Annotated in this window: 31 protein-coding genes and 1 pseudogene (2 of these 32 cut by a window edge); 12 read left to right on the top strand and 20 right to left on the bottom strand. The window is 54.4% G+C overall.

From position 1 onward, the window contains the following. The 7 genes from OEV49_09015 to OEV49_08985 all read right to left on the bottom strand — a co-directional run. Window positions 1–1,011, bottom strand: the 5' portion of a protein-coding gene (locus OEV49_09015) for an ATP-binding protein (protein MDH3891211.1). It extends 867 nt beyond the left edge of the window; only the first 1,011 of its 1,878 coding nucleotides appear in the window; the start codon lies at window positions 1,009–1,011; its stop codon lies beyond the left edge, outside the window. 382 nt (window positions 1,012–1,393) lie between these two features. Beyond that, window positions 1,394–1,840, bottom strand: coding sequence for a methyl-accepting chemotaxis protein (locus OEV49_09010; protein MDH3891210.1), 447 nt, complete (start codon window positions 1,838–1,840; stop codon window positions 1,394–1,396). Between the two features lie 589 nt (window positions 1,841–2,429). Further along, window positions 2,430–8,219, bottom strand: a complete 5,790-nt coding sequence (locus tag OEV49_09005) for a T9SS type A sorting domain-containing protein (GenBank protein ID MDH3891209.1) — start codon at window positions 8,217–8,219, stop codon at window positions 2,430–2,432. Between the two features lie 881 nt (window positions 8,220–9,100). Continuing rightward, a complete protein-coding gene (locus OEV49_09000; GenBank protein MDH3891208.1) occupies window positions 9,101–10,852 on the bottom strand; it encodes an ABC transporter ATP-binding protein/permease in 1,752 nt (583 codons plus the stop codon). After that, window positions 10,827–12,314, bottom strand: a complete 1,488-nt coding sequence (locus tag OEV49_08995) for a B12-binding domain-containing radical SAM protein (GenBank protein MDH3891207.1) — start codon at window positions 12,312–12,314, stop codon at window positions 10,827–10,829. The genes OEV49_09000 and OEV49_08995 overlap by 26 nt, the downstream gene beginning before the upstream one ends. Continuing rightward, on the bottom strand, window positions 12,274–13,353 hold the full coding sequence (locus tag OEV49_08990; GenBank protein ID MDH3891206.1) for a radical SAM protein: 1,080 nt from the start codon (window positions 13,351–13,353) through the stop codon (window positions 12,274–12,276). Before OEV49_08990 ends, OEV49_08995 begins: the two co-directional genes overlap by 41 nt. Then, window positions 13,350–14,705, bottom strand: a complete 1,356-nt coding sequence (locus OEV49_08985) for a radical SAM protein (GenBank protein ID MDH3891205.1) — start codon at window positions 14,703–14,705, stop codon at window positions 13,350–13,352. Before OEV49_08985 ends, OEV49_08990 begins: the two co-directional genes overlap by 4 nt. Before the next feature lie 1,090 nt (window positions 14,706–15,795). Here OEV49_08985 and OEV49_08980 point away from each other — a divergent pair. From OEV49_08980 to OEV49_08960, 5 genes are all read left to right on the top strand, one after another. Then, entirely contained in the window at window positions 15,796–16,263 is a 468-nt protein-coding gene (locus OEV49_08980; protein MDH3891204.1) for an Lrp/AsnC family transcriptional regulator, read from the top strand. A 184-nt stretch (window positions 16,264–16,447) separates the two neighbouring features. Further along, on the top strand, window positions 16,448–17,413 hold the full coding sequence (locus OEV49_08975) for an EamA family transporter (GenBank protein ID MDH3891203.1): 966 nt from the start codon (window positions 16,448–16,450) through the stop codon (window positions 17,411–17,413). A gap of 1 nt (window position 17,414) precedes the next feature. Further along, the gene (locus OEV49_08970) at window positions 17,415–18,353 is read left to right on the top strand and encodes a FeS-binding protein (protein ID MDH3891202.1); all 939 of its coding nucleotides are present in this window, start codon (window positions 17,415–17,417) and stop codon (window positions 18,351–18,353) included. A 47-nt stretch (window positions 18,354–18,400) separates the two neighbouring features. Then, complete coding sequence (locus OEV49_08965; GenBank protein MDH3891201.1) at window positions 18,401–18,985, top strand: flavodoxin family protein; 585 nt, start codon at window positions 18,401–18,403, stop codon at window positions 18,983–18,985. An 83-nt stretch (window positions 18,986–19,068) separates the two neighbouring features. Further along, window positions 19,069–19,767, top strand: a complete 699-nt coding sequence (locus OEV49_08960) for a haloacid dehalogenase type II (GenBank protein MDH3891200.1) — start codon at window positions 19,069–19,071, stop codon at window positions 19,765–19,767. A 149-nt stretch (window positions 19,768–19,916) separates the two neighbouring features. Here the strand turns inward: OEV49_08960 and OEV49_08955 are convergent, their stop codons facing one another. From OEV49_08955 to OEV49_08940, 4 genes are all read right to left on the bottom strand, one after another. After that, window positions 19,917–21,560 carry a hypothetical protein gene (locus OEV49_08955; protein MDH3891199.1) on the bottom strand — a complete coding sequence of 548 codons (1,644 nt, stop codon included), beginning with the start codon at window positions 21,558–21,560 and terminating at the stop codon, window positions 19,917–19,919. Window positions 21,561–21,805: 245 nt separating this feature from the next. Then, window positions 21,806–23,941: a methyl-accepting chemotaxis protein gene (locus OEV49_08950; protein ID MDH3891198.1), complete on the bottom strand. Its 2,136-nt coding sequence runs from the start codon at window positions 23,939–23,941 to the stop codon at window positions 21,806–21,808. Between the two features lie 57 nt (window positions 23,942–23,998). After that, the gene (locus OEV49_08945) at window positions 23,999–25,369 is read right to left on the bottom strand and encodes a hypothetical protein (GenBank protein MDH3891197.1); all 1,371 of its coding nucleotides are present in this window, start codon (window positions 25,367–25,369) and stop codon (window positions 23,999–24,001) included. Window positions 25,370–25,519: 150 nt separating this feature from the next. After that, window positions 25,520–26,119 (bottom strand): LuxR C-terminal-related transcriptional regulator, encoded by a 600-nt coding sequence (locus OEV49_08940; GenBank protein ID MDH3891196.1) that lies wholly within the window; start codon window positions 26,117–26,119, stop codon window positions 25,520–25,522. 170 nt (window positions 26,120–26,289) lie between these two features. On the opposite strand from OEV49_08940, the gene OEV49_08935 reads away from it, so the two are divergent. Beyond that, window positions 26,290–27,789 (top strand): serine/threonine protein kinase, encoded by a 1,500-nt coding sequence (locus OEV49_08935; protein ID MDH3891195.1) that lies wholly within the window; start codon window positions 26,290–26,292, stop codon window positions 27,787–27,789. A 51-nt stretch (window positions 27,790–27,840) separates the two neighbouring features. On the opposite strand, the gene OEV49_08930 is transcribed toward OEV49_08935, so the two are convergent. Further along, window positions 27,841–29,028 carry a hypothetical protein gene (locus tag OEV49_08930; GenBank protein ID MDH3891194.1) on the bottom strand — a complete coding sequence of 396 codons (1,188 nt, stop codon included), beginning with the start codon at window positions 29,026–29,028 and terminating at the stop codon, window positions 27,841–27,843. A gap of 229 nt (window positions 29,029–29,257) precedes the next feature. On the opposite strand from OEV49_08930, the pseudogene OEV49_08925 reads away from it, so the two are divergent. After that, a pseudogene (locus OEV49_08925) lies at window positions 29,258–30,595 on the top strand (DUF3179 domain-containing protein). Between the two features lie 25 nt (window positions 30,596–30,620). On the opposite strand, the gene OEV49_08920 reads toward OEV49_08925, so the two are convergent. The 4 genes from OEV49_08920 to OEV49_08905 form a co-directional block, all read right to left on the bottom strand. Next, window positions 30,621–31,439: a DUF4184 family protein gene (locus OEV49_08920; protein MDH3891193.1), complete on the bottom strand. Its 819-nt coding sequence runs from the start codon at window positions 31,437–31,439 to the stop codon at window positions 30,621–30,623. Between the two features lie 369 nt (window positions 31,440–31,808). Beyond that, window positions 31,809–32,717, bottom strand: a complete 909-nt coding sequence (locus OEV49_08915) for a DNA-processing protein DprA (GenBank protein MDH3891192.1) — start codon at window positions 32,715–32,717, stop codon at window positions 31,809–31,811. Next, window positions 32,714–33,592, bottom strand: a complete 879-nt coding sequence (locus OEV49_08910) for a hypothetical protein (protein ID MDH3891191.1) — start codon at window positions 33,590–33,592, stop codon at window positions 32,714–32,716. Before OEV49_08910 ends, OEV49_08915 begins: the two co-directional genes overlap by 4 nt. 189 nt (window positions 33,593–33,781) lie before the next feature. Next, entirely contained in the window at window positions 33,782–36,247 is a 2,466-nt protein-coding gene (locus OEV49_08905; GenBank protein MDH3891190.1) for an ATP-binding protein, read from the bottom strand. A gap of 241 nt (window positions 36,248–36,488) precedes the next feature. On the opposite strand from OEV49_08905, the gene OEV49_08900 reads away from it, so the two are divergent. Next, entirely contained in the window at window positions 36,489–38,822 is a 2,334-nt protein-coding gene (locus OEV49_08900; GenBank protein MDH3891189.1) for a putative Ig domain-containing protein, read from the top strand. 505 nt (window positions 38,823–39,327) lie between these two features. On the opposite strand, the gene OEV49_08895 is transcribed toward OEV49_08900, so the two are convergent. Both OEV49_08895 and OEV49_08890 read right to left on the bottom strand, forming a co-directional pair. Next, entirely contained in the window at window positions 39,328–40,044 is a 717-nt protein-coding gene (locus tag OEV49_08895; GenBank protein MDH3891188.1) for a rhomboid family intramembrane serine protease, read from the bottom strand. 2 nt (window positions 40,045–40,046) lie between these two features. Next, complete coding sequence (locus OEV49_08890) at window positions 40,047–42,353, bottom strand: M23 family metallopeptidase (protein MDH3891187.1); 2,307 nt, start codon at window positions 42,351–42,353, stop codon at window positions 40,047–40,049. Window positions 42,354–42,543: 190 nt separating this feature from the next. Between OEV49_08890 and OEV49_08885 the strand changes: the two genes are divergently transcribed. Then, the gene (locus tag OEV49_08885) at window positions 42,544–44,394 is read left to right on the top strand and encodes a peptidylprolyl isomerase (GenBank protein MDH3891186.1); all 1,851 of its coding nucleotides are present in this window, start codon (window positions 42,544–42,546) and stop codon (window positions 44,392–44,394) included. A gap of 940 nt (window positions 44,395–45,334) precedes the next feature. Here OEV49_08885 and gyrB read toward each other — a convergent pair. Continuing rightward, the gene (gene gyrB / locus OEV49_08880) at window positions 45,335–47,332 is read right to left on the bottom strand and encodes a DNA topoisomerase (ATP-hydrolyzing) subunit B (protein ID MDH3891185.1); all 1,998 of its coding nucleotides are present in this window, start codon (window positions 47,330–47,332) and stop codon (window positions 45,335–45,337) included. Next, window positions 47,332–47,673, bottom strand: coding sequence for a DUF721 domain-containing protein (locus OEV49_08875; GenBank protein MDH3891184.1), 342 nt, complete (start codon window positions 47,671–47,673; stop codon window positions 47,332–47,334). The genes gyrB and OEV49_08875 overlap by 1 nt, the downstream gene beginning before the upstream one ends. 414 nt (window positions 47,674–48,087) lie before the next feature. Here OEV49_08875 and OEV49_08870 point away from each other — a divergent pair, with 414 nt between their 5' ends. From OEV49_08870 to OEV49_08860, 3 genes are all read left to right on the top strand, one after another. After that, window positions 48,088–53,256, top strand: a complete 5,169-nt coding sequence (locus OEV49_08870; protein ID MDH3891183.1) for a C25 family cysteine peptidase — start codon at window positions 48,088–48,090, stop codon at window positions 53,254–53,256. A 212-nt stretch (window positions 53,257–53,468) separates the two neighbouring features. Then, window positions 53,469–56,420, top strand: coding sequence for an agmatine deiminase family protein (locus tag OEV49_08865; protein ID MDH3891182.1), 2,952 nt, complete (start codon window positions 53,469–53,471; stop codon window positions 56,418–56,420). A 263-nt stretch (window positions 56,421–56,683) separates the two neighbouring features. Next, window positions 56,684–57,671, top strand: partial view of a hypothetical protein gene (locus tag OEV49_08860; GenBank protein MDH3891181.1) — the beginning only. 1,655 nt of this gene lie beyond the right edge of the window; 988 of the gene's 2,643 nt are visible here — the first part of the coding sequence; its start codon is at window positions 56,684–56,686; its stop codon lies beyond the right edge, outside the window.

The following is a 57,671-nucleotide window of genomic DNA, read 5'->3' as shown; positions in this document are numbered from 1 at the left end:
CTGCGATAGTGCGATCAAACTGCGGATAGGTGCGATACGGTCCAGCGGCTGCTCTTTGAGATCCATGCGGTCACCGGCCTGGACAGCCGATTGATCCAAATGCAGAATATCCCGAAAGGCCTTGTTAACAAAGGCCACCTGTTCAAGATCATCGACAATCAAAATGCCGTCAATCAAATTCTCCAGCAGATGAGTCAGGTAGTTGCGATGGTTGTCGATTCGCTGCATAGACAGCTTCAGCGACGTCTTCATGTCGTTGAAACTGCCGGCCAGTGAGGCCAGTTCATCCTGGCCATTGAGCTCGATATCGAGGTCCAGCTCGTTACCGACTACCCGTCGGGCCAAAGATTCAAGGTAGACAACACGGTTTATCACTTGCCGTTTGATATACCATCGGAACAAGAACATCATAACCAGAACCGAAGCGACGGCAACCCCCCCGGCCAGTTTGAGATTTGATACAATCTCGGTCTTGATCGATAGAAGGGATCGGTCCAACACCAGGACACCATTCAATCGATCGGTATCACCATGACAGGAAAAGCATACCGGCTTATTCATGATCGGCGTCACCACCCGCAAAACTTCTTCTGAGTCCAGCGAGATCGTCCTTGATGACGGCGGGGCGGTACCACTCACATGGCAGCCGCTGCAGCCCAAATCCTGCGTGCTCATGTGCAGCCCGATCAAATCTGCCTGCGATGATGCTTTTACCACCGATTCCATGTTAAGCAGGAACACGCGGACGATGTTTTCGTTTTTTGAGACCTCCTCAATACTGTACTGGATCGACTCAAGATCACTGTTGAGCATGGCTATCTCCAGACTGGAGGTCAGCGTCCGGCCAAGTTCCTCGGAAGCCTGCGCTTCCAAACTGGTCAGTTTTCGTTGGTAACTATAGAAGTAATAGGCGCTATACAGACCGAAAATAACGATGATAGTCAGGATTACAAAGAGCGCTATTTTGAAATGCAGTCGACGCGCAATGTTGATTATGTCTCGAATTCTCATTTTTCCGCGATACCCTCACTCCAAATACAAGATAGTCAAAAAAGAGGAGATAATCAATCTTTGTTCGGGTCGTTGGATGGACACTTGTTCCGGTGGGTTCCAAAAGAGTGCTGACGAAAACTGGTGGGCAACTCCCAACTTTGCTTGCGCCAATCACTTGGGGTCATCGAGTTACCCTATTCAGGTGTGAGACACAGCCGGATGCCGGGGTCGTGATCCGGCACCGATAAATCGGTTTCTTGCGCTTCGCGCTTTGGTGCCACGTCGTGAAGCCGCAGAAACACTCCGCGGCCGCTTCACTCTTGCTACCGGCTACCACAAAAAAAAGTGGGAAGCCCGAAAGCTTCCCACCTCAGTGTAGTATGACAAATGAATCTCCGGGTTAGCTGACCTGGAACTGGGACACGATCTGCTTTAGGCCCTCGGCGTTCTTGTTCAGTTCCTCGGCCGCGGCGGCCGCCTGTTCGGCGCCGGTCGCTGTCTCCTTGGTCACTGAGGACACGTTCTCGACGTTCTTTGATATCTGCTCGGCCGCTGTCGACTGTTCATCGGCGGCCGTAGCGATCTGTTGAATCATATCCATCACCCGCTGCGACATGTTGACAATCTCAGTCAGGCTGTTACCTGCCTTGTCGGCCAGCTCACGACCCTTGTCCACTTCCTGGACACCGGTCTCCATCGATTGAACCGCTTCCTCGGTTTCAGACTGGATACCCTTGATCATGTCGGTGATTTCGGCGGTGGCTTTGCCGGACCGTTCGGCCCGTCTTCCACAGTTTGGGCGCCTGACACCACGCACATGGTTTGTTTGATTGTCCCCATGTTTCAAAGCACGTCTTTCCCGGTAAAACACCCTGTTCCCTGGCCGCCTTGTTGCAGGCTACAACTTCACGAGTACCCTTCCTGAGCAGCAGGGCCACTGGTTCAAGACTGTCCAGAAATGTCTGACAGGTTTCCAGTCGGACGCAATCAGCTTTGACATCTGTCGTCCGGCTCAGTTTCAATTGTCTGGAAGCACCTTGTTGCGGCGGCTCCATTACGGTCGACGCATTAGTTTCTTCCCCACCCAGGTTGTCGCTTGACATATCAAAGACTCCGCGAGGTTCCAGTGGCTCTGAGAGTGGTTATAACTCCCAAAGCCTGTCCGATCCCATTGACATATAAATCGTCGACAGCACACGCCAGATACCTTACCAGCCAACGGCCCCATCGCCGACTCCTGCCTGCCGCACCAAAACTCACGCACTCCAACCATACGCATACCTTTCTCGGATCAGAACACAAAGCTGAGCACGTCGGACAACTATCAAATCCATGAAGGAGTTTTCACCCTGACATTGTTCAGTTCAGTAGGCACAAAAAAAAGGACAGCGCCATACAGGCACTGTCCCATTTGTTAGCTATTATGTTCCGCGCGGTTACTTCAACAGCACCATCTTGCGGGTCTCAGAGAAGGTACCTGCCTTGAGGCGGTACAAATAGATGCCTGAGGCGTGACCGTTGGCGTTCCACTGAACCTCCACCACACCCGGTCTGCTGTGACCCTTGAAGGTTTTCACCTCGCGACCCAGCGCGTTGTAGATGGTCAGTTCATAATCGGCCGCCTCGGCCAATGCGAAGGCAATAGTTGCAACCGGGTTGAACGGATTCGGGTAACTCGGGTAAAGGGCAAACTGATCCGGAACCAGTTTCGCCGTTACGGGGATACCCTCGTAGGTTGCAGCTTCGAATTTGACCAATTCACCTTCAAGCCCGGCTACGAAGGCACCTTCAAAAGTCTGGTCCTTCTGTAGGCTGAAGACCAGGATTCTGGTCAAATCTGCCTCGGCGTCGTAGCCGTACTTCATCTCCATGTTGGATGCCAGCAGGTGAGGCTGTTGCTCACCCTCCACTACCAACCAGGCGGCACCGAGCGAAGCGTTAACGCTCAACACACCGCCGGCAAGGTCTGTTCCGACGACAATTGGTGCCTGCTTGAAGTATGGAAGAGCATCACCGACAATGATGCGGATCAAGTACACAAGATCGGCCACCGACAACGTAATTCCGTCGGCGTTGACATCAGAAGCGGCAATCTGGCCGTCGACATTGACATTGAACACCGGGAGTCCCTGAATGAAGTAATTGCTCAACAGAACAGCGTCGGCTATCTCGTTGGCGTTGCCGTTAAGGTTGATGTCACCACGGGCATCGATGGAGTCGGCGCATACGATATCGACACCACCATTGGTGAAAGTCAGGCATGTGTGCGGAGTCGGCTTACCCGGCTCGGGATCGAGACACCCCTCCTGCGGACCGAAGTAGGTGGGGAAGCCAAAGGTGGAGTCGGTAATCTCAGTGCCTTCGAACTCGTACACATGCTCGGCCATATACAGGATATTACCATTCACCGACGACACCGTGTTGTCACCGCAGTCACACCAGAAGAACCTGACCGGGATATACTGACACTCAAAAGTGCGGTCGTTGGTGACCAGGAAGTCCAGCGTAAACAAAGTCGCCGGTAGGGAGGCGGGCAGGAAGCAGTCGGGATGATTGGGACCGTTGTTGGTCTCGGCCAAACCGAATACCCTGACCTGACCGGAAGGACAGCCACCGGCACAAGCGCCGCAAGGACCATAGCGGTACACGAAATACTCCCATCCACAACCGTCCGGAGCCGGATCATAGAACGGCGGTCCGGGGATTACGGTTTGCAGATTCAGCGCTGAGGCATCATAGGCGATCAAGATGTCATAGCCGCCCATTGGAATCTCGCTTGAGTCTACTGTGACCGCCACATATTCATGCGAACCCTGGATGGCATTGTGGGTCTTTTCGATCGTAATCGACGGACACAGATCGCAATCCTCAGCCGGAAGGGCCTCGACATCAACTATGGTGGTGCAGGTTGCACTGGCGCCACAGGAGTCAATGGCCGTGAATATGAGCAGGTTGGCGCCGGAGTCGGGCTCAAGACAGTACTGACCGCCTGGAGTGTATGGCTGGCCATTAAGAAGAGTGGATGATAGGTTGCCATCAGGGTCGGTGGCGCTGAACGCCCCAACACACACCGTGTCACCTACAATACACCGAATAATGGAAGTATCTCCCGGACAGGTCACCACCGGTGGAGCGTTGAGAACAACGTTGAACCTTCGTGTGCAACTGGAAGTTGCGCCGCATGAATCGGTGCAGGTAACGGTAATCGTATTGTAGCCCTCAACCGGATCGAAACAGACCGTGCTGCCGGTGAGCGTGCCACCTGTTACCTCACACGACTCCAGGTTACCATCCGGATCGGTGCAGCACTCGAAACCGGGAATACAGATCTGGCTCAGATCGCACACAAACAGCGTTTGCTCATTGGGACAGGTCGGCTCGTTCGGGGGGCTGTTGAGTATCACGTGGATCGTCGTCTGACAACTATCTGTCCGTCCGCAGACATCGACACAACCGACGGTGATAACGTTGTCGCCTTCGACCGGCGTGAAGCAGACGGTGGTACCGGTCAGCGTGCCTGGAGTCGCCCAGCAGCTAACGGCACCGCTGCTACCAAAGAAGCCGTCGATGCACAATTCGCTCAGGTCGCACACCAGGATAGTATCAACTGGGGGACAACTTGGAGGCTCAAGGTCTGGAATTATATCTACGGTTACCGTCGTCTGACAACTGGCTTCAACGCCGCAACTGTCAACGCAGGTGAATGTGATAACATTGTCACCCTCGACCGGCGTAAAGCAAACTTCGCTGCCGGTCAAAGTACCAAGGTCCACCGAACAGCTAACCGAACCGCTGCTGGCGATGAAGCCATCAATGCACAACTGGCTCAGATCACACACCTGGACGGTCTGGCTGGGCGGACAGCTTGGGGGGGCAAGGCCGGGGATTAGATTCACTGTTACCGTTGTCTGACAGCTGGACGGGTTGCCGCAACTGTCAACGCAGGTGTAAGTAATAACATTGTCACCCTCAATCGGGATAAAGCAAACTTCGCTGCCGGTCAATGTACCAATGTCCACCGAGCAACTGGCCGAACCGACACTGCTGAAACCGTCGATACACACTTCTGTGATGTCGCATAGATCCAGCGTGACGTTGGCCGGACAGGTTACTTCCGGACCGGTAGTGTCAAGCGTCACGTTCACCGTCGTCTGACAACTGGACTCGTTGCCGCAACTGTCAACACAGGTGTATGTAATGACATTGTCACCCTCGACCGGCGTGAAACAAACTTCAGTGCCGGTCAAAGTACCCAGGTCCACCGAGCAACTGGCCGAACCGACACTGCTGAAACCGTCGATACAGATATCGGTAAGATCGCACTGCACCACCGAGACATTGGCCGGACAGGTTACTTCCGGACCGGTGGTGTCGAGCGTCACATTCACCGTCGTCTGACAACTGGACTCGTTGCCGCAACTGTCAACGCAGGTGTATGTGATAACATTGTCACCCTCAACCGGCGTGAAACAGACTTCAGTGCCGGTCAAAGTACCCAGGTCCACCGAGCAACTGGCCGAACCGACACTGCTGAAACCGTCGATACAGATATCGGTAAGATCACACTGCACCACCGAGACATTGGCCGGACATGTTACTTCCGGACCGGTAGTGTCGAGCGTCACGTTCACCGTCGTCTGACAACTGGACTCGTTGCCGCAACTGTCAACACAGGTGTATGTAATGACATTGTCACCCTCGACCGGCGTGAAACAGACTTGGCTGCCGGTCAAAGTACCCAGGTCCACCGAGCAACTGGCCGAACCAACACTGCTGAAACCGTCGATACAGATATCGGTAAGATCACACTGAACCACCGAGACATTAGCCGGACATGTTACTTCCGGACCGGTGGTGTCGAGCGTCACGTTCACCGTCGTCTGACAACTGGACTCGTTGCCGCAACTGTCAACACAGGTGTATGTAATGACATTGTCACCCTCAACCGGCGTGAAACAAACTTGGCTGCCGGTCAGAGTACCAAGGTCCACCGAGCAACTAACCGAACCAACACTGCTGAAACCGTCGATACAGATATCGGTAAGATCGCACTGCACCACCGAGACATTGGCCGGGCATGTTACTTCCGGACCGGTGGTGTCGAGCGTCACGTTCACCGTCGTCTGACAACTGGACTCGTTGCCGCAACTGTCAACACAGGTGTATGTAATGACATTGTCACCCTCAACCGGCGTGAAACAGACTTGGCTGCCGGTCAGAGTACCAAGGTCCACCGAGCAACTAACCGAACCGACACTGCTGAAACCGTCGATACAGATATCGGTAAGATCACACTGCACTACCGAGATGTTGGCCGGGCATGTTACTTCGGGACCGGTGGTGTCGAGCGTCACGTTAACAGTTGTCTGACAATATGAGGAATCTCCACAACTGTCGACACAGATGTAGGTAATGACGTTAGCACCTTCAACCGGCAGGAGACAGACGGTGCCGCCGTTAAGCACTCCGCCGGTAGCATAGCTATAATCAAAATTGCCGTCAGGATCACCGTTGCAGCTAAAACCGTCGACACAAATCGAGTCGGTCAGGTCACAGAGCACCAAGTCAACGCCCGCAGGACAGGTCGGAGTGTTGGGCGCACTGTTGAGTACCACGTAAATCGTAGTTTCGCATGTATCGGCCAGGTCGCAGGAATCTGTGCAGATGTAGGTAATAGTATTGGCGCCTTCAACCGGCGTGAAACAGACTTCTGTTCCATTGAGAGTCCCAAGAGATACGGTGCAATTGGCAAGGTCTCCGTCATCGTCACTGCTTGTAAACCCGTCCACACAGATTGGAGACAGGTCACAGACGAACAGAGTATCATCCGACGGACAACTGACTACCGGCGGAATGCAGCAACTCTTGGTCGGAAGCGTCACCTCCAAATCGGCACAACAAAAGTCACCCGGACAGCCACCGGTCGTATTACAAACATTCAGATGGACAGTAACCGAAGTTGCTCCCGGATCGACCGTGAAGTCGACCGAACTGAGCGTACTGTCTCCCACGATAGTGCCATTGGTGACAGACCACAGCCAGGCACCGCCGCCGGAGGTATCAGATGCGGTGTAAGTGGAATCGAGATCGTTGCAAAGCGAATCGGCATCAATCACAATCTCGCCTTCGGGCGGCAGACAAATCGTGCCGTTTTGGATACTGCGATCCTGGTTGGCTCCACCGCCGCCATCAAAATCTTTCATTCGCATGTGGTATGGCGCCCCGGCGACCGAAGCCGAGCCATTGCCTACGCCCCAATGAGTCGTGTCACCCTGAGACAGATTACCACCCCAGTAGAAACCGACCGTTCCGGTATCAACTTGTGTGTAGTATACTTCGACCGACCAGGTGCGATCGGAGGCGGTGCCGCCGAAGTAGTACTTACCGACCGAGTCGATAATCGCGTTGTAGGCCATAAGGTAGTGAGTGTCATTATACTCATAGGTGCTCGGATAGAAATCTCCCGGAATCGAGCCGGAATAATTCGAGACTGTGTCCGGGTCCGGAAACACCAGTGAGTCAGTGGGGGCGACACAATCGGCGGGCGCTGTCGTACCGGAATCGCCGCATGGGCCGCCGGCTAGCGTGATTGCTGAGTCCTCGCTAAAATCGTAACTGCCCAGATAATCAAAGGCGTGAACGTTTGCCTTGGTCCACTCCATCTCAATAGTGAAAAAGTGCGAACCGGTGTCGGCCGTAATAAAGGCCCGATAGGGTACCACCCGCCCCTCGCTGTAACAGGAGTTGGAGGAGTTGATATTGCCGTTGGCCCATTTGGGAGCGGTAGTGGTGGTGCCGTTCTGCAACTGGTCAAGATTTGTGCTGCCGGCCACAAAGGTGGTAGAAGCCGTGGCGCCTGACTCCTGTCCGGTCGCCGTAAGCAGCAATTCGCTGCTTGTTCCCTGATAATCCACCAGCCAGGTAGTGACAAAACCTCCCAGAGCGTCGCTTGACACCGACCAGGGCATACCACTGGCGCCGGCTATCGGCGTACCGTCCAACTCGGTAACCTGAACGGTCACAAACTCATCGGGACCAAAGGCGGAGCCGTCGATATCGACCGTGGTGCCGATCAGGTAGTTGGGGGCGTCGGTTGCAACCTCGGCGGCGAAAGCAGAAGCGCCGAAGAAAACCAACAGCCCGACCAGGCTATAAATAATGGACCACCTTAGTCCAATTACTGCTGAGTCCTTACCCCGAGTGGGTGAGAGTGATCTACCTAACATAGTGTCCTCACTATTAATTCCGGCTGCACATGGCCGGTTCGAGTTATCGAAGCTGTGTAATCTCAGATGACATTGTGACACCGTCCGGTTCGTCCTTTTCGAAATGTCCGGTCGGTTTCTAACCTATCTCAAGTGAGTAAGGAGTCAATGGAGTAAAGCAATCAGATTACCTAACTCACCACGCAGCAAGATACCTACCCACCGCTTTTTGTCAAGGGGAAAGTGGGCTGAGCGGCGCCATATTACGGGTGTCTTCAGGTTCTTCAGCCCATCCAATAACCGGGTCAACTTTTCGCTTGAACCTAAGAGCTCTAAATCGTTGCCCGATTGGCGGTTGACGCAATCGCGAGTCCCCAAAGAAGTCCCTGCCGATCCAGTTTAGATTGGTACTTTTTTTGACCACTTATTTGATTGACGTGGCTCACAATCCTGCTCTCGTCGGGTGGCACCCTCAGAGCGTCTTTGGGGGTGACTTTTCGCATATCGACTCCCGTCCCAAACAAGGTTTGAGACGGCCACCCATCGCAGAAGGACGACGCGGCGATCTCATCTTGTAGGTCAGTACCCTTCGCGGTCCTGACAACGCGCGAAGCGCGAAAAAACAGGCTTGCCTGTCACCCTGAGCGCAGTCGAAGGGTGCGTATCTTTGTGGACTCCTGTGCTCGGCAGATGTCCACATCTGCCGCATGTCAAAACTGCAAGACCACATCGAAAAAGCCCATCACCAGTCATTGCGAGGAGTTCCGCGCCACGCGGGACGACGCGGCAATCTCATACACTGTCACCCTGAGCGCAGTCGAACGGTGCGTACCTTATGGTGCCGTCGTGCGACCCCGCGCGACGGCTCTCACGGGTCGCGCCCCTAACGGGCTTGACACCTGTCACGAGATCATCTGGTTGGCGGCGAGCTCCCGATAAGTATCCGAATCGGTCATCAGTTGATCATGCGTGCCCGAAGCAGCGATCCGTCCGTTCTCCATCACCAATATCCGGTCGGCAAACTGTACCGTGGCCAATCGATGAGCAATAATGATCGCCGTCTTGTCGGTCAACACACTTCGCAGAGACTGCTGGATCAACTGTTCGGACGTGGAATCAAGGGCCGAGGTAGCTTCGTCCAGAATAAGAATCGGTGGGTCCTTCAACAGCGCCCGGGCCAGACAGATGCGTTGGCGCTCACCACCCGACATGGTAACGCCGCGTTCACCCACCTCGGTCTGGTATCCATTGTCCAATGCGTCGACGAAGTCTGCAATATTGGCTACGCGCGCAGCATTCTGTACCTGCTCGGCGGTGGCACCCGAGTTGGCGTAGGCTATGTTTTCGAAGATCGTGCTCTTGAACAAAACCGGTGATTGCTCGACCAGCCCGATCGATCCCCGGAGCTTGTGCAAGCCCAGTCGTTTTATATCGATGCCGTCGATGAGAACGCTGCCTTTCTGCGGGTCGAAGAACCTTAACAGCAGGTTGATAAGGCTTGTCTTACCGGCGCCGGACGGACCCACCACGGCAACTGTCTCACCCGGCTGGACATTGAGTCGTTCGATATCCAACACGAATCCGTCTTCCTCATACCAGAATCGTACTTCGTTGAACTCCACCTGGCCGTGCACCTGTTTGGGACAGATCGGGCTACTGTCTTCGACCACCGCCGGTTCCAGGTCCAGATACTCGAATATCCGATAGACCGAGGCCAATGCCGACTGAATCTCGACATTGATCGAAGCCAAATCCTGAACGGGCTGGTACAGGTAGGTGAGTAACAGATAGAAAGCGATGAGAGCGCCGAGCTTGACGCTGCCACCGGCCACAAGATAGGTGCCCCAGGCCAGCACGACTATCGGTCCCAGCATGTTCACGAAGTGAATGAGGTTGGACGACAGCGAGGCGGTAACGCTTGATCTGATAATCCACCCGCCCAATCGGTTAGACTCTTTGTCGACCCGCGCCCTCTCTCGTTTCTCCTGACCGAAAGCGATTACGGTGGTGAGTGACGACAAGGCTTCCTGGAGCCGGGCCGACAGTCTGGCGAAAGACTGTTGATATTCGTGGATCAACCGGTGCATACGGCGTCCGAAGGAGTGAGACAGTAGTATCGTCAACGGCACGGGAATCAACGCAATAAGAGTCAGCACCCAGTTGACCTGAAGCAGGTATATCAGAATGGCTGCCAGCATGAGAACGTTGGCCAGGAACATTAACAGTACCGAGGTCATGAGTTCCTGAATTCGGTCGACGTCCGACAATACGCGTGACATCAGTTCGCCCACCGAGTTCCGATGGTGAAAGCGCAGAGATACCTGTTCAAGATGATAGAACAGATCGGAACGAACGTCGCGCACGATGCCTGCCGAGATTCGGCCGATGAGATAGTCACGTATCCAGGTGAAAAGCACGTTGAAAAAGTATATGGCCACCAGGACGAGACCAAACAACACGATCGGCTTCAGTTCGAATTGTTCGGCGGCACTGAGGGCGGGGATCAGATCATCGATCATGTATTGTATGGACAACGGGACGGCCAGAGTTACCCCGGTAATCAGAACCATAGTTATAAACGTCAACAGTTCCAACTGCCAGTACGGGCGCAGGTAACGCCACAGCCGCTTAAACGTTTTGATAGCGGTAGTCATCCTGCCAATAGGGGTAGTATTTGTTAGCGGCAAATCTGAAGGCTTGAGGTGTAAGGATCTGTTTCATCTTCTCCATACGCGGCTCCATCATTCGCCAACAGAGTTCTCTGTTTTCGCCGTCCAGGCTTGCAGACGGTACCAGCGCCATGCTGGCCTGATACTGGTCGCTGTCACCGAGCCACCAGTCACCTGCATCAAAGCGGGTGCCGTACTTGTTTTCAAAGGATTCACGATGGTCGTAAACTTCGCATCCCGGGAAGTGCATGTAGGTATGGGGCACCCACATGAGAGATGAATGTTCGGGTGCCAGACAGCTGTCAATGAATGCGAATGTTTCATCAAGCGTGTCGCGTGTTTCGCCCGGATGGTTGAAAAGCAGATTGCCCCGGTGGACAATGCCGTGACTGGACAGTTCCCGGCTGGCCCGTACAAAAGCACCCAGAAACTTCTCCGGTGCGCGACTCTTGTGCATCAGCCGGAGCATGCTGGGCGACCCGCTTTCAACGCCGAACTGCACCTCTGCTTTCAGATGAGTCAATAGCCTTATGTCCTCCTCGGTGATATACTCCGGGCGTGTCTCGAAGATCACCCAAAAGGGCGGCTGCTCTTCGACCATGCGGTTCAGAAACTCATGCCGCCAGGCGGGACGAACACCAAAGCAGGCATCGGCTATCCCGACCGAACGAATCTCGAAGCGACGAGCGGCCGCCATGATCTGCGCGACCGCCTCAGCCGGCGACAGCGCCCGCCAGTTAGCATCTTTCAGAGGCTCCATACAGAAGCTGCACCGAAAGGGACAACCGCGGGCGAGAAAGATGTACAAACAGTCCACCCCGTTCACGGCGTGCTGCCTGACAATCGGCTCCACCAGGTCCCAATTGTAGGGAACAAACTCTTCGAGTTTCAGCGGCGGTCCCTGAATAATCTCCGTCTTGGCGGGACGTCCGGTGTCGGCCAAGCGACGCGCGATATCAACCAGAGCGTGTTCCCCTTCCCCGCAGACCACATAGTCAAACAACTTGTCCTCGGTAATAAACTCGTTGGGCAACGCTGTCGGGTGGTAGCCGCCGACCACTATCAGTTTGTCGGGATACAGTTCCCGGCAGATTCGTGCCACGGCAAGCGAAGACTGGTAAGACAATGAAGTCCAGCAGGAGATACCGAGGATATCGAAGTCGCGCGATGACAGATCATTTCGGACTATTCGTTCGAATCGGCGAATCTGCGTCTGGCTGGCCGGACGACCGATCTTAAGCTCATAATCGACATACTCCACCGGATGAAACTGTTTTAGATATGACGCCAGCCACAACAGAGATGTCTTGATGTCGAGACTGTCTACCTGCTCCGAATACCGAAAACAGGAGGGATAGGCCAAGAGTATTTTGGATTCATTGCTCACTCCGTTGCCGATCTCCCGCCTACTCCCGAAATTGCTCCAGCAACTGGTCGATGCCTTCATGCTTAGGCGGCACGATACCTTGTTTGGCCTCTACCTGCAACATGCAAAACGGATTATCGGCCCGTTTGCCGGACGCCGACCACGAGGTCGTGGTACAACCGCCTCGGCATAAAGGCAGGTAGTCGCATTCGCGACAGGCGCCATCGGCCGACTCGCGAGTGAAACATCGATTGTATTTGAAGCCGTCCATTTTATTCCAGACTTTGGCAAACCCGCCGTTGCGGATGTTGCCCTCGACGAACTCTTCAGGCATTGAGAGACAGCCCTTGATATCACCGTTGGATTCGATACCGGCCACCCGCGTTCCGGCATAACAACCGAAGTAGGCTTCGCCGTCAAGCAGCTCGGTTCCCTTGCAGCCGAAATACCCGATGTTCTCACCGACATCGATGGCAATCCCGTCCATTTTCTGGAATTCGAGAATCTTATCAACCAGCTTGGGATAGTTCTCCATAGAGAGTACCATATCCTTCGGCATCCGACCCGTGGGCGTGGTCATCTGGATGCGCCAGGCCGGGCAATGGGCCTCGACAAGTATCTCTCGTATCGCATCCAGTTCCTTCAGGTTTATGTTCGACACCTGAGTGATGGCGCAAAAACGCAGACCCTCTTTGTGCAGCAGGTTCATGGTGTTGATGACCTGGTCGAAGCTCTTGGGGTTCTGGCGGATGTAGTTATGGGTCGGGTCGGTGCCGTCGAGACTGACACCGATGTTGGTAAAGCCGATATCCTTCATTTCCTGAACCACCTCAGGCGTGACGGAAAAGCCGTTTGTTATGATATATGGCTTGATGCCGCTCTCTTTGATGTGCCTGGCCAGTTCACGCCAGTCTTTGCGCAACATCGGCTCACCGCCGGAAATGGTGATGGAATCGGTGCCCAATTCCTTGAGTTCATCTATCAAAGCCAGCGCTTCGTCGGTGCTGAGCTCATCCGCTCTTTGCTTACCGGCCGAAGTGCCGCAGTGAATGCACCGCATATTGCACGCCCAGGTTACCTCCCATACGACAACTTGGGGATAGCATTTAAACTCGCTCACGATTGCATCTCCTTCTCGGTTTCGGCTTGTTGCCTGGCGCGCATGCAGGAGGCCGCGATCGTCTCCAACATAGGCTCCAAATTGAATTTCCAACTTTCACACATCTCGTCTTTCCCTGCGTCGGGCGACGTTCGTCTATCCGGACAACCACCCATACAAACCGGCAGGACCGAACAGTCCCGACACTCGGCAAGCTCGAACGGATTAACGTCGAACAGTTGAATGAAATTGGGGTGGTCATACTTGATCTCATCCGATATGTGACCCATGCTCCGTTGTTCGTCCCCGATGTAGTTCCAGCACCGACAGATATTACCCTTGGGATCGACGACGAATCCGTTGACCCCCTGGGCCATGCAGAAGACGGCCATCGGGGAGGGCAGTTTCTCAACACGGAAACCGTTCTCCAGCAGAAGCCGGTAGTACTCGGTTTCCGCACCGGCAAAGCTGATCGCTCCGTAGCACGACTCAGCTATATTGGCGCAGACACTTGTGGAAGGTTCGAGTTGGCCAAAGTAAATACCCACTTTCCGCTGCATGTCTCGCGCCTTGAGTTCTTCCAACAGTTCAGCCACGATTTCTGTCGAAAAACTCTGGTCTACATTGACTCGGACGCCGATCCCTATACGCGATGATGCATAGTCGATATTTCCCAGTATAGTTTCAAAACTGTCCTGGCCGTTCTTGAGCGGGCGCTTCTTGTTGTGGAACCGGGACGGCCCGTCAATCGTCACTTGCACCGTTCGAACCTTCAGTTCCACCAACCGGTCGACGTTCTTCTTGGTGAGAAGGTACCCATTACTGATCATCGAAGCGGTATACTCAAACTTGTGCTCCTGGGCCAGATCAAGGAAGGTCTCCGTAAGGTCTTCAATGACATCCATGGCCAGAAGCGGCTCGCCGCCGTACCAGGTTATATCGAGATGCCTGATTCCCTCAGCCTGAGACTCGACGCACTTGATGATACTCTCGACAACCGAAGCCGCCATACGATCCTGCTTGGAAGGTTCGTAGCAGTATTCACAAGCCATGTTGCAGGCCAAAGTCGGAGCGATCACCAATCCTAAAGCCGAAGTGTCGTAGCGGACCATATTCTGCTGAAACTGCATAGATCGTATTTCATCGAAATCGTCCGCACACATGAATTGACCATGTTTCAGTTGCTCCAACAGTTCCTTGCCGTCGTCGGACAAGGTCGATTCGCCGGACGACTTGAGTTGTTCAACGATCTTGAGGTAGTCGGAGTAGTTGTCTTCCGTCATCAATGCCACCGCTCCCGAACGGGCGTTGAAGGCTAAGTAATGCTCGTCAGACCAACGTTGAAAATGGTTGTATCGAGAGGGCTTTGGCATACTGGACTCCTGGTAATCTGCGCGAAATAGTTGGTCGATGTGGAGCCGGATGGCTCCACACCGAACCACAATGCCTCTTAAACTAGACAATTATCCCATACAAGGGCTTAATCTTGCACAGGTTTGTGCAGCCCTTCAAGGGACATCCCTTTTGCATTGTAGGGGTGGGCTCGATCAAATAGATCATTGTCTCACCTCCAGTGAGTAGGGTTAAAGGTTTAGAGGCTCAAGGCCCGAAGGCCCTGTCTTTTTAGGTCAATATAATTCTGATTAGCTGTGTATTAGACGGATTCAACCGAGCCTTCTCCCGTCGTGAAACAGATGCTTCTAACTACCACCATAAAATGCGGACCCTGCTGCTGCACTTGGACATGTCCGGCTTTTCCCGCCCGAACGCTTTGAGATCGACTGGACGTGACAATTGCTAGACGGCTAATCTATGGTCCATCGCATCGCGCGTCAAGCGAAAAATTGGTTCACAGCAAGCCAATAAGGCAAATGCGATGACCGCATTCCGGCTTCGACCGAATAATCGTTCACGATGCTCTAAGGTCGATCCCATCGCGGTTAGCGTTCGAACGGCAACGTTTCGCGTTCATTTCTGTAACAGAAATCAAAGACTGACTGGTTTACAATTGGAAAGTGAGATCGTTTTGAGCAAGGAAATCCTGCTGTCCGGACTCCTTGGTGGGTTGGGGCTGTTCCTGTCGACCAGTGGTCATTGGCTGACTGCTCTGACTGCGCAGGAAATAACCCGGACCGTCTTGTTAGCGTCACTGGAGACCGCCGTTATATGGGCTGTAACCGGACTTGTGATTGCCCGGAGAATCAAACCCAGGTAGGTTTGAGCCAACCAGACCACATCTATCGGCCATCGGCCAATTTGCCGGCTCTATGGATAACGGCTTGCCGCAGTCAGTCGTATGGCCAGGTGGCATCGACCTGAAAAGCAACGAAAATGCGACGATTACTACATGATTGTCCAGTTTGCTTAACGAAAAGTCACAATATCTTTGTTTTCTCAGAATAATATTCATTTTTTCCCTTGTTTTTCTGGAACAATGAAGTATATTCTGCGTATGGAGGTATTATGAATATGATCGACGATACAGATCGCCAAATCCTGTCGATTCTACAGGAAAACGGCAGAACGACCAATGCGGAAATCGCCCGCCAACTCGAACTGGCCCCGTCGGGTATTCTCGAGAGAATCCGCAAGCTGGAAAAACGCAAGATTATCAAAGGATATCATGCTCACCTCGACGGTCGCCAGGTCGGCTATCGGGTGACAGCTTTTGTCTTCATTCGCACCGATGAGCGTCCGGGTGAAATCTGTGCGGCCGAATGCTTGACCGACATTCCCGAAGTTCTGGAAGTACATCACATTGCCGGCGAAGACTGCTATCTGGTCAAACTGCGGTGTGACAGCAATGAAGAGCTGGGCAGACTGCTGCGTGAAAAGATCGGAACCATAGGCAGCGTCCGCTCCAGCCGCACCAGTGTGGTGCTGGAAACGGTCAAGGAAAGCGTGTCCCTGCCGGTAAATAGCGCGAACTGACAGGCAAGCAGGCAAGCCTGTTCATGGCGCTACGCGCACACTGCCCCATGCACTGCTTGATGGAATCACAAGCCGCGTAGCGCAAGAGAGCTATTTATCGCCACCCCCAAAACCGGTTTGAGGGTGCCACCCAGTTGCTTGAAATCTCAGAGAGGATACTCGTATCCTGCTTTGGAGGTAGACTATGTCAGAACACATGAAATTCAAGATCGCCCTTGGTTTTGCCGCCATATACATAATCTGGGGGTCTACCTATCTCGCTATCCGCCTGGGCGTGGGCAGTATACCGCCGTTCATGATGGCCGGTATTCGGTTCATGGTTGGTGGATTGATTATGTATACATGGATGCGGGCTCGAGGTGTGGCGGCGCCCAGTCCAAAACACTGGTGGACGGCATCGGTTATCGGTACTCTGTTGGCCGCCGGGGGTACCGGCCTGGTAACGTGGGCAGAAACAACGGTACCATCTGGGTTGACCGCCTTGCTGGTGGCCATGGTTCCCATGTGGATCGTGCTGGTCGACTGGTTACGTCCCAATGGTATCAAACCGCGCCGCTTGGTGGTTGCGGGCTTGGGGTTGGGATTCTTTGGCGTCGCCCTGCTGATCAACCCAACCGATATCGGAGGGGTCGGTGAGATCGATAAATTCGGCGCTCTGCTGATTGTTCTGGCCACCATGTCCTGGGCCATCGGGTCGGTGTACTCTCGACACGCCGAACAGCCATCGTCAAAACTGCTGGGGGCGTCGATGCAGATGCTCGTCGGTGGCGGCGTTCTTCTGCTGGCCTCAGCCTTGACCGGAGAGTTTAATTCTTATGACGTCGGCGCCACCACGCTTGAGTCCTGGATGGCCCTGACTTACCTGATCACAGTTGGATCGGGCGCCTTTGCCGTTTACATCTGGCTGATAGGCGCATCGACACCGTCGAAAGTCGCCACCTACGCCTTCGTAAACCCGGTAATAGCACTCGTTTTGGGTGCTCTTGTGGCGGGAGAGGCGCTGAGCGGTTGGACCTTCTTCTGTTCGGTTATCGTAATCCTGGCTGTGTTTATGATCATCCGGTCAAAAGCACGCGCCGCGCAACCGACCAACGGCGCCGTTAAGTTCGTGGAACCGCCGGTTGTGCCAATACCCAGATTCAGGAGTTGAAATGGCTGATAGACCGACAAAGCCATCCCGTCCTTGGAGAGTGATATGTGACGAACTGCATCAGCGCGGCTGGCACGGAACTGTTGTCCGAGTTCAACGCCTGGAGGAACTGAAAACCGAATTGCATGATCGACGAGACAGCCAGGAGATAGACGGTCGACTCTACGCGGAAGAACTGTCCGAGTTCGACTTCGACCATTCATCCGGCCCGGCTGACACCCAGTCGATTATCATCGTGGCCGTGCCGCACCCGCACTCGGCGATGACCTTTCAATGGAAGGGAAAATCGCACCAGGTAGCCATCCCCCCAACTTACTCGCACCAAATCGACCACGATGTAAGTAAGTTGCTCAGGTCTGTGCTGACACCTCATGGTTACCTGATCAAGTCGGCCTGGGTCCCGGAAAAGCTGCTGGCTGTTCGTAGCGGCTTGGCTCGGTACGGCAAAAACAACATATCCTATGTGGACGGCCTGGGGAGCTATCACCGACTGATTCCGTTCTTCAGTGATCTGCCATGCGCCCAGGACAACTGGCAACCCGCCCAAGTGATGCCCATTTGCAACGACTGCAAAGCCTGTCTTAAGGGCTGTCCTACCGATGCCATCACCGAAGACCGCTTCCTGATCTCAGCCGAGCGCTGTCTGACCTATCACAACGAAAGCAACCGGGAGTTCCCGAGGTGGATTGATCCATCATGGCATCACTGTCTGGTTGGCTGCCTAAAGTGTCAGGACGTTTGTCCGGTCAACAGAAAGATACCTCAAACGGTTGACGCGCGCATCATGTTTACCGCCGGCGAGACGCAGTTGCTGGTAGATAACAAAGACTTCAGCCGACTGCCACAGGCCAAGAAAGTTGCTCTTGCCGAGTTCCCATTTACGAAGAATCTGTCGCGACTGGCCAGAAACTTAAGGACTCTTTTGGAGGCGGGGACTTAGCCGGCACTACAAACACAAAAGAAGGCACCGAACAGGTGAGGAAGAAGATGACAACAGAAAAACCCACGCCACGACGTGTATTGGGAATCGTTGGTTCACCCAGACCAGGCGGCAATACCGATCTGCTGGTCGACGAAGTCCTGAACGCCGCCGCCAACGAAGGCGCCTCGGTCGAAAAAGTACACTTGAGCAAGCTGACAATTGCCCCCTGCACAGCATGCGAAGGTTGCAAGACAAAAGGACATTGTATCGTTGACGACGACCTGGGGCAGGTGTTGGACCGAATGAACGACTCGGACATCTGGGTACTCGGTACACCGGTATACTTCTGGGGGCCGACCGCCTGGTTGAAGGCGTTCATTGATCGCTGGTACGGTTCGCGTCAGTATGTGGACTTTGCAAGCAAACGGGCCATTGTCGTCGTGCCGCTTGAGGACAACAAAGATGCCACTGCACGTCACACTGTCGGTATGCTTAAGGATACTCTCGAATATACCAAGACTGAACTCGTTGCCACGATTGTGGCCAAAGGTGTGAATAAGAAGGGAGAGGTCAACGACCACCCTGATTATCTCGAAGCGGCCCGGCGGGCGGGACAGTTGGCTGTGACGACTCTCAGTGGTGCCGGATAAACTGCAATGGCCGTCATTGCGAGGAGACTCCGCCGTCAGGTGAGACGACGCGGCAAGCTCACATTAAGCAGGTGAGAGACTATATGCGAAAACTCTCAGACTTTGAAATCCTGACCTTCGACTGCTACGGAACCCTGATCGATTGGGAACAAGGCATAAACGCCTCTCTGGTACCAATACTGGCATCGCACCGCTTGAATCTCAATCGCGACGAACTGCTTCAAAAATACGCCACCCTCGAAGCAGAGGCGGAGGACGGTCCGTATCAAACCTACCGTGAGATTCTACGCCGTGTACTTGAAGGTTTCGGCAAGCAATACGATTTCAAGCCGACCGAGCAACAACTGGATGTGTTCGCCGAATCCGTGACCTCATGGCCGCCTTTTGAGGATTCGCCAGAGGCCTTACGCCGGTTGCAGTCAGTCTACAAGTTGGCCGTCCTGTCGAATATTGACGATGACCTGTTTGCAGCATCGGCCGCACGCTTGGGAATCGAGTTTGATTTCGTCTTCACTGCACAGCAGATAGGTTCATACAAACCATCGATAAATAACTTCCACTACACCATCGAACGACTCGGACTTGCGCCCGAACGAATTCTACACGTAGCGCAGAGTTTGTATCATGACATCGTTCCTGCCCAAAAAGTCGGGTTGACCACGGTTTGGATCAACCGACGCCACGACCAGACAGGCTCCGGCGCCACTCCCGAGGCCGAAGCCATCCCGGACTTTGAATACCCGGACATGAGATCGTTCGCCGGTTCAGCTTTGGGAGAATAGCACCTAATAGGATAGCTCATCCGACCACGGGAGTCTTGAAGAGAGCCACATACCCCGTCATTGGAAGCGAACCCGCCTACGGCGGTGGATCAAGACCCAACACAACAGTGAAGTGGATAAGTCGAAAGGTCCCGGATCACCTGGCATAGCTACTCCCGGTCCCGGTTCACCAGTTCCCAGTAGTACCTTTCGGTATCCCTGATCTTTTGCGCGGTCAACTCTGATCGGCGGGGATATCGAGCAATCTGTTCATCGGCGGCCACGATCAGGTTGGGTTCAAACGCCTCCACGTAGCCGGGCGGCGCCTGGCGATCATGGGCCATCAAGCGATGCGGGCGATCAACCGGCGGGTGCCGAGCGATGACATAATCGTTGAGTCCATACTCATCGATAATGTTAACGTGCGGAAACACCCAGCCCGCCACACCGACCATAGTCAGCGCCATCACCGGATATTCTCCCGGGTGGACCTTTTCTCCTGCATCGCGAGATGGATATCGCCGTGTCTGATACTCATAGAACAACTTATGCTCCTGACGACGCATACAAACATGCCGCTCGATTAGCCAGGCTTGTAGATGGTCGAATGGTTTCGCATACCATTGTAAGCCCGTAGGAAAACTGGGGTGCACCGGCACGGTCATGATATGGGCCTGCCGGCGGCTGTCAAACTCTCTGGTAAGCGACCAATGGGTCCACGCAATGGGGAATGATACCAAAATGACGAGCACGAAACATGCGACGGCTGTCATTCTTCTGAAACCTCCGGAATTTACCGACGACAACAGCGACAGGAAAATCAACGGTACCAGATAGCTGTAGACACGATATTCGAAATGGTCGCCACCTATTATGAAAGTGTAGTAAGCCAGGTGCAACAGCAACGTCGCGATGACAATCCGGGCCTCAACCGATGGTCTTGAGATGGAGCCATGGTCTTGGCGTCGGTCGCTTGGTCTCTTAAGCCTCAGATACCCCACTGTGACCAAAACCAGGAGATAGACCCAGAGACCCTGTTCGAGCACAAACGAGGCCAGATAACGTACACCGCTTTCCGGCCAGGCTGCTACATGTTTGGCAAAATAACTGTTCGGCAACCATTCTCCGTATGTCAATCTGCGCCAGGCCAAATGGATCGGAACGATCAGCAGAGATGTGATCGACAGCAACCATCTGAAATCAAACCGGCCTTTTCTGATGACCCTGGGTAGCGAAAAGAGCAATAACAAGCAGGTGCTGAGGACAACCAGGATACCGTCCGGGCGGGACAAATATACCAGAGCCGCCGTTGTGGTCATGAAAAACAAGCGATGATGTCTGTCGGGCGCACCGAAAAGTGTTACCACAACCCACGACAACAGAGTCAGATTAAAAAGGGCTGTCTCCAGTCCGGAACTGCTCCAGGTGAGAAAGGTCCGGTTGGTGACAATACCAATCAGGATAAGGGTCAAGAACCAAAGCCGAAAACGACTAAGACCGGCCGTAAGTTTCATTCGCAGCACGGCCATCGATACAACCATGAGAGAACCCAAAGCACACAACAACGACATGATATTGGCTGAGCGCGGCGGCTCTACATCGAACAGCCGCCATACAATATCAAGCAAAGCAACCCAGAGAAAACTGGTGTATCCCTCAACCGGTCTGAACGGCGGTGCGTTCCAGACATAGCCGTGGCCGAGAAGACTGTTGCTGACGTATCGAAAAGCGATGAAAGCATCATCGGTCAGAAACCACATCATCCGCCAGCCAAAATACAAGAGCACAGATACAGCGACAACAATCAGTGTCACCAGTATTCGTTCACGACGCGAGGCTCCCCAAAAGGACGGCAACGATCCTGGAATGTCTGACTCTGGTTCTTTGATCTTTTGAAATCCCGACGTAGACATGCCGCATATTGGTGCGACAAAGCATTGGGGTCAAGAAAGAAGAACCGCTGCACCCAGCACCCGCGGCCCTATCGCAAAAAAAGCGGGTGGGGAAATGTCCACCCGCTTTGGTTTGCAGCGAAAGATCGAAAAGTTGCTAACGGACGCTATGCATTCTCAGTGACCTGGAACTGTGCCACGATCTGCTGGAGACCTTCTGCGTTTTTGTTCAACTGTTCGGCAGCAGCCGCGGCCTGCTCGGCGCCGGTTGCTGTCTCTTTGGTTACCGATGAAACGTTTTCGACATTCTTGGAGATCTGTTCGGCGGCCGATGATTGCTCGTCGGCAGCCGTGGCGATCTGTTGAATCATGTCCATGACGCGCTGTGACATATTCACGATCTCAGTCAGGCTGTTGCCCGCCTTGTCGGCCAGCTCACGACCCTTGTCAACTTCCTGAACACCGGTCTCCATGGAGGCCACTGCTTCTTCGGTCTCGGATTGGATTCCTTTGATCATGTCGGTGATCTCGCCGGTCGCTTTGCCGGTTCGTTCGGCCAGCTTGCGAACTTCATCGGCCACGACCGCGAAGCCGCGACCCTGCTCACCGGCCCGGGCTGCTTCGATTGCAGCGTTCAAAGCCAGCAGGTTGGTCTGGTCGGCGATGTCGTCGATAACACCGACGATCTCACCAATCTGATCAGCCGACTTGGCCAGTTTGCCGATTGAGTCGGCCGACTCGCGGACTACGTCGGCAATCTTCTGCATCCCCTGAATAGTGTCGTTGACAATCTGACCACCGCTGGTAGCGTTGTCCGAGGCGCCCTTGGAGGCTTCGGTAGCTTCGCCGGCGTTACGAGATGATTCTACAATAGTGGCGCTCATCTCTTCGATGGCAGTAGATACCTGTCCCACTTGCTGCGCCTGATCGTTGGAGCCGCGCGACATCTGCTCGGAAGTCGAGGCGATCTCGGTAGCCGCGGAGACCAACTGGTTGGCGTTCTCACCCAACTTGCGCACCATGCCGGTCAGGTTGGCAACCATCGTTTTGAACGAGTTACCAAGTACATCTTTGTCCGACTTGGGTTCGACCTGCACGGTGAGGTCGTTCTTGGCGATTGTCTCGGCCGCACCTGAGAGTTCTTTCATATAGTCAATCAGTTTCCGGAAAGAATCAGCCAACACTCCCACCTCGTCCTTCGACTTGTGGTCGACGTTGTGCTCAATGTCACCGGTGGAGATTCCGTCGGCTATCCGGGCCATCTGCCCGACCGGCTTGGAAATACCGCGCGAGATGAAAAAGCCCAGACTGATGCCGATCACCACCGACAGCAGGCTGACAATGACAACCGTCATGGTAACTGTTGACGCGGTAGAAACGAATTCATCCACCGCTTCACCCGCTTCTTCTTCAATTGAAGCGACAATGTTGGCCGTGTTCTCTTCAATAATGGCCATCTTCTCATCGGCCGCGACGTCCGCCTGGATGATGCGGTTTTCCATGATACGGGCCACCGTCGGCACGATACCTTCGTGGAAAACAGCATCGAACTCTTCATCGGCCACCATCAGATCGGCCATCCATGCCTTTTCGTCGTCATGATCAAGCCCCGACCGAACGATGTCACGGTACTTGTCCATCTGTTCGACGGCGTTGCCGAACTCAACGATGGCGTCCGGGTTGTGATTAATAATCAGATCTGCGGCAACCTGGTACTGTTTGATCGTCCAGTAACGCATCTCCACGGCGGCCAGCAGAAGTTCTGCATCTCTGGCGATTTCCTTGGAGTCATTGTTCTTGACCGCTTGATTGAACTCTTCATAGAACGACTCACCTATCTTGGTGCCCATCTCATCAATAACACCTATCCACTTATCAGCCTCGACGTCGAGTTCCTTGATGTGCTCTTCCTTGATCCAGGCTACTTCCGGCATAATCTGCTCGCGAAAGACACCGTCGAATTCGCCGTCCGCTTTGACCAGTTCTGCAAACCAGGCATGCTCCTGCTCGTTGTCTATGACTTCGCCCAATCGATCACGGTAATGATCCATCTGCTCAGCAGAATGATCAAATTCCTCAATTGCTGCGTCCTCATGGTTAATGACATGGTCGGCCAGGTTCTGGTACTGTTTGATGGTCCAGAAGGCGACTTTGTTGGCATCGATAGCGTCATGCAAACGTGTGTTGGCATCGTTGGTTGCATCGGTCATGTGGCCGATACCCCAGTAGGCGACGCCGCCCGCGCACAATGTAAGGACGGCCACGACCAGGAAAGCTCCGATTAGTTTCTGTCCGATTTTCATTGTCCTGCTCCCACTTTTATGTTTCAGCTTCTGTTATTTGTGTACTTTCAGCATGTCTCAGAAACTCGCCACCATTTGCAACGTGTTTCTGTTCTCATCGCTGTGGTCGTGCACGATTGTCTCAAACCTCAGTTCGACGGCGTCCACCACTGCATACCCGGCGCCGAACGTATACTGTCCGACGGCATCTCCTTCATCTGGCTGGAAAGACCCATACCGTCCGGTCAGGAAGGCGCGCGGGAAGTTGTAAGTCGACTGGAGATACCAGCCACTGTTGGTTTCCTTGGCGATTGAACGGTTAACCGTGTGAGAGATGTACTCACCTTTGAAATCGAGACTGGCCACCGAGTATTGAACGTCGGCGCCCATCAAACTCATCTCCGGACGACCCGACAGGTTCCAACCGTTGGCGAATGAGCCACCGATTTCCAGACCCTCGACCGGCGTGATCCCGATCCGGGTACCGACGGCATTGGCCGGACTGGTGTCGATCTCTTCGAATACATCTTCACCGGCGGCCAGAGTGGCCACTTCGTCGAGCACCTCAGCCGATGATTCAAAACCGTTGACCGCGTAAACTACCAAGTTACCCGCCGCAGCTTCTACGTTGAAGATGAACCCAAGATCGTTCCAGCCGTCGTGTGTCATGGCCACAGCCATGGGACCACTGACCAGTTTGCGATCAGGCGAAGGATAGTAGTTCAGGTCGATGCCAAACGGGACGTCGAACTGTCCGGCAACGATATTTACCGAGGAAACAAACTGCTCACCTTCATACATGTTAATGTCCAAAACAGCCACGCCCAGTTCAAAGAGTCCGTCATGGGCATTATAGGCAACGGCCAATTCCGCTACAGCCCGATCGCTCAAGGGACTGGCCAGTCCTATTTCGGCTTGACCGAGGCCGAACTGGTTCTTGTCTTCGGCTGAGGTCTGAACTGTGTTTACGACATCGAAGAATCCGGAGATTTCCAAACCCTCGACACCGACCGCTTCATGCTCCGGATCGGTCGGTCCATCGAAAGCCAGCAGTAAATCCTGCTCACCTGCGGATACCAACTGCTCGTCCGGCTGAGCATCCGCCGGCGCCGAGAGCAGCTTGATCTCTTCGCGAAGCACGTTTACTTCGGTTATCAAATCGACCAGTTGTTGTTCGCCAATACTGTCGTCCTGCGAAAGTTTGGCGATTTGTTTGAGTTTCTTCTTCAATTCGGCCTGTTTCTCGGCCAGTTGGTTCTGTTGTTCCTGCCTGGCCTCGGCCTTTTGGTTGGCCTTGGCTTTCAGGCTGGCTTCCAGCTTGTCCAGCTCCTTCATAAGCTGGTCGGCATCAGAGCCGGACTTGTTGCCGGCGAAAGCCGGTCCCACCAATCCCGCCATCAGGATCAGAATGCCTGCGGTGAGAAAGTACCCCTTGAGTCTTTTCAACATGCGTTTCCTCCCTCGTGTCGAAAAACGGACGGTTAGCCTCTAATTCCCTTTGTTGGGATTATCGCCCAAATCAACCTATGCAGGAGGGTCTATTATAGCCCCCATTTGGCGTAGCCGATCTACGCCAAAGTAGTCTGTTCGAGCGACGAATCAGAGCGTCTTCAGATACGATGAGAGGTTTTGCTGTTGGTTGGCTATACCCAGTTTTTTGCGGATATTTCGGCGGTGCTTGCGGATAGTGGCTTCAGAAAGACCCAGCAGTGTACCCGCTTGTTTTGAAGTCAGGCCGTTCTTGACCATGTTGCTGATCTCCACCTCACGGGGCGTCAGACTGGCGTAGATCGATTGTAGTTTGTCACCCAGTGGCTTGGTGGCCTGCTCCAGACTGGTGGCAAGCAATTGCAGTTGACGCTTTTCAACCGGATCGGCCTTATCCTCAAGAGCCCTGACGATTGGCTTGATCAGACGGTCTATATTGGTCCGAACCTGGAAGGCGAGCATTGTTTTCTCTTCTTCGATACGACTCAGTACCTGTTGCAGGGCAACATTGCGCTCGTGAAGTTCCTGGTGTTTTGCCTCCAGTATTTGATTGGCTATGGCCAGGTCGGCTTCAGCCTGACATCGGTCGGCTATTTCTTCCTGGAGACGGCGATTGGATTCGGCCAGATCGGTATCTCCCTCCAGAGAAAGTTGGTTGTGCTCAGGCTCGTTGGCAACGGTTGTGGAATCTCGGTTTTCCGGCTGTTTCATAGGTTCTCCGCGAAACGTTCTCGGCCACCCTTTAGAGGTATTGTCGGAAGACTCAGCCAAATCTGAACAGCCCTGACCAAAGCCGCTTTCGGACAGAAGACAGATCCCTAAAGATAGCGGTATTAGATCAATCATAAACACTGACGGCTTTCTGCCGAAAAGGGGGGTATATGGCTATGATGACCCCTAATCTGACCAACCCAATAACCCGACTCTGGCGAGCACTGTATCGAGCGATTGGTGAAGTGGCTCCGGATGCTCGTAAGGTAGTCCGCAAACCGGCGGTAATACTCGAAGTCTTGCTGAGGGCATATCGGGCGCACATCGCCCTGGCAGTCTCAATTCTGTTCCTGCTGTTTATCGCACCACAGATCGTGGATTTCACTACCGGCATGGTCTTTCCACCGCAGACATCCAAGAAGTTCTTCGGTCTGATCAAGAGACAGAAACAAGACCCGGCTCGGCAGTTCGCTGATTCGGTGCTTACAACAGCTCTCTGGATAACGTCAGTAGGCGCCGTCGCTGTCTTTTTCTGGCTGTCCATTCCAGGCGCTGTGTTGAGAACAACAGCTCGCTCAAAAAGGCTGGTTGGTGAGGCAGCAGCCGTCTTGGAAAGTGATCCTACGAGAAGCCTCGCACTTTACAGACAGGCGTTGGCTCGTACCACAGACCCGGAGCAGGAACTTGCGTTGAAAACCACAGTGCACAAACTCGAAGCTGCGTCGGCGCCCCATCTATCCGTCGGGGAAACGGCTGTGGATTCCGTGCGTGGGACCTTGTGCGAAAACAGTCCACCCGGCCCTCTTGCCACCTCGACTCCAACCAACACAAACAGTCTATCTCGTGTAGGACATGAGGGACGTTACAGCCTGGGGAAGGAACTGGGCGCGGGAGCGATGGGGGTTGTGTATCGTGGCCGCGATAGTGTTCTTGATCGTACGGTAGCGATGAAACAGCTCTCGGTGCGATTGACCGGTGACGATGAGTATGCATCTCGATTCCGCCAAGAGGCCAAAGCGCTGGCAAGACTTACCCATCCCAATATCGTACAGGTGCATGATTTCATTGAAACTGGTAGTCGGTTGTGGATGGTGTTGGAATTCGTGGACGGCGGTGATCTCGCGACTCACCTTCAAATCAGCGGTCGCTTGTCCGCTACGGAGGCGGCGACGATCATAATACCAGCAGCTCGCGGACTCGCCTACGCCCACAGCCAGGGGGTTATTCACAGAGATCTTAAACCGGCCAATATCCTGCTGACCGGCGACTTGGTGCCGAAGATATCAGACTTCGGAATCGCCAAGTTAACCCAGTCTAGCCATATCACGCAGATAGGCTCCGTGCTGGGCTCACCTCCTTATATGAGCCCGGAGCAATGCAGCGGCGGTTCGGTCGATGCACGAACCGATGTCTATGCATTGGGCATTACGCTGTACCAACTACTCACCGGACAAGTCCCGTTTAGCGGCGACACCTCAAGCGTACTGGCACGCCACATTGTCGAGCAGCCCACCCGTCTTGCTGAGATCATTCCCGGGATAACGCAGAGCGTCGAAGACGCGGTTCTCGGGATGCTCGCCAAGAGTCCGGACCAACGCCCTCAGGATATGAGCGCTGTGATCAATCTGCTGGAGTCCTTTTGCTGTCCCTCGCCTTTGAAGCAAACCTAAAGGTCTGGCATTACGTCGATTTCTGTTTGCCAATCAGCGCCAATCCATAGCCTACTGCACGGCCGTGTAGCTAACCTGAACTTCGTCGAATTCAGCCAAATCAACGAATGCACTGCCGTTGAATCCCTGCAGGGTCAAAGTTGCACCATCACTGGTAGCGCTCTGGTTGACGATTTTTGCTGTCGACCCGATGCAGGTTCCGGACAGCACCAGGACGGTGGCAGACAAATCCGGCGGTGTCGTGAAAGTTGCCGATGAAAAAGAAATACTGACCGCGCTTGAATTATCCACTGTTGCCGTTTCCGTAGCGGCGGTGGCCAAATCGGCTGCGTGGTGTCCATCCAGCATATCAGCGTTCAGGTTGGCTACCTGTGTTTCACTATGGACATCCAAAGGCGGCGTACCGGTAGCCACCGTAGAAATTAACCGGCCGTCGGTGCGGATCGATCCGCCGACGACATCCAGTTTCTCCCCTGGCGTCAAAGTGCCGACACCCAGATTGCCGCTGAAATACCCTTTGCCGTTAAACCAGCCGGCGTAACCCCCAGCCGATGTCACATGCACGCCGTCACCGTTGGCATGAGTGACGCGCAGGCCATGGTTGCCGCCGTTGGCCACCCAGATAGCGCACGCACTGGTGGTGTAAACACGCATACCACGTCCGGAACCGGTCTTCTCAACATTCAAAAGCGGTGACGATTCCGACCCGGTGATATGTACGCGGTAAAACGGGCTGGAAGTACCGATGCCTACTTTGTCGCCACTGGCGGTCAGCCTGACCACAGCGCCGTCATCCGTCCAGCCGCTGCCTTCGGTGGCATGGGCGTAGGAAGCTGTGTCGGTATGGACCGCTTTGAAAGCATAGGCTACCGATGCAAACCTGGAGAGCGGCACACTCTCCGGGTCATCGCCGATCCTTATGCCCAGATAGCGAGTGCTGTCGCCGAAAAGCCCGTCCGGAAGGCTGGTCACCGAACCCAACATGACTGCAAAGAGCCCCTTTTCGACATTGACGGCAGGGTGCGTTTCACTCCAGAGTGGATTGGCGCCCAAGCTGTCGTTATAGATAGTGAACAGTATCGGAACGACCGTGTCAATCGCTGTCCCGGCGGTGGTAAGACGGCCCTGGTAGTTCAAAAGTTGGGGTATCTGGCCACTGGCGCTTACACCCATCAACAGACATATAACAACGCATGGGGCAAGCCAAAGACCGACGGTTTGCAATCTATTGAGATTCATGAGTTCCTCCTAATGCGAGACACAATCGAACTGCGAGGTGCAGTAGTATCAGAATGACATCATACCATAAGATAGAAACATGGTGTTATTTGTCAAGTTGACAAGCGCGAGGTGGGGGAACATTTTGCAGTGGCAGGGCGTTTCAGTCATTACCGGGTGGTGGTCGTACTACTTGTTACAGCAGGCATCAAACACGGAAGTGCCGCCGAGATAATAGAGCAACATTCGCATGACCAACTGGATTCTCCGTTTACAAAAGCCGTCGACACCTAAAAGACTTCTCGCCGTTGTGGCCGGGTGCTGTTTGCTCCTTGTCCTGGCTCCGACCGTTCGGTCCAACGCCGACACCACGTTCGAATTGATCCGCCTCGATGAACCGTTGACCTGGATACAAGCGCGCGACTCAGCCCTCAACATGGGAGCCCGGCTGGCCGTTATCACCGATCACTCCGAGCAACTGGCCATGAATGCGCTCCTCAGTCAAACCGATTCAGCCTGGATCGGGGGAACCGATGTCGTCATCGAAGGAACCTGGGTCTGGGTAAATGGTGAGCCCTGGTCGTACAGCAACTGGTTGAGTGGACATCCGGTGCCGTTGGATGGTACCGATTATTTGCAAATCCGTGGTGATATGGACGGCCGGTGGGTCTCGGCCGATGACTACGCCGACGCCTTCGTGATTGAATGGCTCTGCTGCCTGGGTCCCTATGCAGGCAACGTGGATCATGATCCGAGCGGCGGTGTCGATATCGCCGACCTTATCTACCTCGTCGACTACATGTTCTCGGGCGGACCGGCGCCCAGTTGTCTGAGCGAGACCGATCTGACCGGTGACGGCTCTATCGACATCGGTGATCTGGTTTTCCTGGTCGAATTCATGTTCACCTCGGGGCCGACACCGCCTGACTGTCCGCAGGCCGAGCCCGGCATCATCGACACCGTGATAATCGTCGATCAGACGCTCAAGCCGTGGGATATTTCATACGGCGTTCATTACTATGGCATGGACCCCGACAGTTTCAATTTTGGTTTGGGACCGTATCATTTCCCGCCCGTTATCAACCCGGAGTTTCTCTCGCCGGGCGATGACGGCTATCCGTCGCCCGGCAGTACCTTTCCGGTTCTGGGTCTGGTACTGAACGGTGAGACCCGCGCCTATTCACTGTTGGCCATTATCTCCAACGAGGTGGTGGATGACCAGATCGACTCGGTGCATATTGCCGCCACTTACTGACCGCTGCAAAACCTGGCGGTCGTGTACCACCGAGAAATAGACGGACAGGTTCTCACTTTGGCCTCCAGCGGTTGGACGTACAATTACACGTTTGTCTTGTTCGACTACGAAACCGAAAGCATGTGGTATCCGGCCACTGTCGGCGCAGCTGTGCCCGGCTGCGGATGTGTGCTTTGGTGCATCGCCGGAGAGTATGCCGGTCGTATGCTAACCGGCCCGCCCTACACCCGTGCCGCCTGGGATATTTGGTATGCTGGTCATCCGACCACCAAGGTCTACATCGAGGATATCCCTCTGTCCAACGACGATTTCTACAATCCCTACACCCGATAGTTCTCAGATTGTGGTCAGGGCGGACTCACGACTCGTCCGACATGGTTTCGCCCATGCCACCGGCTCGTCGTTTTGACAGGATACCATAGATGCAAACATAGTAGAAGAACCCGGCCCAGCCGGCCAACCCAAAGCTGGACATGGCCGAGATTGTATTGTGACCCTGCCTCAATTGCAGGTCGTACACGATATCGAAACAGTAAACCACCAGGCAGGCAAAGAGAGTAGCCACCACACCACCGACCAGCCAGAACAGGAGCTTGCTGCCTGAAGAACGTGTAGGTCGCATCGCCGCCGGAGGTGGTAATAGACACCCTTTGAGGACATACCTCAGCATAACGACAGCACCGGCGATCGTGCTGACGTGTTGAAGCCATCGGCACAGAGGGCGTTGGATTCCCCACAAAGTAAACACCTCTGAGAAAACTTCAAACATCTGCGCCATTTCTCCCCACGGGTGTGTAAACGAATCCCAAAAGAAATGTGTCAAGGTACCCAGCAGAACCGACAAGGCGAGCTTCATCCAACCGCCGAAGCTGCCGATCTGAAAACTCTGTTCGGCCAAACCGGACAAGCGGATATCGAACGGTCTGGGGAGATTGTAAATGGCCTGATACTTAAAGAAACGATGAAAGCAATATGCAAACAGCATCCCGGCCGGTAGACAAAAGAGAAGCAACCCCAGCCAGGAATGACTAAAGCCACGATACTGCGTCTGCAACATCAGGAAATAGAGCAGGTCTGGCGACATAGCACCGGCTATTAAACCACTTAACGAAAACCATCGTGGGCAGAGTTGTTTGAACGGCAGAACTATCGCTGGATGAGATACGGTGAACGGCATTGGCTGTTATAACCGCCAAGACGGCTTTGGTTCGCAAGTTTGAACTGGTCCATGAAAGTCCCGGACAATTCATCGGGCTCGTTGATACGTCCGTCCGGGCTGCTGCGGTGGGCCCTGTCATGCCCCGGCGGGATGTGACCGACCGCCGCGTAGCCACCGCCGTGCGACTGGGTGGCACCCTCAAACTCGGTTTGGGGGTGTCCTTGTTACCCGCCCCAAACAGGGTTTGAGGCGGCCACCCGACGGGCTTGGTAATTATCCACATCCACCGAAAATTCATGGTTCGACTCCGCTCACCATGAGGTGGATGAGCAGAGCGCAAAAAGCCATTTATGGCCGCGAAGCGCCAGGGACCCATTTATGGGCGATTTATCGGTGGCGGCGCCTGATGGTCTCGATCAACTGTTCTGCATCGACCAGACCTTTGTCTTGCATTCTGATTTCCGTCGCACCTTTTCTTAAAAAATACCGATGTCCATCGGTCACCCGCTCATCACGTCCACTCTTCAACAAGTACAATGGGCGTCCAAGTTTCAGTGCTGTCCTGGCTGCTTCGAAAGTTCCTCCCGACAGGCCCGGCTCCACGGCCAGCACGGCTTGTGATAGTGCGATAATAGTACTGTTGCGTTGCATGGCTCCCCATGTCGTCCATTTGGCCCGCGGATAAAACTCTGAGACTACCAGGAGCTTGTCATGCTGGACAGCGTCGTCAAGCAGATCGGTCATGTTTAGGCTGAGAATTCCCGCCGGCAGTACTATCGTGGTTACACCCCCGGCCATGAAAGCTGCGTTGTGTGCCACCTGGTCGACACCGGCCGCGGCGCCACTGATGACATTGATGTCGAGTCCCGCCACATAACCTACCAGTTGGCTGGTCTTCTCGTGACCTTCTGAGGATACATCGCGAGATCCACAAACGGCCAGGGTCGGCTGCTTCAACAACTCCATGTTGCCATAGACAAACAAGGCCGGCGGAGCTGCGTCCTCGAGAGTCTGTGCCAACTGCATGGGATAATCATCGGTTGCATACATTACCAGTCGGACATCATGTTCGCACAGTTCTTCAAGCAGATTGGTAGCCTCCGCAGTGTCCGGCCCCAATCTCTTTACCAGATCATCGGGAATACGGAAACGTTCAAACAGGTCGGACTCTTCGCTTTTCAGCAAGTCCTCCAGATCACACCGGACCTCCACAGCCGCCCGCAGGATGCGCAGAATAGTCCGAGCTCCGATCCCCTCGGTTTGCATTAGCTTAAGAACGATAGTGCCTGCGTTCATAAATTGTCCGTGTCGCGACAGGATTTCACACAAACCAGTCCGATCACCTGAGCTGCCCCTATCGCCTTGAGATACCCGGCGAACGACCAGATCGTGACACCCGACTGATACAGATCATCGATCACTACCACGGTCCGACCTTGTACCTCCGTTGCGAACTCGATAGCCTGCGACTTTAGAAGCTCTTCCCAAATAGCTATCTTGTCGGAAAGCGGTAGGTTTTTGAGATTTGGTTTGTCGGTGGTGAGAAGGGGATGCACAACCTCTGTCGGCCTGTCGGAAAGCGGCGCCACTTTGAGTTTTTCTGCAAGCAGCCCGACCAGCTCTTTGGGCAGGTCATACCGTTTACGGGCGCTTGAAGGAATGTACGTCAACAAGGATCGCGCCCTGGGCAGCCCACGATATATCCGCTTTAGCAGACGGTGCATGTGTTCGGCGATGATAGCCATCGCCCGCTCGGACTCTTCATACTTGGCCCGGTATTCCAACTGGCCGATCGGTGTGCGTTCAAAACGTGACATGTCATCGGGCGAGTCGGCATTGAGATCAAGCGCCACACACAGGTCCAATTCATCTGTAAAGAACGGCTGTAAGCGGCGGCCGCGACCAAGGACGACCCACTGACCGAAATCGGCCAGGAAATTCCGCACCTGGAGAACCTCTTCGTCTGAGAACTTGCACAAGCAAACTCTCAGGCCGTCCGTCTCATTGGCCACCTGCCATCCGTTTTGAGCCTTCATGAAAAGGGCTGGTTCCTGCCGTTCAAACAACTCTGCGTACAACGTTGGGAGTTCCAACGCCCACGCCCGGTCCTCGCGCTGGGTGAAACGATATTCCGAAAGCCGGTAGCGATTGGTCGGTAGATTTCGTGTCACTGGCTTTCCATACTTCGAACGTGTAACCTCGCCCATCTTGAAAAGTTGACCCTAGCATAATACAGATTCGGAGCCTATTGTCAATCACCATGAGCAGGTGGACGCTTCGGCAAACCCAGGAGGGAAGATTGAAAACTGTGTGGACGAGTAGCAGAGGCGATACAGTCGGCCTGCAATCACACCGTCATATCAACCCGCGCGATCCAGTTCGTCACGGACGGCCAGGCCGAGATCGGTCTGTGTGTACGGTTTGCGCACGTACTTTCCGGCGCCGAGGGCCTGCATGGCGCTGACCCGCTCGGTAGCCGAATAACCGGACACAATTATCGCTTTCTGCCCCGGGTTTGATTTGATGATCTCGCGATAGGTGTCAAGCCCGTCGAAGCCGGGTTCCATGATCATATCCATAACCACCAAATGCGCCCGGTGCCTACTCAAATACTCAACAGCGGCATGACCGTGCACAACCGTGGTAACGGTGTAACCGAGATGCGAAAGCAGGACCTTGGCCAGGTCACGCTGCTCCGCCGAATCATCAACGACGAGAATGGACTCATCACCGGTCGAAGTCGACTTGTCACCAGCCACCGGATTCTGCCGCTCGCCTGAAGCCACCGGGAAGTACAACACAAACTCAGTACCTTTACCCAGTTTTGAGAAGACGTCGTAGTATCCTTTGTGGTCTTTCACGATGCCGTACACGATCGACAATCCCAAACCACTCCCGGAACTGCCCATTTCTTTCTTTGAATAGTACGGCTCGAAGATGCGTCCCAGGTCTTCTTCACCGATGCCGGTTCCGGTGTCGCGGACACGCATGATGACATAATACTGCGGCGGAAGCCGGTCATGACCGCCGTGCAGCTTGCTCAAATATTCCTGCGAGGTCTCGATGCTCAGCGTGCCACCGTTCGGCATGGCATCGAAAGCGTTTACTATTAGATTCATGAAGACTTTTGAGAGGTGTGGAGCCGAACCCTGGATAGACTCGGTATCTTCACTAAGACTCAGTTGAACTTTCACATCCGTTCGGGCGGCAGCCAGTTTTCGATAGCTGGGCGAATCGAGGTACTCTGCGATAACCTCGTTAATCTGAGTGCCGGTTGTCTCAAAGCGCCCGCGTCGAGCCATCGTGAGCAGGTCCTGAATAACATCGGCGGCATCCTTGGCGGCCCGACCGATTCGCTCGACCTGTTTTCTTACCGGCGAGTCGTCGGGTAGTTTTTTGAGCACCAATTCCGGATAGCCGACCATAGGTCCCAACATATTGTTGAGATCATGGGCCACACCACCGGCCAATATGCCCAACGACTCCATACGTTTGGCCCGCTCCAGCTTTCGCCGCAGGTCCTGGTTTTGCACGGCGGCGAAGTTGCGCTCGATTACCCGACCGACCGATTCGGAAATGTAGGCCAACAGTTCCAGGTCTTCCCGGCCATAGCGACTGGACTCCGTATAGTGCTGGACCACCATCACACCCTTGGTCTCCCCCGAAGCTTTAACCGGCACGCCCAACCAGATCGGTGAGGGATGGCCTACCAGGTCTACCTCGCCCGCCTCCTTGAGTCGATTGTGAACTTCTTCATCGACCAACATCGGATGACCCGTCCTGCGCACGTAGTCGGTCAGGCTCTTGCGTAGTTGGGCCGGCGCGAAATCGGTGCCGTCGTACAAGTCCTTGCTGAATGGGAACGAATATGTGTCTGTCTCAGAATCATAAAGAGCGACATAAAAATTGGTCGTGTCGATTATGTCACCCAGGCGCGTACAGATTTTGCCCAACAGTGTTTCCAGATCACCTTCGGCCGCTTCCTCCGAGATCAAAGACACCAACCTTCTCGCTTCGTCCATCCGGTGCCGTTCGGTGATATCATGGATAGTACCATAGACACGGCTGACTTTGCCATCTTTGTCTTGTGACACCACGCCGTTTTGGTGAACAAACCGGATTTGTCCGTTGGCTTTCTGAATTCTGAAAACGAGGTCTATCGGACGAGCCGCTTTAAGCTCCGCGACACCTTCTCTGAGCACGCGCGAGCGGTCCTCGGGATGAACAGAACTGATATAAGTTCGGATATTGCCGATAAGATTGCTCGGGTCCAGCCCGAATACCCGACCCAGTTCCTGTGACCATTTTAGCTCGTCGGATTGGATCAGATATTCCCAGCTCCCCATGTGGGCAACCTGCTGGGCCTCGGCCAGATGGGCTTCCTGAGTGCGCAGCTCTTCGATCACCCGCTTGTGTTCGGTAACATCGCGAAAACTCCAAACGCGACCGGAGACTTCACCAGCGTTGAACAGCGGGCAGGAAAAACGCTCGAAAACACGTCCGTCCTTGAATTCCAGAATATCAAAGGACTCGGCCGAACTGCCGTAGAGTTCTTTCACTTTGGACACGAAGGCGTCCGGATCGGCCAGCTGATCCAGCACAAAGCCAATCAGCTTGTTGTCATCATCGGTTTCCAGTATCTCCTTGGGAATTCGCCACAGTTCGGCAAAGCGCCGGTTCCGATGGGTCGCCTTGCCCTCACTGTTCACAGCCAGAATACCATCGGCGGTGGATTCGAGAATTCCCCTCAGTAACTCCTCGCCTATAGCCGTCGAGTTGGAGCCCATACCATCGGTGGTGGCTGAATTTGATACTTTAGTCTTCATCCAAGCTGTCTTTCAAAACCACCATTCCGTTTGGAAGGATGATCGTAGTTCGATATCCAAGACCGTTTGTCGACACCATAGTCTTCGGACTTATCTCTTCCTGTATCGGCAGTTACACAGCACCTCTAAAGCCCACCGCCACACCGCCAGAAGCATTGACAAAGCCTGCCAACCAGCTATATTGACTCAGAAGACAATGACAGGCCCAACACATAGCAGGTCCCTCAATCAGGAATAGAACATGGATTGCATCCAAGTGAAGAAAACACCCACGAGTTTGGCAAAGCGTTCATTTTTGTCCGCTCTCATAACGGTTCTCGTTCTGGGCACGACATCGGTCGTCAGCGGCAACGATTCCTCCTCCGGGACGGGACCGGACAAGCAGACGCCCATCTCGATCAGCGGCGATTCAGGACCCATCGGCAACACTGTCGAGATCACGCGCTGGGTGGACCCTGAGGGCAGATTGCCGAGCGGCTTTAATGAATGGCAAGCCACTCAAAGTCCGCTGGAGCCGTTTAGCATTCAGCTATCCCAAACAGTTCAGCCAAACAATCGGGCCGGGCGTTCCACAAAGATGTGCGTGATTGTCAACAGTGATCTCTACCCGTCAATCCAGACCGCGCTGGATCAGTACCTTCTGGACCTGACCGGGGAGTTGTACGCGGTTGAACTCTTCACCAGTCTCGGCGGCACACCGGAAGAACTGCGCACCTTCTTGCAGCAACAATACCAGGCCGGGATGGAGGGTTGCGTGCTGATTGGTGACCTGCCGATTCCCTGGTACGAAACATGGTGCGGCGACGGACCCGATTACGAACAATTCCCAATCGACCTCTTCTATATGGACCTCGATGGTAGTTTTGTCGATTCCGATGCCAACGGTTTGTACGAGTCTCACTCAGGCGATGTCACGCCCGAGATTTGGATGGGTCGTTTGACGGCCTCGGTTATCCGCATGGGCGGGCGCGACGAAGTGTCATTGATGCTAAACTACTTTTACAAAAACCATCTCTACCGCTGCGGGCTGATGGGCGTGAACAACCGCGCCCTGGTATACATCGATGATGACTGGGCCGACGGCGGCGTCAGTTGGAATCTCGATGTCGGTACGGCCTACAACGACCGCACTTTCGAGAATGACAACTGGATCACCTGGGCTGATGATTACCAGGGATACCTACCGGCCAACTACGAGTTCATACAGGTCTGCGTGCATTCGTCACCCTTCGTGCATGGTTTCAAGAACCCGTCCGAACAATGGAGCTACACCTACAACGGCACCATCCTGGCTTTGGACCCGACCGCCGTCTTTTACAACCTGTTCGCCTGCTCCAACTCGCGCTATGTCGAAATGGACAATATGGGCGGGTGTTATACTTTCGGTGACTCCTACGGACTGGGCTCCATCGGCAGCACCAAGACCGGCTCGATGCTCAACTTCGGCGCCTTCTATCAGCCCTTCGGCGACGGCCTGTCAATTGGCGAAGCATTCAAGTCGTGGTTTACCGATTGCGGCTCCGACGGTTTTGCAGACTGGGAAGTTTGCTGGTACTACGGAATGACCCTTCAGTCTGATCCAACTCTGACCGCACAAAAGAAAGCGACCGGCTCGACCATTCAGTACGATCTCGGCAGCGCTTCGTACATGAGCGCCATCGCTGCAGGCAGTGGCTGGGATTGTCACAACGTCCGTTTCAGCCCGACCACTCTTTGCACGCTGACTACAGCTACCATCGAAGGATACTTTCCCGGTTCACCGGCCGGTCGGCTGTACATCTGGAATTCCGACGGCGCCTTTCCCACGACCGTGATCGACTCGGTCGATATCCCAGCCGGTGGCTTCCCAGGCGTCGGCTCATTGATTGTCGATCTGTCGGATAAGAATCTGGTTTTCATGCCGGGTCAGACTTTTCATATCGGTATCACCATTGTCGACCCAAACCCGGAAGATACTTTGTGGATATACATGGATGCCGGGGTCGAGCCGGATGAACATCGCAGTAGCGTTCTCGAAGGAGAACTGTGGCGTTCCCACTATGATATCTGGGGTTGGGACTACAATTTCCTGATTCGCGCGCTGGTCAAAACCGAAGAAGGGCCAACTATCGAGATCACTACGCGCACGATTGAAGACGGTCAAGCCGGCAGCGCTTACAGCGCGACTATTGATTGCGAAGGTGGAGCGCCGCCGTACACATGGGACCTGACTGCGGGCAGTCTGCCTGCTGGTATGACCATTGAACCATCGTCCGGTCAGATTGGTGGTACACCGACTTCGCCGGGCGAGTTTTTGTTCACCGTGCGCGCGATTGACGGCGTCGACCCATTGCTGTACGACGTGCAGCATCTGGCCATGACTATCGACTTTATGTGCGCCGACATCGACGTCAACGGAACACCGGCCGACATTGCCGATTTGGTTTACTTGGTCGATTGGATGTTCAACGAGGGAGCGACGCCGACCGTCATGGTTGCGGCCAATATCGACGGCATCGACCAGGTTGACATTGCCGATTTGGTCTACCTTGTCGACTACATGTTCACTTTCGGCCCCCCACCGGTGTGCGAGTGAACGGTAGGGAACTCCGACACGCCACTTTACTATCGAAGCGACTGGGTGGTACCCTCAAACCCGGTTTGGGGGTGACAATTCTTATCTCCGCCCCAAACAAGCTGGCTGTGTCGCAATCGTGTGTTCCACCGGTTCCTGCGTTCGCCGAAGGCGAACGTGTGAACCGGTGGTTCTTGAGATTGCTCTCTCACAACACGATGCCGAGAATCGCAGGGTCCTGACCACGCCTAGGGCGTGGTCAGGACCCTGCGAAACCCTATTATGACACAGAGTGAAGGTCCGAGGCGGCCACCCGACGTCCATAAATGGGCCTCTTACGCTTCGCGCACAGCGGAACAACCAAAGTGACACTGGACGATCCTGCCCGGTGTCAGCCGAGTCGCCTGCCAGCACCTGGATACTCCGCCCGACGAAGACAACTTGACAACGTCTGGTATTAAACGAATGCGGGCGTAGCGCGAAAAAGTGATTTATCACCGCGTAGCGCGAGAAACCCATTTATGGGTCACCAATTCATCCGATACACCCGCTGGCCGCCGGTGGGCGTGGTGCCGCGGCCGAACAGTTTGACCATCAGACGCATCACCAAATATCCAAAAACAAATCCACCCACGTGGGCCATCCAGGCCACCCCGCCGCCACTGGCTGAACCCATGACCGACATCAGAATCTGATAGATGAACCAAATCCCAAGCACCACTTTGGCCGGAAGCTGGATGAACTGGATGAAAAAGAATACGACCAACACCGTGATTTTCGCTCGTGGGTGCAGTACCATATAAGCACCCATCACACCTGCAATCGCACCCGAGGCGCCGACCAGCGGTATATCCGACGACGGACTGAACAATGTATACAAGGCTATCGCTGCCAGCCCGGCCACAAAGTAGAAGAGCAAGAATTTTACCGGTCCGAAATAGTCTTCGATGTTGTTGCCGTAGATCCATAAGAAGAGCATGTTGCCGATAAGATGCATCCAGCCGCCGTGCATGAACATCGATGTAAACGGCGTCAGCCAGACCGATGCCGGTATCTGCGGCGTCAACTCCACCGATGAGATCAGTTCGTATGGGATGAACCCGTACTGGATGGTTATCATTTGAAATTCGCGCGCCCCCTGCATAATGCTCAGCAGGAAGATAAGGCTGTTTGCTGCAATCAGCCCAACCGTGAAGTACGGTTTGCGAAATGTCGGAGCATCGTCACGGATCGGAAAGAACAACTTTATCTCCCGGTTTGTTTGCGGCGCTTCTGTTTGCTCTTAACGGTGAAATTGAGATATTGTTCTGTCATGTTACCGGCGCGATCATAAATAATTATGGCCAAATGGTGTGGCCCCGGTGCGAGTGGTTCGACCAGTTGCGTTTCGCACCGTGCGGTCTCCGGATCAAAATCGACAATCTGCCACTTGGTGTCAATCTTGACCGATATGTCCTCATCGTCTCCGATTCCCGATAGCGAGTCCACGGCCAGGAAGGCGATACGTGGTTTTAGAGTATTGTAAGTACGACCTTCATTGACCGAGAGATGCAGGATCTTGGGTGGATCATAATCAAAGACGGCGGCGAAAGACCCACCGCCCAGCGAGGTGGCCATCAGAGAATCCCCCGCCAACTCGTTGTCCAGCCAAACCCAGCGGTCTTCCTCCTTGTCCAGCCAACAGATACCGCTGGGGTTGTCATTCAGCTTTCGACCGGGGATTCTCAACTTCATCAGGAAATCCTCTCGCGTCACAAACGCCTCGGGCAAAACCTGATAGTGGGCCGAGTTGAGATGCAAAGCCGATTTGTGTCGGGAATAATTGCGCTTCAACTCGATAAAGCGTGGTTCGTACAGATTGGCCCGGTTGAAGGTCAGTTCAAGGAGATCATCGACAGACACAATCTGCAGGTCACGACCACCGACCCGGTGGATATTGGCCGAGTCCGAAAACGCGCGCATACGGTGGCTCGAATCGCGTGTCATTGCGGCGCCTATGCGATCGATGCGCTCATACTCAGGACGCGGCGGCACAAAACATATATGACGAGACAGGTCGAAATACTGCGGGTATTCCACGCCCAAAAGTGAGTCGCCGTAATACAGTTCTATGCGCGACTCGGATGCCTTTTTGTTCTTGATATCAAGGGTAACCAACAGACCGTCATCGACAACTTCCCAAGAGGGCTTGACCCGATCTGCTTGCTGTTCGTGCAAGCCGTTGAAAATGTTGTCACGTATGATCGTGTTGGCACAGTACAGATGCAAGGCCAACAGAGCGGTCGGCGTGCGATCCGATTCAATCCGGCAGATGATGCGACCATTCTCAAGCGGTATGACCTGGACTTCTTTCGACTGACCCCACCACCCGGGTATGTTGCGCAAAGCTACCACCGAGTCGATGCCGAACTCGTCGAAGCCGTCAACCGGAGTAAAATAGTATTCGGTTCTCAGTTTCTGGGGCATGATAACCGAGTCCATCTGGTATATATAGTCCCGAGGTCCCCACAGAAAATCGAATTTGACTTCCGAACGATTACCAAAACTGTCATCACCCACTATCCGAGCGCGGTGCCGTCCCACCCGCTCACCTCCATCGGCGCCAAAAATACCCGATCCAAGCTGGCCGCTGCTGCCTGAGAAACTGTTGCCGCTGATCTTAAACAGCCGCCTGACCCGTTTGCGTCCGTTGGCCGCCTCGGTGTAATCATACTCCAGCCGTACCGCGTCGGTGGTTTCATAACTGGCCGAATCAAAACGGGTGTCGTACATGAGACGATCATCGATGAACAGCCTCAGCCGATAGATCGCTTGCCGCATCCCCCCCGAACGCATTTGATCATAACCGTCCACCAGCAGCCCAAAAGGTCGATGGAGATAGATAAGCGTATCGAGCCCGAACTGCCCGGGCCCCTTCGATGGCTTGACATCCACGAACAGCTTGCGCCGACCGTTGGGCAGTAGCGAGTGATCGTCCGTCATCTGAATTCCCAGGCGACTGAAACTCGGTTTGGTCTTGTCGTCGAGTTCAAACCCGTTGGTCAGCGGATTGATGGGGATGTTGTCGCCGGTGCGTTTCTCAAAATGCAGATGAGGTCCGCCCTTGCCGGCTTGACCCGTGTAGGCCAAAAACTCACCCTGCTTGACCCGGATGGAATCCTTGGGAAAATAAATATCCTGGCGGTAACGCTGCACGGCCATTTGGGCTTCTTTGACCGGCCGGTCAATCTTGCCGGTCATCTGCGACAAATGCCCGTAAACATAGAGGTAGCCGTTGTCTCCCATTATATACAGCCCCTTGCCGTAACCCGAGTAAGACATGTAGACACGCCAGACATAGCCATCGACCGGAGAATACACTTCGGCGCCAATCTTGCCGCCGGTGCGCAGATCGACTCCGCCGTGAAAATGGCCGTCGCGGAAATCCCCAAAACCCGAGGAGAGGTCGGTTTCTCGTTTTAGCGGCCAATCTTCTGCGGCCGTTAGACCAGGGATAACTGAAAGCCCTGCAATCAATAACAAAGATGTGGTGATAGACGATAGTTTTAGCATAAGGGTGCCGATAATCTCTCAAAATGGTTCATTTTATTATGATACAAAAAAGGACGGCCTTTGTAAAATATCTTGACGGTTTCTGTTGAAAAATTGCCGCCCGGCATTATATTGTCGGGCTTGGCGGCGACCGTCTAAAGATTCGGGTGAGCCGATTGTGTTATCGAAACCTCTGAAGGAGTAAATACGAATGTTTGATGCCTTGCGCAGAATGATCTTCCCGATCATAGTTATCGTCCTGCTTACCTTCGTAGGCATGATTGTTTTACAGTGGGGAATGGGTATGTCCAGCCGCGCCGGTTATGAGCAATCCGCCGTTGCCGGAATTGTTAACGGAGAAGAAGTGACGTGGAAGGCTTATAACAGTGTCTACAACAACCTGGTGCGGGCCGAAGCCCAGCAGACAGAGGATGAGCTACCGGCCGACAAGGTCAAAGAACTGCAGACGAAAGCCTGGAACCAGATTCTCAGTGATCGGCTTATGACTCAGCAAGTGGCCAAGTTCAGTATCGTAGTCACCAATGAAGAAGTCTATGCATACTTGAAATACTCGCCGCCGGCCGACATACAAGCGCTCCCTTACTTTCAAACCGAAGGGAAGTTTGATTATCAAAAATACCTAAACGCCCTCGCCGATAACCAGATGAGCAATTATTGGGCCTCGTTGGAACCCTTGATCCGCTCCGATCTGACCAAAATGAAAATGCAGGAAATGGTGATCCAGAACGCTCACGTCTCGGAAGAAGAGGTCAAAGAGTTTTTCACCAATGGAGCCGAGAAAGTAAAAGTGGAGATGATCGACGTCAGCTTTGATCGGTTCTCACGTCCCCCCCCCCAATCAACTGATGAAGAGAAGAGAGCATTCTTCGAAGAACGAAGAGATGACTACTCGATTGAAGAACGCGCCGGTTTGAGCATTGTCATGTTGGAGCGGAAAGCCGCCCCCTACGACTGGGAGGTAAGCTTCAACCGAGCCACCCAACTGTATGATTCCATCAAGGCCGGCGCCGACTTTGCCGAAATAGCCAAAGAGTTCTCCGAGGATCAGGGCTCGGCGGTCAAGGGAGGTGACCTGGACTGGTTCCCACGCGGCGTCATGGTCGACGAATTCGATCGCTTGGCCTTCACCATGAAAGAGGGTGAGATGTCAGAGCCGTTCCGGTCTCAGTTCGGCTGGCATATCATCAAGCACCACGGCTACAAAGAGGAAAAAGTCACCGGGCGCGGAAGCAAGGGGGATGAACCGGTTTTGCAGGCGCACTGCTCACACGTTCTCATAAAGGCCGAGGCCTCTGCCGAGACACTTGATGGACTGTACCGTCGGCTTGAAGATTTCAGAACCGCCGCTCTCTCATCCGGATTTCACAAGGCAGCCGCCGATGCTGTTATTCCGCTCAAAGAGTCGGGGTTGATCTTCCGCAACCGTAATATCCAATTCATCGGGCGCGATATTGCAGCTTCTGATTTTGCTTTCGAAAATGAAGTTGGAGAAATTTCCGGTGTCATGGAAAACAACTCGGCCATTTTCGTGCTGCAAGTGTCGGATCGAGTCCCGGAAGGCTCCGCTGCTTATGAAGACGTTGAACAGAAGATCAATCTGGATATCGTGAAACACAAGGTCAGCAGCCTCTGCCTTGATACCGCCGCTGCAATCTATGCCGACATCCGGACCGGCGCCGATTTCATAGCTGCCGCTGAAAGATTCGGTGAGACCGTTGAAACACCGGATCAGTTCCATCGCAGTGCTTTTGTGAAAGCTATCGGTCGCGACCCCAAGGCCATCGGTGCTGCTTTTTCGTTGACCGAACCTGGACAATACTCGCCACCGACCGAACACGCTCAAGGGGTGGTCATGTTTCGGTTGATCGAGCGGATTACGCCCGACTTGACCGAGTATACAACCATGCATGACTCACTTTTCAACATGATCATGCAGGCCAAACAGCAGGAGCTGTTCAGTGGTTGGTTTAAGAACCTGATGGAATCATCGGAGATTGTCAACAACACCAACAAGCAGGCCGGGCGGTCGGACTTCATGTAGACTGGCAGTAGTAGGTCAGGTCCTTCACGGACCTGACATCATGTCGTCAGGACCACAAGGGTCCTGACCTACCGTTACCAATGTCGGCCACAAGGGTGCATACGTAGCGTCTGACCCAGACATTGAAGTATCGCACGGGAGTCTCCCAAGGCTCCCGTTTTTTTGTATAGTCTTGTAGGGTAGGTCCGTCTTCGGACCTGCCATGTCTGGACCACAATCCGCCGCGGCAATCGCGTTTCTTCGGTACCTCACCTATAGCGAAGCGACAGGTGGGTTCGCTTCGGTACACCAAGAATCCCACCCGGCGCGAAGCGCTCTGGGTGGGGTACTGTGGTTGTCGAAACCTCGCTTCGCGACCCCTTCGGGTCAACGGTTTCGACCTACAAGAAGAAGATGGATTCCCGCCTACGCGGGAATGACACCCATAAATGGGTCTCTTGCGCTTCGCGGCGATAAATCGCTATTTTGGTTTATGACCTCACCCTGTGCGGTGTCGAAGGGTGAACCGGGTAAATGCGGCCCCCCGATTCTGTCATTCCGGGCTTGGACCCGGAATCCAGTTTGGGATGCGAAGACTGGATGCTGGCCTTCGCCAGCATGACGGGTCTTGAGGTGCTGGCTCGTGGACGGCAAGTGGAAGCCACTTGTGGTCGCCCTCGTCTGCCCCTTGACAACGCGGCACACGAGGGCGTACAACACGCACGGAGTCTGCCAATGGGTTCGTTTGTTGTATTTTTCCCCTCGGTTAGTAGAATCGATGGTGATTACGAGACCTTTCTTCGTAGGTCAGTCCGCCGTGGCGGACTGTGCTCCTGACGATTTGGCGGGTTCACGCCGCGGCGCGCAGGCGAAGACGGACCCGCCCTACAAGACTTGAAACCCGGACGAACGTCCGGGCCACCCGTGGATGTCAGGAGCACAGGGCTCCTGACCTACTAATCTAAATATCCAGATTCCGGACGTAGGAGGCGTTTTCTCGGATGAACTCGCTGCGTGGACCGGTCTCAGTGCCCATCAGTACAGAAAAAAGATGGTCAGCCTCGGCCGCATCGTCCAATGTGATCTGCAAGAGCGTTCGTTTCTCCGGGTCCATCGTCGTCTTCCAAAGCTGCTCCGGGTTCATCTCACCCAGACCTTTGTAACGCTGCAACGATACTCCGGTCTTGGGCATCTTCTTCATGATGCGGTCTTTTTCCTCGTCGGTGAAAGCCCAGTGTTCGGTCTTGCCGTGCTTGAGACGGAAGAGCGGCGGCTGCGCGACATAGATGTACCCATGGTCGATCAGCGGTCGCATGTAGCGGAACAAAAACGTTAGCAACAACGTGCGGATATGAGAACCATCGACATCGGCGTCGGTCATTATAATAATCTTGTGGTAACGCACACGACTGACATCGAAATCTTCACCAATTCCACAGCCCAAGCCGGTGATAAGGGCACGAATCTCTTCGTTGCGCAGAATCTTGTCGATGCGCGCCTTCTCAACGTTGAGGATTTTACCACGTAGCGGCAGTATCGCTTGGTACCGCCGGTCGCGTCCCTGTTTGGCCGAACCGCCCGCCGAGTCACCCTCGACGATATAGATTTCGCACGACTCCGGATCGCGCAGTGAGCAGTCGGCCAGTTTGCCGGGTAGCGAGGCCGAATCCAGGGCCGTTTTGCGACGAGTCAGTTCTTTGGCTTTGCGGGCGGCGTCACGAGCCATGGCCGCCTGCACCACTTTTTCGACGATCCGTTTGCCTACGGCTGGGTTCTCTTCGAAGAAGGCACCCAGATGCTCGTTGGTGATGGCTTCGACGATACCGCGCACTTCGGAGTTGCCCAACTTGGTTTTGGTCTGGCCTTCAAACTGTGGATCGCGCACTCTCGCCGAGATGACCGCGGTCAACCCTTCGCGGCTGTCATCGCCGATCATGGCAACGCCGCCTTTGCCGTTTTTGCCGTTCTTTCCGTTCTTTAGGCCCTTGCCCGTTTTGAGCAGGTTGTACTTGGTGGCGTAGCTGTTGATGGAACGAGTAAGCGCCGTTCGGAAACCGGTCAGATGAGTGCCGCCTTCGATGGTGTTGATGTTGTTGACGTAAGAGTAGACCGACTCGGAATAGCCGTCGTTGTATTGGATCGCGATCTCGACCTCAACGCCGTCCTTGCTCTTGGAAAAGTGGATCGGCTTTTTGAAGACGGGCGTCTTGTTCTCGTTGAGGTACTGCACGAACGCGGAGAGACCTCCCTTGTAAAAGAACTCCGTCTCCTTGTCGACACGATGGTCTCTCAGGATGATAGTCAGACCCTGGTTGAGAAAAGCCAACTCGCGCAGCCGCGAAGCAATGATATCAAACTTGTATTCGGTGGCCTTGAAAATCTCAGTGTCGGGGAAGAAACAGGTTTTGGTGCCGCTCTTTTTGCGTTCACCCACTTTGGCCAGTTTCTTTTTCGGCTTGCCGCGCAGGTACTCCTGGCGATAGACGACACCGTCACGACAGACCTCCACCCAACATTTTTCGGAAAGAGCGTTGACTACCGACACACCCACGCCGTGAAGACCGCCGGACACTTTGTAACTTTCGTGATCGAATTTACCACCGGCATGGAGCACCGTCATGACTACTTCGACCGCCGACACTTTTTCACCCGGCGGCGGCTCGACAGGTATGCCTCGTCCGTTATCGGTCACCGTGACCGAACCGTCTTTGTTTAGTTCCACGAGGATTTTGTCGCAGTAGCCGGCCATGGCTTCATCGACGGAGTTGTCGACGACCTCATAGACGCAGTGATGCAAACCGCGCTGACTAATGTCGCCGATATACATGGCCGGACGCCGCCGCACCGCCTCAAGTCCTTTGAGTACTTTGATGGTCGACGCATCGTAACTGTGTTTTTCTGTTTTGGCAGCGATCTCTTTATCCTTTGCTTTGCTCAGTTGCTTCACACCAGTAGCCATCAGTCGGTTTTTCCTTTGTTGCCGCGTTGCAATCGAATCTCCCGCACCGCCCGTCCATAAGGCAGAGCGTGCACGTCCCTGAGAATGGATTCGATCTCCATCGAAAGCTGCTGTCGCCAGACATCGTCCGGCACCGAAACGTAGAGCGTGCCGTCATCATAGCGAACGGCGGTCGCTTTATCGGCGACTCTCTCGCCCACGATCTCAGCCCAATGGTTCACCACCTGCCAGCCATCGAACTTCCTCGACAAACCCAGTGCCCGCATGGTCCTGTCGAGCACGCCTGAGATAGCCTGTGGCTTTTTCCAGTTGGGTGAGGTGTGTGACATGCTTCCTTTCAAAATCGTCTCCGTATCAAGCACATATTATAGCCGTTTTGGCCTCCCAAAGCAACTAAAAAACTCTATATATCTCGTTGCAAAGTAATGATTTATGACCTAAGAGTCAGGCCTTTTTGACCGGCTTTTTGAAAGCCTCTGCCCCTTGGTTTACAGCGTTACAATCCGTCGCGGAAAAACTCCAGGCAGTTGAGTTCCAGCACCAGACTTGCCGGTCTATGTAATGCACTTTTGACATCGGTTTTGTGGTGCTGTCAGGATCGTCTGAGAGAACCATGTTTTTGCTTGGCTAAAACAGAATTCTTTAGTATACTTAGACTTAAGACAAATTACACATGCTAATTAGACGCCAAATTGCAGCGTACTTCGTGACAAAGATGACAACAAGTTTTTGTGAATCATAGAGAGAGGTATACGATGGGCAAAAGACTGCTAATGGTTGTGATCGGACTGTGTTTCGCAGGGTCGATAACGGCTGAGCAAGTGGACCTCGGCAATAACATTGAAGGAGTCAATGTTTTAGTCGAACAGTCATCGGGCGACCGAACGGTCGTGCGTTTTGACGTCGGTGAGTTCAACCGAGAAGTCATCGAAATCGCAGGGGAGAATTATAACCTGATTAATGTGACCAAAGAAGGCACCCGCGCCCTTGAGGGCGAACCTGCTTTGCCACGTTTCTGCCGCAGCATAATTATTCCGGATGATGCGCAGATGGAAATCAACGTACTCAAAAGTGAGTATGTCGAATTCCACAACATGCCGGTGGCGCCGTCAAAAGGTGTCATCCCCCGTACTATCCTTCCGGAGAGTGTCCCGTACACTTTGGGTGATGTGTATGCCACTCATGAATTCTATCCCGGCCCGATAGCGCAGATTCGCACCCCGCACATCCTGCGCGACTATCGCGGCACTGTGATTGAGTTGAACGCCTTTCAGTATAACCCCGGCACCAAGACACTGCGCGTCTACACTTCGGTAACGGTCGAAGTGGTAAAGATAGGTCCCGGCGTGGTCAACGTACTTGAAAACAGTAGCCGTGCTGAGATAACGACGCCGGATTTTGAGTTGATCTATCAGCGACGGTTCTTGAACTACCAGCAGGCCGGTGAGAAATACACGCAGGTCTCAGAATTCGGTGACATCCTGGTGATCACCTATGACGCTTTTGCAGGCGACATGCAACCGTATGTTGACTGGAAGATGCAAAAGGGTATCAAGACGACGATGGTCAATATCAGCGCCATCGGTAACAATGCCACCACGATGAAGAACTATATCCAGGATTTTTACGACAGCACCAACCTGGCCTTCGTGTTGCTGGTGGGTGATGCCGCCCAAGTGACGACGCTGACCAGTCAGGGTGGCGGCGCCGATCCGATGTTTGCATTGGTGGCCGGTGGCGACTCGTATCCCGACATTTTCATAGGACGCTTTTCAGCCGAGAACAACACGCATGTTCAGACCATGGTCGAGCGGACCCTGACTTATGAAATGAATCCGCCCAACTCCGCCTGGTTCCATCAGGCCCTCGGGCTGGCCTCAACCGAAGGACCCGGTCAGAATGGTGAGTACGACAATGAACACATTGATCTGATACGGGATGACCTTCTGGCCTATACCTACACCTATGTTGATCAGTTTTACGGCAGCGTATCTTCGTCGGCGGTTTCGGCCTCTTTGAACGACGGTCGCAGTTTTATCAACTACTGCGGCCACGGCAGCACCACCGCCTGGTCGACCTCCGGGTTTAACAACGCCAACGTGAACGCCCTGGTCAACGACAACATGCCGCCGTTTATTACCAGTGTCGCCTGTGTCAACGGACAATTCCGCAACTACACCTGTTTTGCCGAAGCCTGGACCAGAGCCAGCCATAACGGTGTGCCGACCGGTGCGATAGGCACCTACATGTCGTCGATCAACCAGGGTTGGGTTCCACCGATGTGGGCCGAGGATGAAATCGTCGATCTCTTGTGTGCTGAAGAACTGAGTTCGTATGGTGCTCTGAGTTACAACGGCTCTTGCTACATGATTGATATGGTAGGCCAGTCCGGCATAAACGAGTTCGAGACCTGGCACATTTTCGGTGATCCATCGGTGCAGGTACGCACCAACACACCTGCGGCCATGACCGTCAACCACGCCGGGGCCGTCTTCTTCAATATGTCGGAGTACGAAGTTGAGGTAGTCGGTGTCGAGGGCGCTCTGTGCGCTCTGTATGCCAACGGTACTCTCTTTGGATCGGCTTATACGGATGCCGGCGGACTGGTGAACGTGCCCATCGGCGAGATGCTGCCGATTGGCGTACCGATTTTGTTGACCGTCACCGCTTACAACAAAGCAACCGTGATCGACACCGTCATGGCGGCAACAGATCTGACCATCCTGCACGATCCGCTGGGCGACACCAAGGACACCCTGAACCCCTATGAAGCCACCTGCACGGTTTACTCCGACACGGCGGTGGTGGCCGACCAGTTGCTGCTTATGTATCAGGTCAACTCGGTTTGGGCGTCAGACACTCTGGAATTGGCTCGCATGGGTGATGACTATGTGGGTTACATCCCGGCGCAGGCGGCTGGTACCGACATCGATTACTACCTGTGCGCCGGAAACGCGGCCGGTGATGTCGACACTACCGAGACCTTCAGTTTCAAAGTTATCGACTACGGACTTTTGCTCGGGCCCGATTACACCCAGTCGACCGCGCCGGTATACGACACTATCTGGTTCGGACTGACTGTTACCAACGACGGCGTACTGGAGGACGACTATGCTCTCAGCTACTCCGGTAACAACTGGGACGTTTCGCTTTGGGACGCCGGTGGCACGGCCGAGATATCCAACACGGCCAGCTTGGTCGGAGATGCCACCTTTGATTTCCAGGTGCGGGTGCTGATACCGGCCAGTTACGAGGATGAATACGACTCGGTGGTGGTCACTGCCACCTCCAATGCCGACGGCTCCTATGCCGCCAGCGCCTCGGTCAAGGCTATCTCAGCCGGTCAGCCCTGGGAAATACCGTTCACGGAAACTTTCCCCGGCACATCTTTCGATATGACCAAGTGGGAAACAACGGCCGGCGCCAATGTCAGCACCGACGGAATCGACGAGCCATCGGCGCCCTTCAGCGCCGACCTGGACGGCAGCCCCTCCGGGGCCGACACATTGATGACGGAGCAGATCAACCTGCGCAACGAGAACAACGTCGTAGTCAAGTACTACTACCAACGAACCGGCGGCGGCGATTCCCCGGAGCCGGGTGACAATCTGTCGGTCGAGTATCTGGATTCGCTCGGCGTCTGGCATCTGATCGATCAGCAGCCCGGCGACGGTGCCGATATGTCTGAGTTCGAAGAGGTCGAACTGGCTCTGCCGCCGGATGCCTACCACTCAGGTTTCCGACTCATGATCCACAACGTCGCCACCAGCGGCAATTACGATGATTGGTTTGTCGACGACATCTATGTAGGCTATCCACCGGACTTCGAGATGACTCTCACCCCCGGCTTCCAGACGCAGTACGGCCCGGCCGGTGATACCGCCGCCTATCTGCTGGGCGTCGTCAACAAGGGTCGTCTGGATGATCAATACGACCTGGCCCGTTCCAGCGGTGTATGGGATGTGGCCTTTTATGACGAAGCCGGTATCACTCAAATCACCTCGTCCGGTATCGTAACGGCTGGTGATACCGTCAACATCATGGTCAAAGTAGCCATACCGGAAAGCGCCGACGTTCACACCGAAGATTCCTCTACCATCACCGTGCAGTCCCAAAATGAGGGCTCCGTATCCGGGTCGGCTATGCTGGCCACGGTGTCGGGTGGACTTCCGTTGGTGTTCCCCTGGTATGAGTCTTTCGTGGCCAGCGACTTATCGACTGACTGGTTTATCAACTACGGTGCGGTTGTTTCTCAGAACGGCCTGGCCCCGCCATCGGCGCCCTATTCGATCAACCTCGACGGCGGCAGCGATACCGTCTGCACCCGTATGATTGATCTGTCCGGGTCTTCCGGCGCCATCCTGTCATACTACTTCCAGTGCGGCGGCGGCGGCGAACCGCCCGAAACAGGCGACGATCTGTCTATCGACTACAAAAACGAGTTCGGCGAGTGGGTCACCTTCCAGGTGCATCCCGGCGGCGGTGCCGTCATGACACAGTTTGAGTATGTCAACATCCCCTTGCCGTCCGAAGCGGTCCATGCCGGGTTCCAGTTGCGTATGCGCTCGACCGGCACCAGTTCGGGCAACGACGACTGGTATATGGACGACATCCGAATCGACTACGCTCCTGCTATCTCCGTGTTCCCGCCCTCGATAACGGAATACGTGGCCCAGGGAGTTGAAACCTCACGAGAAATCGTGATCGACAACGCCGGACCCGGCGGGCTGAATTACAGCCTAAACGCCGTGCAGTTGCTGGGACGCTCAAGCGTCTTTGATCAATTGTACCAGGCAGGCATGGTGGAACCAGCAAGGCGGGTCTATTCCGAAGAGTTCTTTGACTTCGTCGACGAAAAGGGTGTCGACAATCCCAACATCGGCCATCCGGTGTTGCGTAATGCCGGTGGGCCGGATACCTATGGATACTACTGGATCGATTCCGACGAACCGGGTGGACCCGCGTTTGCCTGGCAGGATATCTCGACAACCGGCGAGGATCTTATCGGTGGCTTGGTCGACGATAATTTCATCGGACCCATCGACCTCGGTTTCAGCTTCCCCTATTATGAAAACAGCTACTCGCAGATTTATATTTCATCCAACGGCATGGTCGGGTTTGCATCGACCGATATGAACTCACGGTTCAAGACGTCGATACCCACCTCTGGCACGCCCAACAACATGATCTGCTGGCTGTGGGACGACTTGAATCCGACCGACGGAGATAATCTCGACGATCACGTTTACTTCGACACCACCGGCGGACAGTGTGTGATTCAGTTCACCAACTATCCGGAGTATGGTGCGGCAGTCGGCGCCGTGATTACCACTCAGGTGATTCTCTCGGCCGACGGCACTATCAAGCTGCAGTACCTGAGTATCGGAGCCGGCTTCGATATAGCGTCCGGTACTATCGGTATCGAGAACGCTACCGGCACCGACGGTTTGGAGATAGCCTTTGCCACCGAGTACTTGCACGACAGTCTGGCCGTGGTTATCGCCAAGCCGACCCAGTGGTTGTCGCTGGATAGTCAATCCGGCAACCTTGCGCCCGGCGCCAGTGACACCATTCTCTGCCAGATCACGGCGGTCGAACTCGACAGCGGCAGCTACGCCGCAACTATCACGGTCTCGTCCAACGATCCCGACCCGGGCGACAATCCGTTTGTCATTCCGGTCGACCTGAACGTGGGCGCCGGTGGACCGCCATGGGTCTGTGGTGACATCGACGACTCAGGCGCCGGACCGGACATTGCCGACCTGGTTTTCCTGGTCGACTTCATGTTCTCCGGCGGACCGCCACCGCCAACTTTGCAGGCCGGGGATGTCGACGGTTCGGGTGGTGATCCGGACATTGCCGACCTGGTGTACATTGTAGACTACATGTTCAACGACGGTCCGCCACCACACTGCGGTCAGTAGGCAGCACTGGTGGATCGGCTGGAAGCTTGTTAGAAACGGTCACTCCCGCCATACCGGGAGTGACCTTTGATCGACAGAGCCGCGACGACGAACCCGCAAGTTGCGGTTAGGACAAAAGACAGCGCGGTGAAAGTCGCCTTCTAGACCGGCGGCTGATCCGCTATGATTTCGGATTGTACCCGCACCCACCACCGGTACCGACTGGAGAGATGATGAACCTCTGGCTACGACTTTTATGCGCCCTCTTATTGACATCCGGCATCGGCCTGGCCGCCGACGGCATGGATGAAAACCCACTGCCGATCGGCTTCACCGAAGAAGAGCTTACGCGATTGCACGAGATTGGGATGGACCATGTCACCACGGCCCCGCCCACCGGAAGTATTCGCAACAGCGCCGAGTGGGAACGGTCGCAGGGTGTCATAATTCGCTATCCGTTCGGTATCTCCTACGATATAATCGCCGAAATGTCCGAGGACATCATGGTTACCACTATCGTGTCCAGCGCTTCGCAGCAGTCGACAGTCGAAAGCTGGTACTCGGCCTACGGTGTCAACCTGGCCAATTGCGACTTTCTGATAGCGCCGACCAATACCTATTGGACTCGCGACTATTGCCCCTGGTTCATCTTTGAAGAGAACGGCGACATGGCCATTGTCGACCCCATTTACAACCGCCCGCGCCCGCAGGATGATGTTATTCCGCAAGCGTTGGGGGCGGCCTGGGGCTTAAACGTGTTCGGGATGCCGTTGGCCACACCGGGTGGGAACCACATGTCGGACGGTCTGGGTAGGTCCATGGCAACGGTGATGACCTATAACGAAAATCCGTCGTTCACGCACGCCGAGGTCGATTCCATTATGACGGCTTACCTCGGCAACGAGTTTACAGCCCTCGACTATGTCGAGTCCGGCGGGATTCATCACATCGACGTATGGGCCAAGTTTCTCAGTCCGACCACCATCCTGGTCAAAGACGTATCGTCGAGCAATTCCTCCTATGCCCTCCTGAACGCGCGAGCCGACCAGCTCTCACAGATGACCAGCGCCTGGGGCCAGCCGTACAATGTGGTGCGGGTGTATTGTCCCTCCGGCGCCGGTTATACCAATGGGATCATTTTGAACAACAAGATGCTGGTGCCGACAATCGGCAACGCCTACTACGACTCCCTGGCCCTGCAGACATACTCAGACGCCATGCCCGGCTACGAAGTGCTCGGTTTTCCCGGGTCGTGGTTGTACGATGACGCCCTGCATTGTCGCGCCATGGGCGTGCCCGATTCGAACATGCTGTGGATCGTTCATGTACCGCTGCCAAACCAGAGCGACACAATCAATGACTACGAACTCTCCGCCAGAATCGTCGACCACTCAGACATGGGATTGATCTCCGACTCGTTGAAGGTTTTCTACAGCATCAACGACGGACCGTTTGACTCTGCGCCGTTGTTTGCCACCGCCCAGCCGGATTCGTTCTATGGGTATATTCCGGCGCAGTCCGGAATCGGCGAGGTAGCATACTATATTCAGGCCGCGGACAACTCCGGCCGGGTGGAAACGCATCCCTTTATCGGTGAACCCGGCGCGCACAGATTCTCAATCGAACTACCGCCGGAGTTGCAGATTGTTGAAATGGAAGTCTTCGACAGCCTGCAGCCGGGTGATGTTTCACAGCAGTCGGTGCGGATTCACAACAACGGCGGCGGCCTGCTCAGGATAACGTTCGCATCCGCCGATCCCTGGCTGACCTGTGATCTGAATGAACAGACCGTGTTCCCGAACGACAGTCTTGATTTCGGTGTCACCCTCGACAGCGACCAGATGGCCTATGGCGACAACGCAGGCGCGCTCGATTTCACCTGCAACGACGGCGCCACTCCCGAAGGTAGCATCACTGTCAATGCCCATCTGTACACACCGCAGATTTACATTGACGACCCGCCTATTGAGGTATCCCTCGCCGGCGGCGATAGCAGCACTTACGGGATGGTGATAGAAAACTACGGACCGGGACGGCTGGATTTCGTAGCCGTTGGACAGATGAACCAGAGCAAAAGCAGTGCATCTGAATTTGAAACCATGGCCACCAAATCACACCAGCGTGAGGTAGCCGGGTGGCATCCGTCCGGCACGGATAAATCCGATGATCCGGAACCGTTCTTCGCACCAATGACCTCAGGTTTCGGTGGCCCGGACAGTTACGGCCATTCGTGGGTGGATTCGGACGAGCCGGGCGGGCCGACCTATTCATGGATCGACATTTCGGCTACAGGGACCGAAGTCTCGTTGGGCGACGACGAAGCCTCAGGCGCTATCGCAATCGGGTTTGGATTCCCATTTTATGACTCAGTCTACACAGAGTTGTACATCGGTTCCAACGGGATCGTGACCTTCGACGCCGGGAGCAGCAGCCGCTCCAATTCCAGCCTGCCCAACGGTAGCTTCACAAGTCTGGTCGCAATGTGGTGGGATGACCTCGATCCGCGTCAGGGCGGAAACATATACTACTTCTTTGATGTAGCCAACGATCGATTCATCGTCAGTTTTGAAGAGATCAGGTTCTACTCCGGCTCAAGCGGTACCGGCTCGCTGAGTTTCCAGGTTGTGCTGCAATCCGATGGCGGTATCAGGCTCCAGTACGGCAGCATGGACCCGGGCACGCTCACTCTGGAAAGCGCCACGGTCGGCATCCAGAATTCCGAGGCCGACGACGCTCTTGAAGTCGTCCACAACGCAGCCTACATGCACAGTGATTTGGCCATCGCGATCAACGCAGACCACTGGCTCTCGGTTTCACCGGCCGGCGGCTCTGTCGAGCCCTTTAGCTGGACCACAGTCAATGTTCACTTCGATGCCGCCGACCTTGAAACAGGCCTCTACACCGGACAGGTTGTGATTAGCTCCAACGATCCCGGCACCCCGATCTGGAGCGTGCCGGTCAGCCTGACCATAGCTTCCTGGGTGTGTGGAGATATAGACGGCAGCGGCGCCGGTCCGGATATCGGCGATCTGGTCTATCTGGTGGATTATATGTTTTCAGGGGGGCCGCCACCGCCAAACCTGGACGCGGCCAATGTCGACGGTGAGCCGGGCATTAACATCTCAGACTTAGTTTATCTGGTCGACTACATGTTCAACGGGGGGCCCGAGCCGGCCTGCTTTTAGAGATCGGCCTCACCATCTCCAGTCTTTCGATAACCTGGTGAATTCCAGGTTATCGGGCGCTCTCGAACAGTACCCAGGTCACCTGTAAAGGCGCGATATCAGAGGCTACAACTCGTTGCCACTTCAAGGTTTTTGTGCAAAAGTCGCTTGCTTTTGGGCCGGGAATTATTATTCTTACAAGACCATTTTTTTGATTAAGCCATTTCTTGCTGTGGTTCGTCATAGAGATGGTGAAACACTAATATATGGAAAGAGCGATTACTATGTTGAAGGCAAAGAATCTGGTCGTTCTGGCGACAATTCTATTCTGTTTTATTCTTACACAGTCTGCCCAGTCTCGACCGGCCCCCGATGTTACAAACGGCAAATCACGAAACGGCATCCTGTCTACTCTTGACCCCATTCAGGAACTGGCCGTTCACAAAGTCGGAAAGATCGAGTTGGCGGTGGCCAACAATGGTACTTTCAGTGTCAACTACACGCGCGCCCTTTTGTTCGATGCTTTCACCGGCGAACCGATACCCTTCTCTTGCCAATACCCCAAGGGCGCCCGCATCGAATACCTCTACGGCGCTTCCTTCTGGATCGGTGCCGTGGTCGGTCGTGACACGCTGGTGTCGACCGGGTCCGACGGTTGGTCACGAAACGGCGATGAGTTTTATCCTGATGAACCACCGTTCGGTAAAATGGTCTATCGGTCAATCACCGATCCGACCAAGCCGGAATACGAAGGCGCTATTTCTGAACAGGATTATATAGCCGTCTACACCGACACTTTTACTCAGGGTCTGGATGACGATTATTTCGGCCGCCAACATGTTCCGCTGAACATTGAAGTTACCCAGCGCTCTTTTTCCTGGTCCTATGCCTACGCCGAGGATTTTGTCCTGTTCGACTATCAAATCAAGAATATAGGTACACGCCTGCTCGAAAATGTCTACATGGGAGTCTATGTTGACGCCGATGTATGTTTCGACTGTAGCGGCACCAATCAAGGTTTTAGTGACGATATATGTGGCTTCCTGCACACCTGGAAGTCCGAGTACGGCGTCTGTGAGTATGAAGACACTGTTTTCATCGCATGGATAGCCGACAACGACGGCGACTTCATGGTTGCCTATGAATCCGGGTTCCATCCCGCTCCCCACGTGACGGCAACACGAATCGTGCGCACACCGTCTGAGGATCTGGAAGTGAGTTTCAACTGGTGGATCGGCAACGGTAACCCCGCGCTCGATTTCGGTCCGCGAG

It is taken from the genome of Candidatus Zixiibacteriota bacterium, assembly GCA_029860345.1.
GTDB lineage: Bacteria > Zixibacteria > MSB-5A5 > GN15 > FEB-12 > JAJRTA01.
Note: the sequence above shows the minus strand (reverse complement) of the source record. Positions and strands in the feature narration are given on the sequence as shown.

What these genes read in the sequence shown, in the direction of transcription:
- OEV49_08915 (MDH3891192.1), bottom strand. Translation starts at nt 32,717, where the DNA reads ATGAACGCAGGCACTATCGTTCTTAAGCTAATGCAAACCGAGGGGATC.
- OEV49_08900 (MDH3891189.1), top strand. Translation starts at nt 36,489, where the DNA reads ATGGATTGCATCCAAGTGAAGAAAACACCCACGAGTTTGGCAAAGCGT.
- OEV49_08960 (MDH3891200.1), top strand. Translation starts at nt 19,069, where the DNA reads ATGCGAAAACTCTCAGACTTTGAAATCCTGACCTTCGACTGCTACGGA.
- OEV49_08920 (MDH3891193.1), bottom strand. Translation starts at nt 31,439, where the DNA reads ATGCCGTTCACCGTATCTCATCCAGCGATAGTTCTGCCGTTCAAACAA.
- OEV49_08970 (MDH3891202.1), top strand. Translation starts at nt 17,415, where the DNA reads ATGGCTGATAGACCGACAAAGCCATCCCGTCCTTGGAGAGTGATATGT.
- OEV49_08985 (MDH3891205.1), bottom strand. Translation starts at nt 14,705, where the DNA reads ATGCCAAAGCCCTCTCGATACAACCATTTTCAACGTTGGTCTGACGAG.
- OEV49_08980 (MDH3891204.1), top strand. Translation starts at nt 15,796, where the DNA reads ATGAATATGATCGACGATACAGATCGCCAAATCCTGTCGATTCTACAG.
- OEV49_08870 (MDH3891183.1), top strand. Translation starts at nt 48,088, where the DNA reads ATGGGCAAAAGACTGCTAATGGTTGTGATCGGACTGTGTTTCGCAGGG.
- OEV49_08890 (MDH3891187.1), bottom strand. Translation starts at nt 42,353, where the DNA reads ATGCTAAAACTATCGTCTATCACCACATCTTTGTTATTGATTGCAGGG.
- OEV49_08865 (MDH3891182.1), top strand. Translation starts at nt 53,469, where the DNA reads ATGAACCTCTGGCTACGACTTTTATGCGCCCTCTTATTGACATCCGGC.
- OEV49_08995 (MDH3891207.1), bottom strand. Translation starts at nt 12,314, where the DNA reads ATGAAGGCATCGACCAGTTGCTGGAGCAATTTCGGGAGTAGGCGGGAG.
- OEV49_09000 (MDH3891208.1), bottom strand. Translation starts at nt 10,852, where the DNA reads ATGACTACCGCTATCAAAACGTTTAAGCGGCTGTGGCGTTACCTGCGC.
- OEV49_08950 (MDH3891198.1), bottom strand. Translation starts at nt 23,941, where the DNA reads ATGAAAATCGGACAGAAACTAATCGGAGCTTTCCTGGTCGTGGCCGTC.
- OEV49_08935 (MDH3891195.1), top strand. Translation starts at nt 26,290, where the DNA reads ATGGCTATGATGACCCCTAATCTGACCAACCCAATAACCCGACTCTGG.
- OEV49_08905 (MDH3891190.1), bottom strand. Translation starts at nt 36,247, where the DNA reads ATGAAGACTAAAGTATCAAATTCAGCCACCACCGATGGTATGGGCTCC.
- gyrB (MDH3891185.1), bottom strand. Translation starts at nt 47,332, where the DNA reads ATGGCTACTGGTGTGAAGCAACTGAGCAAAGCAAAGGATAAAGAGATC.
- OEV49_09005 (MDH3891209.1), bottom strand. Translation starts at nt 8,219, where the DNA reads ATGTTAGGTAGATCACTCTCACCCACTCGGGGTAAGGACTCAGCAGTA.
- OEV49_08940 (MDH3891196.1), bottom strand. Translation starts at nt 26,119, where the DNA reads ATGAAACAGCCGGAAAACCGAGATTCCACAACCGTTGCCAACGAGCCT.
- OEV49_08930 (MDH3891194.1), bottom strand. Translation starts at nt 29,028, where the DNA reads ATGAATCTCAATAGATTGCAAACCGTCGGTCTTTGGCTTGCCCCATGC.
- OEV49_08885 (MDH3891186.1), top strand. Translation starts at nt 42,544, where the DNA reads ATGTTTGATGCCTTGCGCAGAATGATCTTCCCGATCATAGTTATCGTC.
- OEV49_08945 (MDH3891197.1), bottom strand. Translation starts at nt 25,369, where the DNA reads ATGTTGAAAAGACTCAAGGGGTACTTTCTCACCGCAGGCATTCTGATC.
- OEV49_08965 (MDH3891201.1), top strand. Translation starts at nt 18,401, where the DNA reads ATGACAACAGAAAAACCCACGCCACGACGTGTATTGGGAATCGTTGGT.
- OEV49_08975 (MDH3891203.1), top strand. Translation starts at nt 16,448, where the DNA reads ATGTCAGAACACATGAAATTCAAGATCGCCCTTGGTTTTGCCGCCATA.